General features: G+C 60.4%; 58 protein-coding genes, 1 pseudogene and 1 riboswitch (2 of these 60 running past the window's edge). Of the genes and pseudogenes, 28 read left to right on the plus strand and 31 right to left on the minus strand.

The window, feature by feature from the left end:
- Positions 1-582, plus strand: partial view of a phosphoheptose isomerase gene (locus tag AB4N85_RS16790; protein ID WP_008082788.1) — the 3' portion only. The gene continues 12 nt to the left of window position 1, outside the view; 582 of the gene's 594 nt are visible here — the last part of the coding sequence; the start codon falls outside the window, past its left edge; its stop codon occupies positions 580-582.
- Positions 579-1,157 carry a BON domain-containing protein gene (locus tag AB4N85_RS16795; RefSeq protein WP_024014250.1) on the plus strand — a complete coding sequence of 193 codons (579 nt, stop codon included), beginning with the start codon at positions 579-581 and terminating at the stop codon, positions 1,155-1,157. Before AB4N85_RS16790 ends, AB4N85_RS16795 begins: the two co-directional genes overlap by 4 nt.
- 48 nt (positions 1,158-1,205) lie before the next feature.
- Here AB4N85_RS16795 and AB4N85_RS16800 read toward each other — a convergent pair whose 3' ends face one another.
- The 7 genes from AB4N85_RS16800 to rplM form a co-directional block, all read right to left on the minus strand.
- A complete protein-coding gene (locus tag AB4N85_RS16800) occupies positions 1,206-1,619 on the minus strand; it encodes a ClpXP protease specificity-enhancing factor (RefSeq protein ID WP_016773263.1) in 414 nt (137 codons plus the stop codon).
- 16 nt (positions 1,620-1,635) lie between these two features.
- Positions 1,636-2,253, minus strand: coding sequence for a glutathione S-transferase N-terminal domain-containing protein (locus AB4N85_RS16805; RefSeq protein ID WP_007961620.1), 618 nt, complete (start codon positions 2,251-2,253; stop codon positions 1,636-1,638).
- A 146-nt stretch (positions 2,254-2,399) separates the two neighbouring features.
- Positions 2,400-3,182, minus strand: a complete 783-nt coding sequence (locus AB4N85_RS16810) for a cytochrome c1 (protein ID WP_016773262.1) — start codon at positions 3,180-3,182, stop codon at positions 2,400-2,402.
- Positions 3,182-4,393: a cytochrome b gene (locus AB4N85_RS16815; protein ID WP_016773261.1), complete on the minus strand. Its 1,212-nt coding sequence runs from the start codon at positions 4,391-4,393 to the stop codon at positions 3,182-3,184. The genes AB4N85_RS16810 and AB4N85_RS16815 overlap by 1 nt, the downstream gene beginning before the upstream one ends.
- Positions 4,393-4,986: a ubiquinol-cytochrome c reductase iron-sulfur subunit gene (gene petA, locus AB4N85_RS16820; protein ID WP_007917031.1), complete on the minus strand. Its 594-nt coding sequence runs from the start codon at positions 4,984-4,986 to the stop codon at positions 4,393-4,395. Before petA ends, AB4N85_RS16815 begins: the two co-directional genes overlap by 1 nt.
- Before the next feature lie 273 nt (positions 4,987-5,259).
- Positions 5,260-5,652, minus strand: coding sequence for a 30S ribosomal protein S9 (gene rpsI / locus AB4N85_RS16825; RefSeq protein WP_003228056.1), 393 nt, complete (start codon positions 5,650-5,652; stop codon positions 5,260-5,262).
- Positions 5,653-5,666: 14 nt separating this feature from the next.
- Positions 5,667-6,095 carry a 50S ribosomal protein L13 gene (gene rplM / locus AB4N85_RS16830; protein WP_003228062.1) on the minus strand — a complete coding sequence of 143 codons (429 nt, stop codon included), beginning with the start codon at positions 6,093-6,095 and terminating at the stop codon, positions 5,667-5,669.
- 244 nt (positions 6,096-6,339) lie between these two features.
- Between rplM and AB4N85_RS16835 the strand changes: the two genes are divergently transcribed.
- Positions 6,340-7,380, plus strand: a complete 1,041-nt coding sequence (locus AB4N85_RS16835) for an NADP(H)-dependent aldo-keto reductase (RefSeq protein ID WP_056790225.1) — start codon at positions 6,340-6,342, stop codon at positions 7,378-7,380.
- A gap of 156 nt (positions 7,381-7,536) precedes the next feature.
- On the opposite strand, the gene AB4N85_RS16840 is transcribed toward AB4N85_RS16835, so the two are convergent.
- Positions 7,537-8,673, minus strand: a complete 1,137-nt coding sequence (locus tag AB4N85_RS16840) for an acyl-CoA dehydrogenase family protein (protein ID WP_073473472.1) — start codon at positions 8,671-8,673, stop codon at positions 7,537-7,539.
- Between the two features lie 250 nt (positions 8,674-8,923).
- On the opposite strand from AB4N85_RS16840, the gene AB4N85_RS16845 reads away from it, so the two are divergent.
- Positions 8,924-9,820, plus strand: coding sequence for a GlxA family transcriptional regulator (locus AB4N85_RS16845; RefSeq protein WP_162999820.1), 897 nt, complete (start codon positions 8,924-8,926; stop codon positions 9,818-9,820).
- A 173-nt stretch (positions 9,821-9,993) separates the two neighbouring features.
- Here the strand turns inward: AB4N85_RS16845 and zapE are convergent, their stop codons facing one another.
- The 3 genes from zapE to AB4N85_RS16860 all read right to left on the minus strand — a co-directional run bounded on the left by zapE (position 9,994) and on the right by AB4N85_RS16860 (position 13,188).
- Complete coding sequence (gene zapE, locus AB4N85_RS16850) at positions 9,994-11,088, minus strand: cell division protein ZapE (RefSeq protein ID WP_150638826.1); 1,095 nt, start codon at positions 11,086-11,088, stop codon at positions 9,994-9,996.
- A 90-nt stretch (positions 11,089-11,178) separates the two neighbouring features.
- A complete protein-coding gene (locus tag AB4N85_RS16855; RefSeq protein ID WP_236168909.1) occupies positions 11,179-12,534 on the minus strand; it encodes a tryptophan--tRNA ligase in 1,356 nt (451 codons plus the stop codon).
- Positions 12,535-12,558: 24 nt separating this feature from the next.
- Entirely contained in the window at positions 12,559-13,188 is a 630-nt protein-coding gene (locus AB4N85_RS16860) for an alpha/beta hydrolase (RefSeq protein ID WP_160768466.1), read from the minus strand.
- 144 nt (positions 13,189-13,332) lie between these two features.
- On the opposite strand from AB4N85_RS16860, the gene AB4N85_RS16865 reads away from it, so the two are divergent.
- On the plus strand, positions 13,333-13,767 hold the full coding sequence (locus tag AB4N85_RS16865) for a Z-ring associated ZapG family protein (protein WP_016773251.1): 435 nt from the start codon (positions 13,333-13,335) through the stop codon (positions 13,765-13,767).
- A 255-nt stretch (positions 13,768-14,022) separates the two neighbouring features.
- Here the strand turns inward: AB4N85_RS16865 and AB4N85_RS16870 are convergent, their stop codons facing one another.
- The 7 genes from AB4N85_RS16870 to AB4N85_RS16900 form a co-directional block, all read right to left on the minus strand.
- A complete protein-coding gene (locus tag AB4N85_RS16870; protein WP_041479972.1) occupies positions 14,023-14,757 on the minus strand; it encodes an OmpA family protein in 735 nt (244 codons plus the stop codon).
- Positions 14,758-14,877: 120 nt separating this feature from the next.
- Positions 14,878-15,522, minus strand: a complete 645-nt coding sequence (locus AB4N85_RS16875; RefSeq protein WP_024014263.1) for an MBL fold metallo-hydrolase — start codon at positions 15,520-15,522, stop codon at positions 14,878-14,880.
- 60 nt (positions 15,523-15,582) lie between these two features.
- Positions 15,583-18,318: a LuxR C-terminal-related transcriptional regulator gene (locus AB4N85_RS16880; RefSeq protein WP_236168908.1), complete on the minus strand. Its 2,736-nt coding sequence runs from the start codon at positions 18,316-18,318 to the stop codon at positions 15,583-15,585.
- A 253-nt stretch (positions 18,319-18,571) separates the two neighbouring features.
- Complete coding sequence (locus AB4N85_RS16885) at positions 18,572-19,936, minus strand: DUF1329 domain-containing protein (protein ID WP_024014265.1); 1,365 nt, start codon at positions 19,934-19,936, stop codon at positions 18,572-18,574.
- A gap of 27 nt (positions 19,937-19,963) precedes the next feature.
- Entirely contained in the window at positions 19,964-21,853 is a 1,890-nt protein-coding gene (locus AB4N85_RS16890) for a DUF1302 domain-containing protein (RefSeq protein WP_056790239.1), read from the minus strand.
- A 337-nt stretch (positions 21,854-22,190) separates the two neighbouring features.
- Complete coding sequence (locus AB4N85_RS16895) at positions 22,191-23,873, minus strand: fatty acid--CoA ligase (protein ID WP_236168907.1); 1,683 nt, start codon at positions 23,871-23,873, stop codon at positions 22,191-22,193.
- Positions 23,874-24,141: 268 nt separating this feature from the next.
- A complete protein-coding gene (locus tag AB4N85_RS16900) occupies positions 24,142-24,771 on the minus strand; it encodes a LysE family translocator (RefSeq protein WP_056790244.1) in 630 nt (209 codons plus the stop codon).
- 240 nt (positions 24,772-25,011) lie between these two features.
- Between AB4N85_RS16900 and AB4N85_RS16905 the strand changes: the two genes are divergently transcribed.
- From AB4N85_RS16905 to AB4N85_RS16915, 3 genes are all read left to right on the plus strand, one after another.
- Positions 25,012-25,977 (plus strand): 2-hydroxyacid dehydrogenase, encoded by a 966-nt coding sequence (locus AB4N85_RS16905; protein ID WP_252882671.1) that lies wholly within the window; start codon positions 25,012-25,014, stop codon positions 25,975-25,977.
- 33 nt (positions 25,978-26,010) lie between these two features.
- A complete protein-coding gene (locus AB4N85_RS16910) occupies positions 26,011-27,009 on the plus strand; it encodes a class I SAM-dependent methyltransferase (protein WP_236168905.1) in 999 nt (332 codons plus the stop codon).
- A gap of 39 nt (positions 27,010-27,048) precedes the next feature.
- Positions 27,049-27,173: riboswitch (yybP-ykoY riboswitch) on the plus strand.
- 88 nt (positions 27,174-27,261) lie between these two features.
- Positions 27,262-27,846 carry a TMEM165/GDT1 family protein gene (locus AB4N85_RS16915; protein WP_016773243.1) on the plus strand — a complete coding sequence of 195 codons (585 nt, stop codon included), beginning with the start codon at positions 27,262-27,264 and terminating at the stop codon, positions 27,844-27,846.
- A gap of 157 nt (positions 27,847-28,003) precedes the next feature.
- Here the strand turns inward: AB4N85_RS16915 and AB4N85_RS16920 are convergent, their stop codons facing one another.
- Entirely contained in the window at positions 28,004-28,822 is an 819-nt protein-coding gene (locus AB4N85_RS16920) for a M48 family metallopeptidase (RefSeq protein ID WP_016773242.1), read from the minus strand.
- 1,340 nt (positions 28,823-30,162) lie between these two features.
- Between AB4N85_RS16920 and AB4N85_RS16925 the strand changes: the two are divergent.
- Both AB4N85_RS16925 and AB4N85_RS16930 read left to right on the plus strand, forming a co-directional pair.
- Positions 30,163-30,360, plus strand: a pseudogene (locus AB4N85_RS16925) (HAMP domain-containing protein); the annotation flags it as partial.
- 111 nt (positions 30,361-30,471) lie between these two features.
- Entirely contained in the window at positions 30,472-31,215 is a 744-nt protein-coding gene (locus AB4N85_RS16930; RefSeq protein ID WP_371915155.1) for a methyl-accepting chemotaxis protein, read from the plus strand.
- A 206-nt stretch (positions 31,216-31,421) separates the two neighbouring features.
- Here the strand turns inward: AB4N85_RS16930 and AB4N85_RS16935 are convergent, their stop codons facing one another.
- From AB4N85_RS16935 to AB4N85_RS16945, 3 genes are read right to left on the minus strand one after another with little or no spacing between them, the layout of a single operon-like run.
- Positions 31,422-32,045 carry an SOS response-associated peptidase gene (locus AB4N85_RS16935; RefSeq protein WP_039761324.1) on the minus strand — a complete coding sequence of 208 codons (624 nt, stop codon included), beginning with the start codon at positions 32,043-32,045 and terminating at the stop codon, positions 31,422-31,424.
- Between the two features lie 35 nt (positions 32,046-32,080).
- Positions 32,081-32,341 (minus strand): putative signal transducing protein, encoded by a 261-nt coding sequence (locus AB4N85_RS16940; protein WP_041479982.1) that lies wholly within the window; start codon positions 32,339-32,341, stop codon positions 32,081-32,083.
- Positions 32,342-32,350: 9 nt separating this feature from the next.
- Positions 32,351-32,533, minus strand: a complete 183-nt coding sequence (locus AB4N85_RS16945; protein ID WP_041479983.1) for a CPXCG motif-containing cysteine-rich protein — start codon at positions 32,531-32,533, stop codon at positions 32,351-32,353.
- Between the two features lie 138 nt (positions 32,534-32,671).
- Between AB4N85_RS16945 and AB4N85_RS16950 the strand changes: the two genes are divergently transcribed.
- Positions 32,672-33,838 carry a 1-acyl-sn-glycerol-3-phosphate acyltransferase gene (locus tag AB4N85_RS16950; RefSeq protein WP_041479984.1) on the plus strand — a complete coding sequence of 389 codons (1,167 nt, stop codon included), beginning with the start codon at positions 32,672-32,674 and terminating at the stop codon, positions 33,836-33,838.
- Between the two features lie 130 nt (positions 33,839-33,968).
- Here AB4N85_RS16950 and AB4N85_RS16955 read toward each other — a convergent pair whose 3' ends face one another.
- Positions 33,969-34,247, minus strand: coding sequence for a hypothetical protein (locus AB4N85_RS16955; RefSeq protein WP_016770663.1), 279 nt, complete (start codon positions 34,245-34,247; stop codon positions 33,969-33,971).
- A 193-nt stretch (positions 34,248-34,440) separates the two neighbouring features.
- Between AB4N85_RS16955 and AB4N85_RS16960 the strand changes: the two genes are divergently transcribed.
- Entirely contained in the window at positions 34,441-34,647 is a 207-nt protein-coding gene (locus AB4N85_RS16960; protein WP_016770662.1) for a hypothetical protein, read from the plus strand.
- Between the two features lie 248 nt (positions 34,648-34,895).
- Here the strand turns inward: AB4N85_RS16960 and AB4N85_RS16965 are convergent, their stop codons facing one another.
- Positions 34,896-35,480 carry a YajG family lipoprotein gene (locus AB4N85_RS16965; protein ID WP_039761315.1) on the minus strand — a complete coding sequence of 195 codons (585 nt, stop codon included), beginning with the start codon at positions 35,478-35,480 and terminating at the stop codon, positions 34,896-34,898.
- Between the two features lie 205 nt (positions 35,481-35,685).
- On the opposite strand from AB4N85_RS16965, the gene AB4N85_RS16970 reads away from it, so the two are divergent.
- Together AB4N85_RS16970 and mqo are read left to right on the plus strand one after the other, a co-directional pair.
- Positions 35,686-35,919 carry a hypothetical protein gene (locus tag AB4N85_RS16970; protein ID WP_252886790.1) on the plus strand — a complete coding sequence of 78 codons (234 nt, stop codon included), beginning with the start codon at positions 35,686-35,688 and terminating at the stop codon, positions 35,917-35,919.
- Positions 35,920-36,623: 704 nt separating this feature from the next.
- Positions 36,624-38,132 carry a malate dehydrogenase (quinone) gene (gene mqo / locus AB4N85_RS16975; RefSeq protein ID WP_460065166.1) on the plus strand — a complete coding sequence of 503 codons (1,509 nt, stop codon included), beginning with the start codon at positions 36,624-36,626 and terminating at the stop codon, positions 38,130-38,132.
- A gap of 138 nt (positions 38,133-38,270) precedes the next feature.
- Here mqo and AB4N85_RS16980 read toward each other — a convergent pair whose 3' ends face one another.
- From AB4N85_RS16980 to AB4N85_RS16990, 3 genes are all read right to left on the minus strand, one after another.
- Positions 38,271-38,558, minus strand: a complete 288-nt coding sequence (locus AB4N85_RS16980) for a PA4642 family protein (protein ID WP_041479985.1) — start codon at positions 38,556-38,558, stop codon at positions 38,271-38,273.
- Positions 38,559-38,621: 63 nt separating this feature from the next.
- On the minus strand, positions 38,622-39,101 hold the full coding sequence (locus tag AB4N85_RS16985) for a hypothetical protein (RefSeq protein ID WP_315435722.1): 480 nt from the start codon (positions 39,099-39,101) through the stop codon (positions 38,622-38,624).
- A 179-nt stretch (positions 39,102-39,280) separates the two neighbouring features.
- Positions 39,281-39,838 (minus strand): hypoxanthine-guanine phosphoribosyltransferase, encoded by a 558-nt coding sequence (locus AB4N85_RS16990; RefSeq protein WP_016773231.1) that lies wholly within the window; start codon positions 39,836-39,838, stop codon positions 39,281-39,283.
- A 164-nt stretch (positions 39,839-40,002) separates the two neighbouring features.
- Here AB4N85_RS16990 and upp point away from each other — a divergent pair, with 164 nt between their 5' ends.
- Positions 40,003-40,641, plus strand: coding sequence for a uracil phosphoribosyltransferase (upp, locus tag AB4N85_RS16995; protein WP_024014279.1), 639 nt, complete (start codon positions 40,003-40,005; stop codon positions 40,639-40,641).
- Between the two features lie 2 nt (positions 40,642-40,643).
- Positions 40,644-41,918, plus strand: coding sequence for a uracil-xanthine permease family protein (locus AB4N85_RS17000; RefSeq protein ID WP_016773229.1), 1,275 nt, complete (start codon positions 40,644-40,646; stop codon positions 41,916-41,918).
- Between the two features lie 106 nt (positions 41,919-42,024).
- Here the strand turns inward: AB4N85_RS17000 and hemH are convergent, their stop codons facing one another.
- Entirely contained in the window at positions 42,025-43,050 is a 1,026-nt protein-coding gene (gene hemH / locus AB4N85_RS17005) for a ferrochelatase (protein ID WP_041479988.1), read from the minus strand.
- 13 nt (positions 43,051-43,063) lie between these two features.
- Positions 43,064-43,966 (minus strand): TIGR01777 family oxidoreductase, encoded by a 903-nt coding sequence (locus AB4N85_RS17010; protein WP_236168901.1) that lies wholly within the window; start codon positions 43,964-43,966, stop codon positions 43,064-43,066.
- A gap of 197 nt (positions 43,967-44,163) precedes the next feature.
- Between AB4N85_RS17010 and AB4N85_RS17015 the strand changes: the two genes are divergently transcribed.
- From AB4N85_RS17015 to AB4N85_RS17070, 12 genes are all read left to right on the plus strand, one after another.
- Positions 44,164-45,150, plus strand: a complete 987-nt coding sequence (locus AB4N85_RS17015; RefSeq protein ID WP_041479990.1) for an NAD(P)/FAD-dependent oxidoreductase — start codon at positions 44,164-44,166, stop codon at positions 45,148-45,150.
- On the plus strand, positions 45,147-45,362 hold the full coding sequence (locus AB4N85_RS17020) for a TIGR02450 family Trp-rich protein (RefSeq protein ID WP_076564097.1): 216 nt from the start codon (positions 45,147-45,149) through the stop codon (positions 45,360-45,362). Before AB4N85_RS17015 ends, AB4N85_RS17020 begins: the two co-directional genes overlap by 4 nt.
- Before the next feature lie 213 nt (positions 45,363-45,575).
- The gene (locus AB4N85_RS17025; RefSeq protein ID WP_041479992.1) at positions 45,576-46,538 is read left to right on the plus strand and encodes a YbgA family protein; all 963 of its coding nucleotides are present in this window, start codon (positions 45,576-45,578) and stop codon (positions 46,536-46,538) included.
- Entirely contained in the window at positions 46,538-47,479 is a 942-nt protein-coding gene (locus AB4N85_RS17030) for a MerR family transcriptional regulator (RefSeq protein ID WP_056790272.1), read from the plus strand. The genes AB4N85_RS17025 and AB4N85_RS17030 overlap by 1 nt, the downstream gene beginning before the upstream one ends.
- A gap of 16 nt (positions 47,480-47,495) precedes the next feature.
- Entirely contained in the window at positions 47,496-48,941 is a 1,446-nt protein-coding gene (gene phrB / locus AB4N85_RS17035) for a deoxyribodipyrimidine photo-lyase (RefSeq protein ID WP_236168900.1), read from the plus strand.
- Positions 48,934-49,356: a nuclear transport factor 2 family protein gene (locus AB4N85_RS17040; RefSeq protein WP_041479995.1), complete on the plus strand. Its 423-nt coding sequence runs from the start codon at positions 48,934-48,936 to the stop codon at positions 49,354-49,356. Before phrB ends, AB4N85_RS17040 begins: the two co-directional genes overlap by 8 nt.
- Entirely contained in the window at positions 49,353-50,135 is a 783-nt protein-coding gene (locus AB4N85_RS17045; RefSeq protein ID WP_041479996.1) for an SDR family NAD(P)-dependent oxidoreductase, read from the plus strand. The genes AB4N85_RS17040 and AB4N85_RS17045 overlap by 4 nt, the downstream gene beginning before the upstream one ends.
- Positions 50,132-51,379 (plus strand): NAD(P)/FAD-dependent oxidoreductase, encoded by a 1,248-nt coding sequence (locus AB4N85_RS17050; RefSeq protein ID WP_236168899.1) that lies wholly within the window; start codon positions 50,132-50,134, stop codon positions 51,377-51,379. Before AB4N85_RS17045 ends, AB4N85_RS17050 begins: the two co-directional genes overlap by 4 nt.
- Positions 51,376-52,191: a DUF1365 domain-containing protein gene (locus AB4N85_RS17055; protein WP_236168898.1), complete on the plus strand. Its 816-nt coding sequence runs from the start codon at positions 51,376-51,378 to the stop codon at positions 52,189-52,191. The genes AB4N85_RS17050 and AB4N85_RS17055 overlap by 4 nt, the downstream gene beginning before the upstream one ends.
- Positions 52,178-53,443, plus strand: coding sequence for an SAM-dependent methyltransferase (locus AB4N85_RS17060; RefSeq protein ID WP_236168897.1), 1,266 nt, complete (start codon positions 52,178-52,180; stop codon positions 53,441-53,443). The genes AB4N85_RS17055 and AB4N85_RS17060 overlap by 14 nt, the downstream gene beginning before the upstream one ends.
- The gene (locus AB4N85_RS17065) at positions 53,436-53,927 is read left to right on the plus strand and encodes a DUF2878 domain-containing protein (protein ID WP_460065177.1); all 492 of its coding nucleotides are present in this window, start codon (positions 53,436-53,438) and stop codon (positions 53,925-53,927) included. The genes AB4N85_RS17060 and AB4N85_RS17065 overlap by 8 nt, the downstream gene beginning before the upstream one ends.
- A gap of 52 nt (positions 53,928-53,979) precedes the next feature.
- Entirely contained in the window at positions 53,980-54,285 is a 306-nt protein-coding gene (locus AB4N85_RS17070; protein WP_024014290.1) for a YkgJ family cysteine cluster protein, read from the plus strand.
- Between the two features lie 133 nt (positions 54,286-54,418).
- Here the strand turns inward: AB4N85_RS17070 and AB4N85_RS17075 are convergent, their stop codons facing one another.
- Positions 54,419-54,937, minus strand: coding sequence for an acyloxyacyl hydrolase (locus AB4N85_RS17075; protein WP_041480001.1), 519 nt, complete (start codon positions 54,935-54,937; stop codon positions 54,419-54,421).
- 111 nt (positions 54,938-55,048) lie between these two features.
- Positions 55,049-55,127, minus strand: partial view of a glutamate racemase gene (gene murI, locus AB4N85_RS17080; protein ID WP_122747842.1) — the 3' portion only. It continues 713 nt past the right edge of the window; 79 of the gene's 792 nt are visible here — the last part of the coding sequence; the start codon falls outside the window, past its right edge — the gene reads right to left on this strand; it ends in the stop codon at positions 55,049-55,051.

A 55,127-nucleotide genomic window follows, 5' to 3' on the forward strand; every position in this document is an offset into this window, starting at 1 on the left:
TCCCGAATTCGCCAGCTTTTTCAGGCCAGTATCGACACCAAGCAACAGGCGATGGACGTACTTGCACCGCACATCGAGCAAGCCAGCCAGATCATGGTCAACGCCCTGCTCAACGAAGGCAAAATGCTCTCGTGCGGCAACGGTGGTTCGGCCGGCGATGCCCAGCATTTTTCTTCGGAGCTGCTCAACCGCTTCGAGCGCGAGCGTCCGAGTCTGCCGGCGATTGCGCTGACCACCGACACTTCGACAATCACTTCGATCGCCAACGATTACAGCTACAACGAAGTGTTCTCCAAGCAGATCCGCGCCCTCGGCCAGCCGGGCGATGTACTGCTGGCGATTTCGACCAGCGGCAACTCGGCGAACATTATTCAAGCGATCCAGGCCGCACATGATCGCGAAATGATTGTCGTAGCTTTGACCGGACGCGATGGCGGCGGCATGGCGTCGCTGCTGTTGCCCGAGGACGTCGAGATTCGCGTACCGGCCAACGTCACTGCACGTATTCAGGAAGTCCACTTGCTGGCGATCCATTGCCTCTGCGATCTGATCGACAGCCAACTGTTCGGGAGTGAAGAATGACCCCTAATCGCCTTGGCCTTCTGGCCTTGACCCTGTGCCTCGGCATCAGCGGCTGCACCTCGGTGGTAAATGCCAGCCGTGAAGCGCCGATCGAAGACGACCGTGGCACGCGCACCTTCGGCAGCAAGATCGACGACTCGCTGATCGAGACCAAAGCAGGCGTGAACATCGCCAAGGCCGATCCGGCACTGGACAACGACTCGCACATCGTCATTACCAGCTTCAACGGCGTGGTATTGCTCGCCGGCCAGACGCCACGCGAAGACCTCAAGGCCAAAGCCGAACAGGCCGCCGCCAACGTCCAGCGCGTGAAGAAGGTGCATAACGAACTGCAAGTGCTGCAACCGTCCTCCCTGCTCGCGCGCCAGAACGACGCGTGGCTGACCACCAAGATCAAGACCCAGATGCTCACCGACGCCAGCATTCCTGGCTCGCGCATCAAAGTCGTGACCGAGAACGGCATCGTCTATCTGCTGGGCCTGCTGACCAAACAGGAAGCCACTCAGGCAACCAATCTGGTTCAGGGTGTGTCCGGTGTGCAGAAGATCGTGAAGCTGTTCGAATACATCGACTGACCGTAAACGTCAGGCACAAAAAAGGCGATCCATCCGGATCGCCTTTTTTTATTTCACAACCTTCAAGCTTGGCCGGCCACTCGGACGTGGCGGCTCGCTGCCCGGTGGCGGCGAGTCGTCATCCGGATCGATGTCTTCCTCGTCGTCCATTGGCAACTCGAGGTCAAACACCATGCCCTGGCCGTTCTCCCGCGCATAAATGCCCAAGATCGCGCTGATCGGCACGTAGAGACTGTGCGGAACACCGCCGAAGCGGCCTTCGAACGTCACCACGTCGTTGTCCATGTGCAGATGACGCACGGCACTCGGCGAGATGTTCAGGACGATCTGGCCGTCACTGGCAAAACCCTGTGGCACCTGCACCGCCGGGTACTCGGAGTTGACCAGCATGTGCGGGGTGCAATCGTTATCCACAATCCACTCGTAGAGCGCGCGGACCAGATAAGGTCGACTGGAGTTCATAGCGGCTCCTTAAGCCTTAGCGCATATCGCGTTCGACACCAGACAGACTCGCCTGGAAAGCCTCACGCGCAAACTGACGCTCCATATAATCAAGCAGCGGCTTGGCCGGCCGCGGCAGTTCAATACCCAGAATCGGCAAACGCCAGAGTATGGGTAATAGGCAGCAATCCACCAGACTTTGTTCCTCACTGAGGAAGAACGGTTTGTCGGCAAACAGCGGCGAAACGCCGGTCAGGCTTTCGCGCAATTCCTTGCGCGCCACGACCCGTGCGGCCTCTTTGCTCTTGGGATCCAGAATCAGATCCACCAGCCCGCACCAGTCACGCTGAATCCTGTGGATCAGCAGACGGCTGTTGGCCCGCGCTACCGGATAAACCGGCATCAGCGGCGGGTGCGGGTAACGCTCATCCAGATACTCCATCACCACGGTCGACTCCCACAACGCCAGGTCACGATCGACCAGCGTCGGCAGACTGCCGTAAGGGTTCACCTCAATCAGTTTAGGCGGCTGGCGGCCCGCTTCCACGTAAATGATTTCGGCGCTGACACCCTTCTCTGCAAGCACGATGCGCACTCGGTGGGAATAGTGGTCGGCGGGGTCGGAGTAACAGGCCAACCGATTGGTCACGCCCATGGCGATCCTCCTCGCTTGTTGAATTTGTCGGAACCGGAAAAACGCGCGCGCCCAGAGGGCACCTCCCGCAGGGTCTGACTGAGCAGACCCTGCTTTAGCGGAGGCGCCCTTGGGCGCGCGCGATTAACAGCAATGCTTGAAGCGTATCAGTGCACGTCTTTCCAGTATTCACGCTTGAGCAGGTAGGCGAACACAAAGAAGAACGCCAGGTACAGCAAGACATAAGTACCGATGCGCTGATGTTGCAGCTTAACCGGGTTAGCCGAGTAAGCCAGGAAGGTTACCAGATTCTTGACCTTCTCATCGAACTGCTCTTCGTTCAGAGCACCGGACTTCGGCACAATGGTCAACTGATCACACGCTTCATGAGTCAGCGGCGTGCCGGTCAGCGGATCGTATTGCTTCTTGCCGTCCTCGACGATCTGCACCTGCTTGCAGCCGACGACCTGCCGACCTTGCAGGCCGACCAGCACGTTAGGCATGCCGACGTTCGGGAAGACCTTGTTGTTCACGCCCCATGGACGCGCCGGGTCTTCGTAGAACGACTTCAAGTAACCGTAGAGCCAGTCGGTGCCGCGTACCCGTGCCACCAGCGTCAGGTCCGGCGGCGCTGCGCCGAACCAGGTCTTGGCGTCGGCCGGCTGCATGCCGATGTTCATGTGGTCGCCAATCTTGGCACCGGTGAATACCAGCTTCTCCAGCATCAACTCGTGCGGAATGCCGAGGTCATCGGCAACGCGCTCGTAACGCTGGAACTTGGCGCTGTGGCACCCCATGCAATAGTTGGCAAAGGTCCGTGCACCATCCTGCAGGGCGGCTTTGTCGGAGACGTCGATATCGACACTTTCCAGTTCCGGACCATGGCCCCCGGCAGCAAAAGCCAGGGAAGGCAGCGCAGTAAAAATCAGAGCAAGAAATAACTTTTTCATCAGCCAGTCACCCTTTCCGGAACCGGTTTGGTCTTCTCGAGCCGGGTGTAGAACGGCATCAGAATGAAGTAGGCGAAATACAGGAAGGTGCAGACCTGCGACAGCAATGTGCGCCCCGGCGTCGGCGCAAGAACGCCGAGGATGCCGAGAATCACGAAAGAAATGCAGAACACCACCAGCCAGATTTTGCTCATCCAGCCCTTGTAGCGCATCGATCTCACCGGACTGCGATCCAGCCATGGCAGCACGAACAGCACCGCAATCGCCGCGCCCATGGCGATAACGCCCATGAGCTTGTCCGGCACCGCACGCAGGATTGCGTAGAACGGAGTGAAGTACCAGACCGGGGCAATGTGCTCAGGCGTCTTGAACGGGTTAGCCGGCTCGAAGTTTGGTTTTTCGAGGAAGTAGCCGCCCATTTCCGGGAAGAAGAACACAATGAAGCAGAAGATAAACAGGAACACCACAACGCCGACAATGTCCTTCACCGTGTAGTACGGGTGGAACGCGATGCCGTCCAGCGGGATGCCGTTTTCGTCTTTGTGCTTCTTGATATCGACGCCGTCAGGGTTGTTCGAGCCCACTTCGTGCAGCGCCAGAATGTGCAGCACCACCAGACCGAGAATCACGATCGGCAGCGCGACAACGTGCAAGGCAAAGAAGCGGTTAAGGGTGATTCCGGAGATCAGGTAGTCACCACGAATCCACTGGGTCAGGTCATCGCCGATCAGCGGAATCGCGCCGAACAGCGAGATGATCACCTGGGCGCCCCAGTACGACATCTGGCCCCAAGGCAGCAGGTAACCCATGAACGCTTCGGCCATCAGTGCCAGGTAGATCAGCATGCCGAACACCCAGACCAGCTCGCGCGGTTTCTGGTAGGAACCGTAGAGCAGGCCGCGGAACATGTGCAGATAGACGACGATGAAAAACGCCGAAGCGCCGGTCGAGTGCAGCAGACGCAGGATCGAACCGTACTCGACGTCGCGCATGATGTATTCAACGGAAGCAAATGCCTCTTCTGCCGACGGCGTATAGCTCATCGTCAGCCAGACGCCAGTAACGATCTGGTTGACCAGCACCAGGAGCGCCAGCGAGCCGAAGAAATAGAAGAAGTTGAAGTTTTTTGGTGCGTAATATTTGCTGAGATGGTCTTCCCACATTTTGGTCGCGGGAAAGCGCGCATCAACCCAATCCATGAACTTGCTCATCACGCTTTCTCCGTATCGACGCCAATGACAATCAGGTCATCGGTCTCATAGGAATGCGGGGGAACTGGCAGGTTCAAAGGCGCAGGTTGCGACTTGTAGACGCGGCCAGCCAGATCGTAGTGGGAACCGTGGCACGGGCAGAAATAGCCGCCTACCCAGTCCTTGCCCAGATCCGCAGGTGCCACTTCGGGACGGAAGGTCGGTGAGCAACCCAGGTGCGTACAGATCCCGATCAGCAGGAGAATTTCCGGCTTGATCGAACGTACTTCCGGGTCGACATAAGTGGGTTGCGTGGAGTTTTTGGAGGTCGGATCGGAGAGCTGACCCTCGATCTTCTTGAGATTCCCCAGGATTTCCTCGGTACGGCGGACAATGAACACCGGCTGGCCGCGCCATTCAGCAATCATCTGCTGGCCTGGCTCGATTTTGCTGACATTCACTTTCACCGGTGCACCGGCAGCTTTCGCCTTGGCACTGGGAAACCATGACCCCACGAACGGGACCGCAGCCCCCACCGCTCCTGCAGCACCCACCACGGATGTGGCTGCCACCAGGAAGCGACGCCGGCCTGCATTCACGCCGTCATTGCTCATTCAGTCCTCTCCCATCAGCTTTTTTGGCCTGTTAAATCAGGCGTCTACTAAATAAATCAAATGTTACTTATAAAAATTTTGCCCGAATGGTAATGAAAACCCCCAATTCTGACAAGGTTAATTCCCCGGGGCTCAACCCCTTAAGCCTTGGAGTATAGGGGGTCTACGGCTGTGGCAAGTTGTCACAACGCAATTCTTTGATAAATCGCACGCATAAAAAAACGCCCGCTTCCGTGAGGAGGCGGGCGTTCTTTTTTGAACGTGGAAGCGGAATTAACGCTTCGAGTACTGCGGACGCTTACGCGCTTTACGCAGACCAACTTTCTTACGTTCAACTTCACGGGCGTCGCGGGTAACGAAGCCAGCTTTGCGCAGAGCGCTACGCAGGGTTTCGTCGTAGTCCATCAGAGCGCGGGTGATGCCGTGGCGGATTGCGCCAGCCTGACCACTTACACCACCGCCGATCACGGTGACGTAGATGTCGAACTTCTCGACAGTCTCGGTCAGCTCCAGCGGCTGACGAACTACCATGCGGGCAGTTTCGCGGCCGAAGAAGTTATCCAGCGAACGGTTGTTGATGGAGATGTTACCAGTACCCGGACGCAGGAAAACGCGTGCGGTTGCGGTCTTGCGACGGCCAGTGCCGTAATTTTGAGTCGCCGACATAATGAACTATTCCGTTAAATCTTCAGTTCTTGGGGCTGCTGAGCAGTATGAGGGTGTGCAGCGCCCGCATAGACTTTCAGCTTACGGTACATGTCGCGACCCAGTGGGTTTTTAGGCAGCATGCCTTTAACCGCGGTCTCGATCACGCGCTCAGGGGCTTTGGCGATCAGCTTTTCAAAGTTGATCGACTTGATGCCGCCCGGGAAACCGGAGTGGGAGTAGTACATTTTGTCAGTGGTTTTAGCGCCGGTAACACGGATCTGCTCGGCGTTGATGACGACGATGTAGTCGCCGGTGTCAACGTGAGGAGTGTACTCAGGCTTGTGCTTGCCACGCAGACGGCTCGCGATTTCGGTGGCCAGACGACCCAGGGTCTGACCAGCAGCGTCGACGACAAACCAGTCGCGCTTTACTGTTTCCGGTTTAGCAGTAAAAGTTTTCATTCTTTATAGCCTCAGGGGCCGCCTGTAAATAAGACGGCGGATCTTACTGAATAGTGCGTACTTTGACAAGTCAAAGGCAGCCGGATACAGACGCTTTCGGGGGCTCGGGTCGGCGCGTCCGTTCAACGGCAAGATTCTTCGGCGGCGGCGCATCACTTCCACTGCAGAAAGAGGTCGGCAATTATGCAGATTGCGAAAAATTTTTCAACCTGCTTTTATGATTGTTTTGCCCAAGGAGCACCCGATGGACTATCGCCAGCTAGGCCGTACCGATCTGAACGTGAGTGCAATCTGCCTCGGCACCATGACCTGGGGCGAGCAAAACACTGAAGCTGAAGCCTTCGCCCAGATCGAAAGGGCCAAGGAAGCCGGGATCAATTTCCTCGACACTGCCGAAATGTATCCGGTGCCGCCCAAAGCCGAAACCTACGCCACCACCGAGCGCTACATCGGCAATTACTTCAAGAGTCGCGGTGACCGTGCCGACTGGATCCTCGCCAGCAAGATCGCCGGCCCCGGCAACACCATCGACTACATCCGCGACAAGAACCTGCGCCACAACCGCCAGCACATCACCGAAGCACTGGACGGCAGCCTCAAGCGTCTGCAGACCGATTACATCGATCTGTATCAATTGCACTGGCCGGAACGCAGCACCAACTTTTTCGGACAGCTGGGCTACAAGCACAAGATCGAAGCGAACCTGACGCCACTGGAAGACACCCTCGAAGCCCTCGACGAGCAGGTGAAGGCCGGCAAGATCCGCCACATCGGCCTGTCCAACGAGACGCCGTGGGGCACCATGCGCTTTCTGGCTCTGGCCGAAGCTCGTGGCTGGCCGCGTGCAGTGTCGATCCAGAACCCGTACAACCTGCTCAACCGCAGCTTCGAAGTCGGCTTGGCCGAGATCGCCATCCGCGAACAGTGCGGCCTGCTCGCCTATTCGCCGCTGGCGTTCGGTTTCCTCTCCGGCAAGTACGAGGGTGGCGCCCGTCCAGCGAAAGGACGCCTGAGCCTCTACAGCCGCTTCAGCCGCTATTTCAACCCGCAATCCGAAGCGGCGTGCAGCCGTTACGTAGCCCTGGCCCGTGAACACGGTCTGGACCCGGCGCAAATGGCACTGGCCTTCGTGACCCAGCAACCGTTCGTCACCAGCAACATCATTGGCGCGACGACGCTTGAGCAACTGGACAGCAACATTGCCAGTTTTGATCTGAAACTGTCCGATGAAGTGCTGGCCGGGATCGAGGCGATTCACAAGGATCATCCGAATCCCGCGCCGTAACTGACCGCCAAAAGCTTCGCGAGCAGGCTCGCTCCCACAGTGGAACACTGTACCTGTGGGAGCGAGCCTGCTCGCGAAGGGGCCAGTCGGATTACCTCAACAGCGGAACGCGGAGCGTCCCCGGCGGCATTCCCACGCAGAGCGTGGGAACGATCATCACAGCGACCGCGCAATAATCTCTTTCATGATTTCATTGGTGCCGGCATAAATCCGCTGCACCCGCGCATCCGCCCACGCCCGGGCCACCGGGTATTCCCACATGAAGCCGTAGCCGCCATGCAGTTGCACGCATTCGTCGAGCACTTTGCATTGCAGGTCGGTGCCCCAATATTTGGCCATCGCCGCCGTCGGCACATCGAGTTTGCCTTGCAGATGCAGCTCCAGGCAGCGGTCGACAAAAACCCGGCCGATCTGGATCTCTGTAGCCATTTCGGCCAGTTTGAAGCGGGTGTTCTGGAAATCGGCAATCGACTTGCCGAACGCCTTGCGATCACGGGTGTAATCCAGCGTCCATTGCAACGCCGCTTCAGCCGAGGCCAGGCCGCCAATCGCCACGGTCAGGCGCTCTTGCGGTAACTCCTGCATCAGATAGGCAAACCCGGCCCCCGCCTGCCCGAGAAGGTTTTCCTTCGGCACGCGCACGTCCTGGAAGAACAATTCGGAGGTGTCCTGCGCTTTCATGCCGACCTTCTCCAGGCGCTTGCCTTTCTCGAAGCCCGGCGTGTTCGCCTCCACCAGGAACAGGCTGGTGCCCTTGGCCCCAGCCTTGGGATCTGTCTTGGCCACCACGATGACCAGATCAGCCAGAAAGCCGTTGGTGATAAAGGTTTTCGAGCCGTTGATCACATATTCGTCACCGTCGAGCACCGCCGTGGTTTTCACCCCTTGCAGGTCGGAACCGGCGCCAGGCTCGGTCATGGCAATCGCCGTGACCATTTCCCCCGAGACCAGTTTCGGCAGGTATTTGTGTTTCAGCGCCTCGCTGCCGTAATGCAGGATGTACGGTGCGACGATGTCCGAGTGCAGCGAGAAACCGATGCCGGTCAGACCCAGACGCCCGACTTCCTCGATGACCACGGTGCTGTAGAGGAAATCCGCGCCGAGCCCGCCGTACTCTTCCGGCAGATGCGAACAGAGCATCCCCGCCTCCCCCGCCTTGTTCCACAGCGCGCGATCAATGTGTCCCTGCTTCTCCCACTGCGCGTGATACGGCACGGCCTCTTTTTCGAGGAAAGTTCGCACGCTGTCGCGGAACAATTCGTGCTCGGAGCTGAACAGGGTTCTGGGGATCATGCGGCACCTTTCTTTGTTGTTGGAGGGATACGGCTCTCAGAGACTAAGCCCGACTCCTGCTACGGGACACTGGACACATCCGACAAAAAATAAGACGATCCAGCCGTCTGGTGACCACTTTCCCTTATAAAAACAAAACAAAAGTTGAATTATGTCTAAGCACGTCTCCCCGCCCTTGCGGCGCGTCAGCATCCTGGCCATCGACCGGGTTTTCGCTTACACCCTCATGCAGGCCAAGGATTTTTTCCATGTGGCCAGCCTGCGTTACGGCAAACAACTGGGCCACGGCCTGACACCGGCGTTTGAAACTCGCCTGGTCAGCCCGGATGGCAAACCGGTAAAAAGCTTCAGCGACGTAGTGATGCCGGTCGACGGCGGCCTGGAAAACGCCGATGTGATCATCCTCCCGGCGTTCTGGGACGATTTCGACACGCTGTGCAGCCGTTACCCGCAAATCCTGCCGTGGCTGCGCGAACAGCATGCGCGCGGCGCAGTGTTATGCGGCGAAGCCACCGGAGTGTTCTGGCTCGCCGAAGCCGGGCTGCTCAACGGTAAGGAAGCGACCACCTACTGGCGCTTCTTCAATGCCTTCGCCGAGCGTTTCCCCAAGGTCTATCTGAATCAGGACAAGCACCTGACCGACGCCGACAATCTCTATTGCGCCGGCGGCACGACCTCGGCCTGCGATCTGTACATCTATCTGATCGAACGCTTCTGCGGCGCAAACGTGGCACAAGCCGTGGCCCGCGACATCCTCTACGAAGTGCAGCGCAGCTATTCGCCGGGACGTATCGGTTTCGGCGGGCAGAAGCTGCATCAGGACGTGATCATCCTGCAGATCCAGCAGTGGCTCGAAGAACATTTCGCCGACAAGTTCCGCTTCGAAGACGTCGCCCGCGAGCACGGCATGAGCATCCGCAACTTCATGCGCCGCTTCCAGACCGCCACCGGCGACAAGCCGCTGCATTACTTGCAACGCCTGCGCATCGAGACGGCCAAGGGCTTGCTTTCGGGCACGCGCAAGAGCATCAAGACCATCAGTTATGAGGTCGGTTACGACGATGCGAGCTTCTTCGCGCGACTGTTCCGCCAGCACACCGAACTGTCGCCTAACCAGTATCGGCAACAGTTTCAGCAGGCTGCGTAACTCAACTGCGCGATCCAATGTGGGAGCGAGCCTGCTCGCGAATACGTACTTACCTGCAACATTGACGTTGCTGACACTGCGCTTTCGCGAGCAGGCTCGCTCCCACAGGGAAAAACTTCAGCGCATAAAAAAGGCCTGCAATCGCAGGCCCTTTTTTGTCGCCGAGACTCCGCTTAAGGCTTGTGCGCCCGCGACAGAAACTCGTGGGATTGCATCTCCAGCAGTCGGCTCAGCGTGCGCTGAAACTCGAAGGTCAGGCGTCCGCCGGTGTACAGATCCTTCAACTCGACTTCAGCAGAAATGATCAGTTTGACGTTGCGATCGTAGAACTCGTCGACCATGTTGATGAAGCGCCGGGCGATGTCGTCGGTGGTGACGCTCATCTGCTCGACGCCGCTAAGCAGCACGGCGTGGAAGATCTTGCCCAGTTCGATGTAGTCGTTCTGGCTGCGCGGGCCGTCGCACAGTTCGCGGAAGTCGAACCAGGCCACGTCGTCGCAGGTGCGCAGAGCGCGGATTTCGCGGTTCTCGATGATCAGCACATCGTTTTCCACCGCTGCCGTGCACTCCGGCGTCAGTGCCTTGAAGCTCTTGCGCAGGCTTTCGTGGGCGGCTTCGTCGAGCGGATAGTGGAACAGCTCGGCTTGCTCGAGGTGACGCAGACGATAGTCAACACCGCTGTCGACGTTGACGATCTCGGTGTTCTGCTTGATCAGCGCAATGGCGGGGAGGAAGCGCGCGCGCTGCAGGCCATCCTTGTACAGGCCGTCCGGCACGATGTTCGACGTCGCGACCAGGGTCACGCCGTTCTTGAACAATTCTTCCATCAGCGTGCCGAGGATCATCGCGTCGGTGATGTCGGAGACGAAGAATTCATCGAAGCAGATCACCCGCGACTCGGCCGCGAAGCGCTTGGCGATGATGGTCAGCGGGTTTTTCTCGCCGCCCAGGGTCTTCATTTCTTCGTGCACACGCTTCATGAAGCGGTGGAAGTGCGTGCGGGTCTTTTCCTTGAACGGCAACGCTTCGAAGAAGGTGTCGACCAGGTAAGTCTTGCCGCGACCGACGCCGCCCCAGAAATACAGGCCCTTGACCGGCGCCTGATCCTTTTTGCCAAACAGCTTGCCGAACAGACCCGGCTTGTTCTGGTCAGCGGCGATCAAGTCGTCGTACAGACGCTGCAAGTGACGCACGGCAGTTTCCTGCGCGGCGTCATGGAAGAAGTCCGGGCGTTTCAGATCAGCTTGATATCGTTCTAGGGGCGTCATAATTCGTTAGCAAGGCAACAAAAACGGGCCGTCACTGTAGCGACGGCCTGTGGGAATGGCAATCGGCCCTTGGTCGGGTCGTGCCGCCGATCAGTCTTGAGCTGGAGTCAGTGCGACGCGCAACGCCTCGATGGCGGCGTCCCGCGCACCGATGTTGGCAAACGCCGGGCTGTCGCCCACGCACTCACCGGCCAGCCAGACGCTGAAGCTCAGGTCATCAGTACGCACATCCAGCGACTCGCCGGACTGCAACTGTTTGGTCACCTGGCCGGCAGTCTTGCCGTCGGCGAAGTTGCGCGACAACAGCAACTGCTCGCCATCGGCCGCCAGCAGACGGAAACGGAAGCTGCCGTCGTCCTCGCGGAAGCTGACGAAACGTGCGGCTTTCGCGGCTTTCTTCTTGGTAGTCGCGGCCACCTGAACCTGATTGACGAAAGAACGCAGGCCAACGGCTTCACGCAATTCGTTGAGGAACGGAGTGGCCACCGCCCGGGCCTTCTTCGCACCAATCTGCAGGATGTCTTCCAGGTCCGCCGGACGCTCGATCAACTGGTGATACTTCTCGCGCGCCTCGCCCAGCTCGTTGTCGAGCAACTGGAACAGGCGATTCTTCGCCTCGCCCCAGCCCAAACCACCGAGCAGTTCGCTGCGGAACTCGTCAGCCTGCGCCGGAGTGGCGAAGGCCTGGAACAGAGTGAACAGGTGCGAGTTGTCCGGATCTTTCGCTTCGCCCGGGGCCTTGGAGTCGGTGACGATCCGCGAGATCGCGTCCTTCATTTCTTTCGCGCTGCTGAACAACGGAATGGTGTTGTCGTAGCTCTTCGACATCTTGCGACCGTCGAGGCCTGGCAACGTCGCCACGCTTTCTTCGATCAGCGCTTCGGGCATGTTGAAGAACTCTTTGCCCTGGCCGAACAGATGGTTGAAACGCTGACCGATATCGCGGGCCATTTCCACGTGCTGAATCTGATCGCGACCGACCGGCACCTTGTGCGCGTTGAACATCAGGATGTCCGCCGCCATCAGCACCGGATAGCTGTAGAGGCCCATGGTGATGCCGGCATCCGGGTCTTCACCCGTCTCAACGTTCTTGTCCACCGAGGCCTTGTAGGCGTGCGCGCGGTTGAGCAGGCCCTTGGCAGCGACGCAAGTCAGCAGCCAGGTCAGCTCGGGGATTTCCGGGATGTCGGACTGGCGGTAGAACGTCACGCGGTCGACATCGAGGCCACCGGCCAGCCAGGTCGCGGCGATTTCCAGACGCGAGCGCTGGATGCGCAGCGGGTCATCGCATTTGATCAGGGCGTGGTAGTCGGCCAGGAAATAGAACGAATCGGCCTGGCTGTCGCGGCTGGCGAGGATTGCCGGGCGAATGGCCCCAGCGTAGTTGCCCAAGTGCGGCGTGCCAGTGGTGGTGATGCCGGTGAGAATGCGGGTACGGTTGGTCATGGGTAATCGCTTGTCAGACTGCAATCAATTCGAGAGACGCGGCAGCAGCAGATCCTTGAGATCGGTCAGCTTGCCGTGAAAAAAGTGTCCGCATTCTGCCACTTTCAGCAGCTCATGGGGGCGCTGGAGTTGTTCCGACCACTGGTAGACCAGTTGCGGATCGATGACTTCATCGGTTTCCGGCTGGATCACGGTCAACCCGCCGTGCTGCGGCAGTTGATCCTGCTCGCCCAGACGCATCACCGCCGGGGCAACCATGAACAGGTGCTCAAGCTGCACGCCCTGGGCTTCGAGACGGCCGCCGAGACTTGCTGCAACAAATCCGCCGAAGGAGAAACCGAACAGGGTCAGCGGCAGATCCGGGTGTTTTTCCCGCAGCCATGTGGCGGCGGCCTGGGCGTCGTCGACTTCACCGGTGCCCATGTCATGCGTGCCCTGGCTGGCGCCGACGCCGCGATAGTTGAAACGCAAGGTGATCAGGCCTGCGTCGCGCGCGGTGCGCTGCAGGGTCGAGACGACCTTGTTGAGCATGGTGCCGCCCTGTACCGGGTTCGGATGGCAGATCAGCGCGATGCCGCGCGGCTGCTCGTTATCCAGATACAAAGCCTCAATTTGGCCGACAGGGCCGTCAATCACTACAGGGGTTTCACGCATCAGCAAGGGAGGAACTCCGTGACCTCGAATCGGGTCGACTCGTCTAGCAAATTGTCTGTGCCAATCTATTGCGAGTGAATCGCGGTATACAGCGCAGGTTCGAGCCGTTAACGTAAAGCAAAGCCGTTTATAGAGGAAGGACTCGTGGAACACTCGCTCTTAGTTTGGTTGTTACCGACTCTTGCCCTGGTTGTGGGTGTCGCCATTGGATTCCTGATCGCGCGCGTTGCGCCGAACGCCGCACCGAGCCGCACGCAGCGTCAACTGGATGATATCCAGGAGCGTTTCGACAGTTATCAGAACGAAGTGGTCACCCACTTCAACAGCACCGCGATGCTGGTCAAGAAACTGACCCAGAGCTATCAGGAAGTGCAGGACCACCTCGCCGAGGGCGCCAATCGTCTGGCCCTGGACGAGCAGACCCGCCAGCGCCTGATCGCCGCCCTGCACGCCGACGCAGCGCAGGCACCACGTGAACGCCTGACGCCACCGCGCGATCAGGAACCACCGCGTGACTATGCACCGAAATCGCCAAATTCCCCTGGCATGCTCGATGAACATTATGGTTTGAAGAAGTAAGCAGTCTTCGCTGCGAACAAAAAGCCCCCGGACATTGCTGTTGTCCGGGGGCTTTTTTGTATCGGCTGATTTTGCGGTCACAACGCTGGCCTCTTCGCGGGCAAGCCCGCTCCCACAGGGGTCAGGTGTGGAACACAGACTTTGTGGCCACCGCCAATACCGGTGGGAGCGGGCTTGCCCGCGAAGAGGCCGGCACTGCCCAGACAAAAAAATGCCCGATCACAGGATCGGGCATTTCTTCATTCAGGCAATCGCTTATGGATACTGCTGCACCGTACCCGGCTGTTGCTGCTGACCACCATACTGCTGACCCGGAATGGCTTTCAGGTTGACTTCAACGCGGCGGTTCTGCGCGCGGCCGTTGACGTCGCCGTTGCTGGCAATCGGGTTATCCGGGCCGGCGCCACGGGCCGACAGGTTGGCACCGCTGACACCTTGCGAGGTCAGGTAGGTCGCCACGCTCTGCGCACGACGTTGTGACAGGTCCATGTTGTGCTGGCGGCTGCCGGTGCTGTCGGTGTAACCGACGATTTCGATCTGGTTCTGGTTGAACTCCTTCAGCGAGTTGGCCAGGTTGTTCAACGGCTGGTAGAAACTCGGGGCAATGTTCGCCGAATCGGTGGCGAAGGTGATGTTGCCCGGCATGATCAGCTTGATCTGATCGCCCTGCCGCTGCACTTCAACGCCAGTGTTGGCCATGCTCGCGCGCAGTTTCTTTTCCTGCTGGTCGGCGTAGTAGCCGTAGCCTGCTGCGGAGGCACCGACGACAGCAGCGCCGATCAAGGCGCCCTTGCCACGGTTGTCGTGACCGATGGCGGCACCGGCGAGTGCGCCGGCCAGTGCACCAAGGCCACCGTATTTGGCGGTTTTGCTCATGCCTTGCGAGCCACCGTCGGCCTGACCCTGATTGTCATACGGATTAGGCGAGGCGCAGCCGGACAGCACGGCCACGGCAGTAGCGACAATAATCAAACGACGCGTGGTGAACATGGAGAGCTCCTGGTTTTCTGCATTCTGTGGTGCAGCGGCCACTGATCAATCAATGGACCTCCGCGGGCATTGGATCATGACAATGCCTAAAAATTCCGCCCGCTGCCCGTGACAAAAAATTCAGGCACGCACAAACGGGTTCTCGCGCATCTCATCACCCAGACGCGTGTCCGGGCCGTGCCCGGTGACAACCGTTGCGTCCTCGTCCAGCGTATACAGCCGCTGCTTGATTGAACGCACGATGGTCGCCTGATCGCCACCCCACAAATCCGTGCGCCCTACCCCGCGACGAAACAGCGTGTCGCCGGCTATCAACAGCTTAGCCTCGGAAAACCAAAAGCTCATGGACCCGGGTGTATGTCCCGGCGTGTGCAGTGCCACACCGCAACCGCAGGCTAGTTCTTCGTCATCGCTCAACCAGCGATCCGGCGACGGCACCGGGGTGTAAGGCACGCCAAACATCTGGCATTGCATTTCAAGGTTGTCCCAGAGGAACTGGTCTTCCTTGTGCAGATGCAGGGTCGCACCGGTTTTCTCCTTCATTTGGCCGGAAGCCAGGAAGTGATCGAGATGGGCGTGGGTGTGGATGATGCTGACGACTTTCAGGCCATGCGCATCGAGACGCGCCATGATCAGGTCGGGGTTGCCACCCGGGTCGACGACAATGGCTTTTTTGGTGATCGGGTCGCCGATGATCGTGCAGTTGCACTGCAATGGGCCGACGGGGAAGGTTTCGCGGATAAGTGCAGGGCTGGGCGTGGTCATGGAAAAATCCTGGACAGGGTCAACGCCGTTGGCAACGGCCGATGGCGAATTTTACCGTCGCTAGAGCAATAACCCCAACGCCTTCGCCCGCGCCACCGCCTGCGTACGCCGCTCAACCCCGAGCTTGCTGTTGATATGGCTGGCATGGGTTTTCACGGTGTGCAGGGAAATGAACAACTGCTCGCTGATTTCCTGATTGGAACAGCCTTGAGCGATCAGGCGCAGCACCGCCAGTTCACGGCTGCTGAGCTGTTCAGTAGCGGAGCTTTCCACAGCCGGGCGTGGCGCGGCTGTTGGAAAATGCGTGAGCAATTGCTGGCCGACCGCGTTGCAAGTGAGCGCCTGCAATTGCCCGCGCAACCAGTCGGCATGGTTTTTCAGCAGCGCATCAAAGGGTTGGTAGACGCCGCCGGCCGCTGCTTCCAGGGCCTGACTCAACACCTTGCGCGCCTCGGGCTCGCGTCCACTCGACAGCAACAGCGCCACCTTCTGCGTCAACGCCATCACGCTCAGCAACTGCCGGCCGGTCCGCTGGCCGTTTTCATGCAACACGTTCAGCCGCCCTTCGGCGAGCATCGGTTGCCCCTGAATCACATCGAGCAGCGCCTGTTGCAGTTCCACATGCAGTGGCAGTTGCGGATGGAATTCCGGTGGCGCCGCAGCGTGTTCGCCGGTGTAGGTCTGGCCCAGGCGTGCAAGCCACGCCTCGGCAAGATCAATCCGGCCCTGGGCCAGCCACAGTTCGCATTTGACCAGGGTGATCATCGCCAGATAGTAGATCGGCGGTACGTCCCAGATGTGCATCAGGCGTTCGGCTTCGGCGAGTTCGGCGAAGGCCTTGGCGAACTCGCCGCTGGCGCCGTCGAGGCGGGCAATCACGCAGTGGCCGATCAGCACGCTGATGTCGCGACAAGCCCGCGCCTCGCCAATCCCGGCGAGCAGGCGTACGCGTGCAGCCTGCGGCTGCAAACGCATCGCCAGCAGGAAACCTTCGTACAACGTCAGCCGCGCGCGCACGGCGTACAGGCGTTGCGGCGACAGACCGCGCAGCCGCTCCAGGCCCTGATGCACTTCATCGAGCGCACGCAGAATCTCGCCCCGCGATTGCAGAACCCGCGCCCTGTCGTAATGCGCCAACGCTTCGAATAATGGATTGCCGACCCGTTGCGCCAGCTCGAGGGATTCACGGTTCAGGCCACGGGCGCGCCACAGATCGCCGTCGGCGATCGCCAGATTGGACAAGGTCGACAGGCACATCAGCCGCTGGCCATAACGCTTGGCCGGCAGGCTCTCCAGCGCTTCACTGCAATAACGCAGGGTCAAATCGCGATGGCCGCGCCCGCGAGCGATGATCCCGCTCAGCGCCAGCCATTGCGCCAGCATGGATTTTTGCGCGGTGGCCGAAGGCGCCGGCAGGAAACGGCTCAAATGGCTGGCCAGCTCTTCAGCGGCGTCGAGCTGACAGGCCAGCCCCAGCGCCCAGCTGTAGAGCACGATCAGTCGTGGCGTGCTGATCAGCAGGCTGTCGGGCAAGTCCATTTTCCAGCGCAGCAGCATGCCGACGTTCTGCTCGGCGAGCAGCTGTTCTTCGGACAGGTTCTGTACCAGATTCGCCGCAACATCGAGATGCCCGGCACGCAACGCCTGCTCCACCGCTTCGTCGAGCAGGCCCTGCGCATTGAACCAGCGGCAGGCGCGCAAATGCAGGGTGGCGTTCGGCACCATCGCCTGGGCGATTGGCCGGCTGCGCAACAAGTCGGAGAACAAATGGTGATAGCGGTACCAGTGACCATGCTCGTCCAGCGGCACCAGAAACACTTGGTGGGCGAGGAGAAAGCGCAGGATTTCCGCGCTGTCATGGGCTTCACGGACAGCGTCACACAGCTCGCTGCAAAAGCGTTCCTGCGGAGCGGTTTCGTAGAGGAAGGATTGCACTTCGGCGGGCAGGCAATCGATGACTTCTTCGAGCAGATAGTCGCGAATCAGCCCTTCGCCGCCGTTCAATGCTTGCGGCAGCGCGGCATCGTTGCCCGCCTCGGCCACCGCCAGCAGCCAGAAGCGCAGGCCGGCGACCCAGCCTTCGCTGCGCTGGATCAGGCTTTCCAGTGCTTCGCCGCGCAGTGAGCTGCTGTGGCGGTCGAGCAAGGTCAGGGCTTCGTCGTGGGTCAGGCGCAAGTCCTGTTCGTGCAGCTCGAGCAACTGCCGCGACAGGCGCAGACGCGCCAGATGCCAGTCCGGGCGCTGACGGCTGGTGACCATCACCAGCAAGCCATCGGGCAGATGATTGAGGAAAAATTGCAGGCAACGATCCAGCACCGGCCCTTGGGCGAGGTGGTAGTCGTCGAGCACCAGCAGCAGCGGTGCAGCAGGATCGAGATGCAGCGCCAGCTCATCAAGCAGACCGTCGAGCCATTCTTCAAAAGCGAATGGCTGATGACGCTGACGCATTTTCAGCAGACCAAGAGCGCCAGCGCCCAAGGCCGGAAAGTAGTCCTGCAGACCTTCGAGCAAGCGCTCAAGAAAGCGTCCGGGATCGCTGTCACGTGGACTCAAGCCCAGCCAGAGACTTTGCCAGTGCGCCGGCAGGCTCTGACAGAACTCCACCGCCAGCGAGCTTTTGCCGAACCCGGCCGGGGCGCTGACCAGCAGCAACCGACCTCCGAGCCCGGCCTGCAGACGCTGGCAAAGGCGCGGCCGCAAGACATAGCCATCAGGCAGCGGCGGGCGGAAAAAACGCCCGTCCAGTGCTGCGACGGTGATGCTTGCGGGACCCGGAAGTGGGGACAGATCAGTCATGGCCGGCTCTTGTTCGAAGGCGATTGGCGGCGTTGCAGATGTCCGCAGCCTAGCCTTAAACGAAGAGGTAATGAAGGTCGCTGCTACAAATGGCTACAAAAAGCCTACACAGCGCCGCCAAAATCCGGCATCACCGACCAATCGCGACCACGATGAATCCGTGTAGGAGCTGCGGCGTGAAACCGCACGCAAAAAAACGCCCCGAACCGGTCGGGGCGTTTTCACGAGGATGCGGCCTCGGGTTTACGCAGGTTTAGCGAACACCATCCTGACGCAGAGCGGCCGGGGTGAAGTCGCTGGTGGTAGCGGTGAAGCCGAAGTCATACGCCTGCTTCTCTTCGTTCTTCATGCCCAGTGCCAGATAGCGGCCGGACTGCAGGTCGTAGAGGGTTTCGAGGGCGTACCACGGCACTTGCTTGTCGTAGTAGTTCTCGGCATGTGCCTCGGCTACACGCCACAGTTGGCCACGACCGTCATAGTGGTCGATGACCGCTGCCTGCCAGGTGTCCTCGTCGATGTAGAAGTCACGCTTGGCATAGATATGGCGCTGGCCTTCCTTCAGGGTCGCGACCACGTGCCAGACGCGGCGCAGCTCGTAGCGAGCCAGGTCCTGGTTGATGTGACCGGCCTTGATGATGTCCGAGTACTTCAGTTTCGGATCGTCGAGCTTGTAGCTGTCGGAGGCGATGTACATCTCTTTCTTACCTTCGAGCTTCCAGTCGTAACGATCCGGCGCGCCGTTGTACATGTCGAGGTTGTCCGAGGTACGCAGGCCGTCGGCGGCAGTACCCGGGCCGTCATACGACACTTGCGGTGCACGGCGCACACGACGTTGCCCGGCGTTGTAGACCCACGCCGAACGCGGCTCTTTGACCTGGTCGAGCGTCTCGTGCACCAGCAGTACGCCACCGGCCAGACGCGCCGGCGCGGTCACTTTCTGCTTGAAGTAGAACAGGATGTTGCCCGGGTTCGCCGGATCGTAGTCCTTCATCTTGTCGCGGAACACGAACTGATCCTGGAAGTACACCAGGCTGTACGAGCCGTTCGGTTGCGGCGTGGCCTGGGTCACCAGACGGGTCACGCTGCCGCCGCGATAGCGGGTGATGTGGTTCCAGATCACTTCCACGCCGGTTTTCGGGATCGGGAACGGCACGGCGGTATCGAAGTTTTCCAGACCGTTGCCGCCGGACACCAGGTTGGTGCTGGTGGCGTTCTTCTTGATCGCGGCGAACACGTCATCCGGCACGGTGGCGCCGCGATGGGACGGATAGACCGGCATCTTGAAGGTTTCCGGGTAGCGCTTGAACATTGCGTACTGGCCCGGGGCAAGCTTGTCCTTGTACTTGTCGACATCCTTGGCGGTGATGGTGAACAGCGGTTGCTCACTGGCGTAAGGGTTGGACAGGAAGCCTTTGCTGTCGACGCTGCCGGCATTTTTCGGCAGCGGTTTCCAGGCCGGGATCGAACCGTCGGCATTACCGGCCATTTCCGCGCCCATCGGCGTCAGGCTCTTGCCCAGTTTATCCGCTTCGGCAGCAGGCACCGCCGCCATGACACTGGTCGCCAGCAGCGACAGGCCCAGAACACCGGCGTGGAACAGACTCTTTGTTATTTTCATAAATTCGTTCGTCCTGAAATGCAGTGCTTAGAAGTTCACGCCGAAGCTGAGCGCCACGAAGTCGCGGTCATCCACGGTGGTGTACTTGCCGTCGAAGAAATTGGTGTAAGCCAGGCTCGCGGTGTAGGTGTTCTGGTATTCGGCGTCGACGCCCAGGCTGACCGCTTTGCGACCTTCCTCGAAGTTGCCGCCAGGGCCTGGCGAGTAACCGCTGACGTCGTGGGACCAGGCCACGTTCGGCTTCAGGTTCACGCCGGCGAAGACGTCGTTGTATTCCCAGATCGCCCGACCACGGTAGCCCCAGGACATCGACGTAGTGAAACCGTCGTTTTCGCAATTGCGGCTGCGGTTGTTCTGCGGCGAACCGGGACCTGCGCCGTTGATGGTGCTGTTGTTGAGGATGTTGGCGCAGGTATCGACTGTGCCAGTAGCCGGCAACTCACCCGGACCGTAGACCGGATCACGGCCGTAACGCTTGTCGGAACGGCTTTCCAGGCCACCTACGTAGGTGGCGCCGACTTCACCGACGAGGGTCAGACGGCTGGCGCCCATGACCTGATCGAAGAAGTGCGTGAAGGTCGTCTGGATCTGGGTGATTTCCTTGCGCTCATAGCCGTGCAGGTCCTGACCCGGCACGCCAGTGAGCAACGAAGCGTTGGTCAGCGCGCCGCCCAGTGGACGCACGCCGGCAAACAGGATGTCGGTGGAGTTCAGTTGCACCGGCGCGTTCGGACGATAGCTGATCTCACCGCTCCACGCCGTACCGGTAGGCAGGGTGGTGGAGAAACTCAGGCCGTAGAGACGAATGTCTTCCGGGTATTCGATGAAGTAATTCGAATTGCCCGCGACCAGCAGCGGTGCGAGTGCGGCGAACGGCCCCGGCAGCGCGGCGGCAGTGTTGTAGACCGACTGCGGTGCGCCGGTTGCACTGAAGATCGGCGCACGGCTGTGGTAGTTCATGAAGTAGGCGCCGAACTCGGTGTCGAGTGGCTCGAACATGTATTTGAGGGACGCGCCCCACTGCCCGCTGTCGCGCGCGTCACGGTCCGGCCCACGGCGCACCAGCACGCCTTCTTGGTCGACGTTCACACCGTTGGCGGCCAACGGCCCCAAAGCGATCGCCGGAATCTGCGAACGCTTGTTCAGTACGCGCAGATTGCTGTCGCAACCGTCAGCAACGATGTCCGGCTGGGAGAAGAAGGTGCCGCAGTTGTCGACGACGGTCTGGTCCCATTCCAGTTGGTAGAACGCTTCGGCCGAGAGGTTATCGGTGAGGCTCTGCGACACGTAGAACATGTTGACCGGAATCAGGCCTTCCTTGATCTCGGCGCCCGGACGACGGAACGCGGAGACGTCGATCGGGTTGATCGAGTTGATGCCGCCGCCGATGAAGGTACTTTCACCCCAGCTCACTACCTGCTTGCCCAGACGCACGGAGCCCGGCTGATCGGCAATCGCGTAGTTGTGGTAGACGAAGGCGTCGAGGATCTGCCCGCCGGAGGACTTGGCGCCCTCTTTGCGGTTGCTGTCGCTGATGTCCTTGAATTCGCGGCTCTCGTCCTTCAGTTCGAAGTCGTACCAGTATTTGCCACGGACGAACACGCCGGTGTCGCCGTATTTCAATTCAAGGTCATGGATGCCCTTGAAGATCTTCGAAAAGGTTTCGCCGCTCTTGAAGTTGGCGTGCCCGTCATCGGAAGTCTGCGACAGGCCACGGCCGCCGTTGTTGACGCCGATAAGGTTCTTGTTCGGGCTCTGAGTAGACCAACTGGCACCGATCGACAGGGACGAGTCGAACTGGCCTTCGATTTCACCGACGTTGAAACTGACGCCGAATGCAGGTCCGGCGAGCGAGGAGGCAAGACTGACCGCCAGAGGCAGTTTCGCCCGGCGCCAGAACTGGTTTACTGAGGTCATCGACGCTACTCCATGTGCATTATTGTTATGGCAGTGAGTACTTTTAAAAACGCTGTGGAGGACCGGGCGCCAAGGCTGCCCGAAATCGCTCCAGAGTTGCTCGCCCCGATCAGTGCGTGTGCTCCGTTTCTAAAAAGTCCTTGAGCGGACTATATCCAGCGGGTGGTAGTGCTTGATCCCTCTAAAGTGTGATTTGCAGCCGCCAACCACTCTGGAACAGTCCTTTCGCCAGTCCGACACACGTCGGCAGGGCAAGGATGGCTGATTTTTTCGATTTCACAAGCCAAGCGCTTGCTTGGTGGGTCTGGCGCGCCGGTTTCGGCGCGCCAGCAGGCACTCAAAGTGTGGAAAGGAAGGTGCTGTTGTTGGCTTGCCACTCGGTGATGTCGAGGCGAATGCGCTTCTTGTCGAGCTTGCCGACGCTGGTCTTGGGAATTTCGGTAACAAGGGCGATCTGACTGGGGATCGCCCACTTGCTCAAGTGTCCCAGCTCGACGAACGGCTTGAGGTGTTCCTTCAGTTCCCGTGCACCGATCACCTGCCCTTCGCGGACCACCAGCAAGGCAAACGGGCGCTCGCCCCACTGCGGATCGGCGATGCCCACCACTGCTACTTCGCGTACCGCCGCATGCCGGCTGATGAGGTCTTCGAGGTCAAGGGAGGAGATCCACTCGCCGCCGGTCTTGATCACGTCCTTGATGCGATCACGAATATCAATCACGCCCATGCTGTCGAGCGTGGCGACGTCGCCGGTGTGCAACCAGCCACCGGCCCAGAGCTCGGCGCCCTTCTGCGGTTCATTGAAATAGCCTTCGGTCAGCCACGGCGCGCGCAGCACCAGTTCGCCCTGGGTTTCACCGTCGGCGGGAAGGAAATTGCCGTCGCCGTCGACAATCGCCGCTTCGACCAACGGCCCCGGCACGCCAGCCTTGATCCGGTAAGTGGTGCGCTCGTCTTCGCTGCCGGCCATCAGTTCGTCGTTGAGGTGCGCGCAAGACACCAGCGGCCCGGTTTCCGACATGCCGTATGCGGCTGTCAGCTGAATGCCACGGGCCTTGGCGCTTTCATAGAGGCTGCGATTGAGCGCGCTGCCGCCGATGACGATTTTCCAGCCGCCAAAGTCGGCACCCTGCGCGGCCTTGGCGTTGAGCAGCATCTGCAGGATGGTCGGCACGCAATGGGAAAAGGTGACCTTCTCCTTGCGCCACAACTCCACCAGATACTCCGGATCGTAACGCCCCGGGTAGACCTGCTTGAGCCCGAGCATGGTCGCCACGTACGGCAAACCCCAGGCGTGAACGTGGAACATCGGCGTGATCGGCATGTACACATCGTTGGTGCCGAGCAGCCGTACGCTGTCGATCGAACCCATGATCGTCGCCACGCCGATGGTGTGCAGCACCAGTTGCCGATGGGTGAAATACACGCCTTTCGGATTGCCCGTGGTGCCGGTGGTGTAGAACGTGGTGGCGACCGAGTTTTCGTCGAAGTCCTGGAAATTGTATTGCGCACTCGCAGCGGCCAGCAGTTGCTCATATTCGCCGACGAGGTTCGGCAGCTCTGCGGTTTTCTCCGGCAGATCGCTCAGCAGCAGGGTTTTCTCCACCGTGGTCAGCTGCGGCGCAATCGCCTGATACAGCCCGACGAACTCGCTGTTGACCAGCACGAAGCGGTCCTCGGCATGGTTCATGGTGTAGAGGATCTGCTCGGGCGACAGACGCACGTTGATGGTGTGGATCACCGCGCCGATCATCGGAATGGCGAACATGCATTCCAGATAACGGTGGCTGTCCCAGTCCATCACCGCCACGGTGTCACCGGCCTTGACCCCGGCAGCCGTGAGCACGTTGGCCAGCCGCGCAACCCGCTCGATCAGGGTCGGATAGCTATAGCGCAACTGGTCGCGGTAGATGATTTCGCGGGTTTTCTCGTAACGGGCGCCGGACATCAGCAACCGTTTGATCAGCAATGGATACTGGTAGGCCCCATCGGCCGGCGGAATGACCCGAGTCTGCAACATAAGAATCCCTTTTCTGACTGCACGGTGTTGGCGGAGAGATTCGTACTCTAGTGCGCCTGCATGACAGTCAAATCAGCCAAAGGAATGATTTGCAGAGCCGTACAAATGCTAGCTTTGCGCCAGCACCCCAGGTATCGGGAAATTGGATATGGCCCCTGTAGGAGCTGCCGAAGGCTGCGATCTTTTGATTTGCTTATGAAAAGACAAGATCAAAAGATCGCAGCCTCGTTGCACTCGTCAGCTCCTACAAGAGAACAATGCGGCCCGGTCAGTGCATCTCGGTGAACGCGATTTTCACGCCGAGAGCGATCAGCACCGCGCCCATGGTGCGGTCGAACCAATGGCCCATGCGCGCGAAGCCGGCGCGCACGCGGTGTTGGCTGAACAGCATCGCCACCAGACAGAACCAGATCGCCGTCGCCACCGCCAGGTAAACGCCGTAACCGGCCTGCACGGCCAGCGGCGTGTGCGGATTGATCACCACGGTGAACAGCGAGAGGAAAAACAGCGTGGCTTTCGGGTTCAGACCGTTGGTGACGAAGCCCGAGGTAAACGCGCCCCGCGCGGTGCGTACGCCGGTTTCCCGGTGCAAGTCATCGGTGACGGTTTTCGCCGGTTGCGCGCGCAAGGCCTTGAAGCCGATGTAAAGCAGATACGCGGCGGCGGCCCACTTCAGCGCGTTGAACAGCACGATCGATTGCGACACGATCAGACCGATGCCGAGCAACGAATAGCCGACATGCAGGAAAATCGCCGAGCCCACGCCCAGCGCGGTCCAGGTGCCGGCGCGGCGCCCGTGGGTCACGCTCTCGCGCACGACCACGGCAAAATCCGGGCCGGGGCTGGCCACGGCAAGCAAGTGGATCAGGGCAACGGTCAAGAACTCGGTCCAGTACATGGGGGCTCCTCAGGATTCGAATGTTCACACTGGGCTCATTGCCGAATGCTTTCCCTGTGGGAGCGAGCCTGCTCGCGAAAGCGCTGGGTAAGCCAACAGAGATGTTGACTGGGCCAGAGCTTTCGCGAGCAGGCTCGCTCCCACAAGAGTTCAAGGCATCTCGGTGTCGAGTAACCAATTGTTTCATCTGGTAGGCTCGGCAGAGTACGCCCTCCGCTCACAGCACAAAAGGTACAGTTGATGACGAACACGCGCCGCGCGGTATTCCTTGATCACCCTTCGCTGGATCTCGGCGATCTGGACCTCGGTCCGTTGCGCGAATGCTTCAGCGACTTGCAGCTGTTCGCCCAGACACTGCCGGAACAGGTCAGCGAACGCCTGCAAGGCGCCGGAGTGGCGATCACCAACAAGGTCGTGATCGACGCTGCTGCCATGGCTGCCAACCCGCAACTGAAACTGATCCTGATCAGCGCCACCGGCACCAACAATGTCGACCTCACTGCCGCCCGCACCCACGGCATCACCGTGTGCAATTGCCAGGCTTACGGCACGCCGTCGGTGGCGCAACACACGATCATGCTGTTGCTCAACCTCGCCACGCGCCTGGCCGACTATCAGAAAGCTGTGAGCGCAGGCCGCTGGCAGCAGGCGAAACAGTTCTGCCTGCTCGACTACCCGATCGTCGAACTGCAAGGCAAAACCCTCGGCCTGCTCGGCCATGGCGAGCTCGGTGGCGCCGTGGCGCGATTGGCCGAAGCGTTCGGCATGCGTGTGTTGCTCGGACAGATTCCCGGGCGCCCGGCTCGGCCGGATCGCTTGCCGCTGGAAGAACTGCTGCCGCAGATCGACGCGCTCACCCTGCACTGCCCGCTCAACGAGCACACCCGGCATTTCATCGGTGCCCGCGAACTGGCCTCGATGAAGCCTGGCGCATTTGTGGTCAATACCGCCCGTGGCGGCTTGATCGACGAGCAAGCGCTGGCCGACGCTTTGCGCAGCGGTCACCTCGGCGGTGCGGCGACCGATGTGTTGAGTGTCGAGCCACCGACCCAGGGCAATCCGCTGCTCGCCGCCGATATCCCGCGCCTGATCGTCACCCCGCACAACGCCTGGGGCAGCCGTGAGGCGCGCCAGCGTATCGTCGGGCAACTGAGCGAAAACGCCCAGGCGTTCTTCAGCGGTGAGGCGCTGCGGGTCGTCAGTTGATAAACTGCGGCACTTTTTTTTCAAGGAGCAGTTATGGATCCGCGCAGTGAAGTACTGCTTCGTCAGGCCGAGTTATTCCAGGGTTCGCTGCTGTTGGCCGGTCTGCCCGCCGATGATTTGCTCGGACGCCTGCCCAACGCGTTCGGCTGGTGCTGGCACGCTGGCGATCAAGCCGCACTGGACGCGCGTTTCGAGGGCCGCAGCCAGTTCGGCGTGAACGTGCCCGAGCGTGAGTTCGACAGCGCTGTGGTGTTCCTGCCCAAATCCAAGGACCTGACCGATTACATCCTCAATGCCGTGGCGTCGCGTCTGGCCGGGCGTGAGGTGTTTCTGGTCGGGGAAAAACGCAGCGGCATCGAAGGAGCGTCCAAGCAGCTCAATCCGTTTGGCAAGCCGCGCAAACTCGACAGCGCCCGTCACTGCCAGCTCTGGCAAGTCACCGTGGCCGATGCGCCTGAAGCGAAATCCCTGGAAAGTCTTGCGCAGACCTACGAACTGCCCCTGGCCGAAGGGCCGTTGAAAGTCATCAGTTTGCCGGGCGTGTTCAGCCACGGTCGACTGGATCGCGGCAGCGCCCTGCTGCTGGAGCATCTGGACAAACTGCCGAGCGGCCATCTGCTCGACTTCGGTTGCGGCGCCGGCGTGCTCGGGGCTGCAGTGAAACGTCGCTATCCGCACAATCAGGTCACCTTGCTGGATGTCGACGCGTTCGCCGCCGCCAGCAGCCGTCTGACCCTGGCCGCCAACGGCCTGGAAGCCGAAGTGCTGACCGGGGACGGCATCGATGCGGCGCCGATGGGTTTGAGCGCGATTCTGAGCAATCCGCCGTTCCATGTCGGCGTGCACACCGATTATTTCGCTACAGAGAACCTGCTGCGAAAAGCGGCGAAACATCTGAAAAACGGTGGCGAACTGCGCCTTGTGGCGAACAGCTTTCTCAAGTATCAGCCGCTGATCGAGGAGCACCTGGGCGTGTGTGCGATCAAGGCTGAAGGCAATGGTTTCCGGATTTACCGGGCCAAGCGCGGTTGAAAATTTGTTCTTGCCCAATCGGATTTGCCTAGGCAGAATCCGCTCCGTCCTAGGGGAGTAGTCTCCCACGAGCGCCATGCTCGTCCGGCATACGTCAACATACTTGATCCTCAGATCATGGCGTATGCGACCCAAGCGTCCGCACCAGACGGATCGCAGGGTTTGACAAGACCTATGACACGCACACCTTACCCGGGGCGGGAAGGCTGTACGTGTCATAGCCGTGTCGACCCGCCCCTTAGGAAATCCCTGATGCTGGACTCGTTACTCGTTCCCACCGCAATCGTTGCCTTGGCCGAAATCGGCGACAAGACGCAACTGCTCGCGCTGATTCTCGCCGCTCGCTTCCGCAAACCCTGGCCGATCATCGCCGGGATTGTCGCCGCGACCCTGGCCAACCACGCAGCAGCCGGTGCGGTAGGTGCCTGGTTCGGCAGTTTCTTCTCCGACGCCGTTCTGCACTGGATCCTCGCCGCCAGCTTCGCCGCCACGGCACTGTGGACACTGGTCCCGGACAAGATGGATGACGACGAGGCCAGCACGGCGCGCAAGTTCGGGCCGTTCCTGACCACACTGATCGCATTCTTCCTGGCGGAAATCGGCGACAAGACCCAGATCGCCACGGTGATGCTCGCCGCGCAATATCCGGAACTTTGGCTGGTGATTATCGGCACCACCGTGGGTATGCTGATTGCCAACGTGCCGGTGGTACTGGCGGGTAACTTTGCCGCAGAGAAACTGCCGCTGACCCTGATCCGCCGCCTCGCGGCTTCGGCGTTCATGATTCTGGCGATTGTTGCGGTTTATAAAGCGATGCAGAGCAGTGGCTGGGTTTAACCCCGTCTACTGAACTACCCAAAACCTGTGGTGAGGGGATTTGAAGGATCGTTCCCACGCTCTGCGTGGGAATGCCTCAAGGGACGCTCCGCGTTCCAATGGGACGCAGAGCGTCCCGGGCTGCATTCCCACGCAGAGCGTGGGAACGATCATTGGCTCAGGACTTCGGGGCTTTTTCGTACAACGGCATCACCTTCGGAATCGCTGCCTGCAACGCAGCAATGCGGCTGCTGGATGCCGGGTGAGTGCTCATGAATTCCGGTGGCGCGCCTTCGGAAGCCTTGCTCATCTTGTCCCACAGGGTGATCGCCGCGTTCGGGTTGTAGCCGGCGCGGGCGGCCAGTTCCAGGCCGATCAGGTCAGCCTCGTTTTCGTTGGCGCGGCTGTTGGGCAAGGTCATGCCGTAGTTGGCCACGGTGTCGGCCAGCGCCAGGCTGTCCTGACCCAGACCAAACAAGGCACCGGCGCCTTGCTTGGCCATCTCCATCCCGTATGCCTTGGACATCGCTTCACGACCGTGCTCGCGCAGGGCGTGGGCGATTTCATGGCCCATGACCGCAGCGATTTCATCGTCGGTGAGTTTCAGGCTGTCGATCAGCCCGGTGTAGAAAATGATCTTGCCGCCGGGACCGCAGTTGGCGTTGAGCTCATCGCTCTTGATCAGATTGACTTCCCATTGCCACTGCGCCGCGTCCGGGCGGAAGGTCGGCGCCTGGGCGATCAAGCGGTTGGCGATGGTCTGCACGCGTTTGGCTTCCGGGCTGGTCTTGTCCAGCACACCTTTGCTCGACGCCTCGCCGACGGTCTTCTGATACGACTGCGCGTACATCTGGTCGACCTCTTGCGAGGACAGCATGCTGAACATGTACTGCTTGCGCTCCACGCCGACGGCGCCGCCGCTGGTGGTGTTGACCGACTGACAACCGGCCAGCAACAGCGCTGCGCTCAAAGCACTTACCACTAATGTCTTGTTCATTCAAAAGCTCCCTGAAAACCTGAGGCGTATCCTAGGCGGCTAATTGTATTGGCGCCAGATACAACGGACGCATTGCGCGTACATCCACCTAAGGCCGCAAGACTGGCTGGAAATTCCTCGACGCGCATTGAATCCGCCGTGCACCGATCCATCAGCGACATCGCGCGGCGATTCCGACCAGCGTCTCTCATGGCCGCGCCCACCCCGCCGATAAATCCCTCGCAGATTGTCCTCTTGCGTGCGGAGCTCCCATGAAGTTCAAGTCGATCCAGTTTTCCGTCGCCGCCCTGGCCGGCGCCATCGTCCTCAGCGTGGTCGCGGCGCTGGTGCTGTACGCGCTGTTCTCCGGCGCCCGCACTCAAGAAATGGTGCAACAGCGCACCCAGGCGCAGTTCGAGCAAGTCATCGAACAGCGCCTGACCTCGCTGGCGCAGACCCAGGTCAGCCAGATCCAGCGCGAACTCGAAGCGCCGCTGCTGATTGCCGGCGGCCTGGTGCGCGTCAACGCCCTGCTCGGTACAACCGGCGCCGACGGCCAGCCGCGCCTGAGCGTCAGCCGCGAGCAACTGATCAGCCTGATCAAGGAAAACGTAGAAAAGAACCCGAAGGTTCTCGGCACCTACATCGGCTGGGAAAAAAACGCACTGGACCACAATGACGCGGCCTACATCGGCAGCGCCGTGGTCGGTATCGATCCGGCCACCGGGCGCTTTTTGCCGTGGTGGTTCCGCAATACCGACGGCAGTCTGGGCGTGGACAAACTGGCCGATGTCGACGATCAGAAAACCTTGTCCACCGGGGTGCGCGCCAGCGAGTACTACCTGTGCTCGAAAGAGACGAAGAAAGCCTGCGTGATTGACCCGGCACCGTACAAGGTCGGCGACAAGATCGTCATGCTCGCCTCGTTCATTGAACCGATCATGGTCAACGGCGCGTTCCAGGGCATCGTCGGCGCCGACCTCTCGGTGAACTTCATTCAGGACATGCTCCTCGCCGCCAACCATAAGCTTTACAGCGGCGCCGGTGAAATGGCGCTGGTCGGCGGCAATGGGCGGATCGTTGCCTATACCAAGGATTCGAGCAAATTCGGCGAAAAAGTCAGCGACATTCTCGACGCCGAACAGGCCAGCAATCTCGCCAATCTCAAGCGCGACGAGGTCACCTATTCGGTGAATCAGGCCAAGGGCCGCATCGAACTGTACCTGCCGTTCGGCATCGGCCAGACCGACGCACGCTGGACACTGATGCTGCAATTGCCGCTCAACGCCGTCATGGCCGACCTGCAAACCCTGCAGGCCGACCTTGATGTCCAGCGCAAGTCCGACACCTTCGGCATGGCCATGGTCGGCCTGATCATCGCCGGCATCGGCCTGCTGGTGATCTGGCTGGTGGGCCACGGCATTGCGCGGCCACTCAAACAAATGGTCGCCATGCTCGATGACATCGCTCAGGGCGAAGGCGATCTGACCCGGCGCTTGAGCAGCGACCGCAGCGATGAACTGGGCTCGATTGCCAAAGGCTTCAACACCTTCCTCGGCAAGTTGCAGGCGATGATCACCCAGGTGGTGACCTCGGTGCAGAGCGTCAGCGATTCCTCGGAACACACCGCTGACATCGCCATCCGCACCAACATCGGCGTGCAGAAACAAATGGCCGAAATCGATCAGGTGGCGACAGCGGTGCAGGAAATGACCGCTACCGCCCAGGATGTGGCGCGCAACGCCACCCAGGCCGCACAAGCGGCAAGCCACGCCGATCAGGCCGCCAGCCAGGGCATGCAGATCGTGCGCGACACCTCGAATTCGATTGGCGTACTGGCGGTGGAAATCGGCAAGGCTGTCGAGGTGGTGCAGACGCTGGCCAAGGACAGCGAAAACATCAACGCCATCCTCACCGCCATTCGCGGCATCGCTGAACAGACCAATCTGCTGGCACTGAACGCGGCGATCGAAGCCGCGCGAGCCGGTGAGCAGGGTCGCGGTTTTGCCGTGGTCGCCGACGAGGTGCGCAATCTGGCGCAGAAAACCCAGAAGGCCACCGAAGAAATCCAGAGCATGATCCAGCAGTTGCAACAGGGCACCCGCGATGTGGTGCGCGTCATGGAAGACAGCCAGAACCGCACCGACGAAAGCGTGCAACACGCGGCGAAAGCGGCCGAAGCGCTGGAGACGATCACCCAGGCCGTGTCGGTGATCAACGACATGAACACGCAGATCGCCAGTGCGGCAGAAGAGCAAAGCGCAGTGGCCGACGACATCAACCGCAACGTGATCAACATCGGTCAGGTGGCGAATGAAGTGGCGGGCGGTGCGGATGAATCGAGTTCGGCGAGCGCCGGGTTGACCAAACTGGCGGAGCAGCAGCGGCGGTTGATCAATCAGTTCAAGGTCTGAAAGATCAAGAGCCCCTCACCCTAGCCCTCTCCCGGAGGGAGAGGGGACCGACCGCGATGTCTTGCGCTATACATCGACCTGAAAAAAACAGTCGATTATGGATTCACAACAGATCGTTCAGGTCGGTGTACCTCTGAAGCATCCCCCATTCGGCTCCCTCTCCCTCCGGGAGAGGGCTGGGGTGAGGGGATTTTGATCCACGCAAATCAAGCCGGGGTCAAACACTCCGGCCCATTCAACTTCGGATCATTCACCAGATTCGCCAACACCCGCTCACGCAGCGCCGCCGGCTCACTGGCGAGCAACCCCTGCAGCACATGCAGCGGCGTTTCGGGATCAAGCCAGGCAGCCTGCCCCGCTTCATCGAGAATCAACGGTCGCCGCTGACTCGCCGCCGATTGAGTGATCACTGCCGTGCTCAGCCAGACCTGTTCCTGCACCGGATACGCTTCCCAGATCGCGGCGAAAAACAACGATGAGCCCTCCCCCGGCGTCAACCAGTACGGTCGCTTGCGCTGGGTGCCGCGCCATTCGTAGAAACCGTTGGCCGGCAGCAGGCAACGCCGCAGACGCAGCGCCTCACGAAACATCGGCTGCTCGGCCACGGTTTCGGCGCGAGCATGGGCCGGGGTCTTCGACAGATCGGTCAGCCACGGCGGTGTCAGGCCCCAGCGCGCACGGGCCAACGTGCGCTGGCCGTCTTCGTCGGCACGCAGCATCAACACCGAATCATTGGGGGAAATGTTCCACTGCGCCTGTTGATCGGCGGGAAAACCTGGCAGGGCCGCAAAGTCGCGGTTCCAGCGAAACAGGGCATAACGTCCACACATGGGGCAACATAACTCTGAATAAAACCAGCGCCAGCCTAACAGACCAGCGTCCCGGGGAAGCTCTCCGGTTCGTCGCCGTGCAGCGGCAGCGCGGCATTGTACAAGTTGATCAGCTCGCGGGCGTATTCGGCCTGATCGTTATCCACCGACAGCCCGAGCAGGCCGAAGATCGGCAGTTCACCCGTACCGCCCACCAGATCACAGCCGATCAGGTGCGCCTCGATTCCTTCGTTGGCGAGCATGCCCTTGAGCATCTCCCCTTCCATCAGGTTCGCCGGTTCGTAGATGCGCTGCATACGCGGCCCTCACTCGTTTTCGCTGAAGACTTCCAGATGCCACTCGTCCTCATGGACTTGCAGGACAAAGGTGATCGGACGACAGCACACCTGGCAATCCTCGATATACGTTTGATCGCCGCCGGACAAATCCAGCGTGGTCTCGACTTCCTCACCGCAATACGGACATTCATACCGTGCATCTTCCAGCATCGCGGTCTCCCAAGTGACTTGTGCGTATAATCGCCGGTCTATTTGCAGGGCTATTTTTGTCTGGCTACTTTTCAGACCGTGCCCTGCGGGTTTTCGATCAAACCCTTTACTTACCCTAGCCGTTTCCAACAAGAGAGCATGATGGGCGAATTCGATGCCATCCGACCTTACGACGACAGCGAAGTACCTGCGGTACTGGCAAGGCTGCTCGGCGACAAGGCGTTTCTAGATATCCTCACCCACTTCCGCTTCCCGCGTTTTGCCGGTGCCTTCGGCTGGATGCTCAAACCTCTTATAGCCCATCGGCTGCGTCGTGAGTTTGCCGACGTGAATTCCGTGGCTACCTTACAGGACAAAGTCGAGTTCTACGTCGACCACACCATCGAGCGCGCCACCGACGGCGTGACCTATACCGGTGTCGAGCAGTTCAAGTCCGGCAGCGCCTACCTGTTCATCGCCAACCACCGGGATATCGTCATGGACCCGGCCTTCGTCAACTACGCCGTGTACCACGCCGGCCTGCCGACGCCGCGCATCGCGATTGGCGACAACCTGCTGCAAAAGCCGTTTGTCAGTGACCTGATGCGCTTGAACAAGAGCTTTATCGTCCACCGCTCGATCACCGGCCGCCGCGAGAAGATGGCTGCTTATCAGTTGCTGTCGGCGTACATCAATCACTCGATCCGCAACGATTGCGCCTCGATCTGGATTGCTCAGGCTGAAGGTCGGGCGAAGGACGGCGACGACCGCACCGAGTCGGCGATCCTCAAGATGTTCCACATGAGCCGCAAGGACGAGCCGTTCGGCGAAGTGATCCGCTCGCTCAACGTGACGCCGGTGTCGATCAGCTATGAGTATGACCCGTGTGACCAGGCCAAGGCCCGCGAACTCTACATCCGCGCCACCACCGGCACCTACGCCAAGGCGCCGGGCGAGGATGACGTGAGCATCGCCAAGGGCATCACCGGCTACAAGGGCCGGGTCCACGTGAACTTTGCCGCGCCGATCACCGAAGTGTTCGAGGACACCAAGCAATTGGCGATCGAGATGGACAAGCAGATTCTCGGCGGCTACCGGTTGTTCCCGGTGCATTATCTGGCGTACGCGCAGTGGGCGGATGCCGATCCGCAACTGAATGTGCCGACGGCGGCCGAGGTGTTCCCGGCTGACGAACTGGCCAAGGCGCAGGATGAGTGGCAAAGCCGACTGGATGCCTGCCCCGCTGAGCATCGGCCGTACCTGGTGCTGCAATATGCGACGCCGGTGCGCAATCAGTATCGGGTCAAGGCTGGATTGCCGCTGTAGGCAACAGCTGTGGCGAGGGGATTTATCCCCGCTAGACTGCGTAGCAGGCCCTGTTTTTCTCAGGTAAAAACTTGGGAGCGCTGCGCACTCCAACGGGGATAAATCCCCTCACCACAGGTTTGCTATTGCTTCAGAAGCGCGTGCTGATCCAGGAGACGATCAAAGCAAGCCCCAGGCAAGCAAAACCAAAACGATAGAAAAACCGGTTCATGCGCAACGTCGCCCAATCGAGCATCGGCTCGGCATTCGGCTGCGCCTGGCGCTGGGCGGCGAGACTGGCCTGGGCGCGTTGCTCACGGCGGCGGGTCGCGTGCAGCAGCCAACTGCCCGGAAAGGCCAGCAGCAAGGCCAGCAGGTTGATCAACTTGGCGGGATGGGCGGTAAACAGCGTCATCAAGTGCAGCGACATCACAGACCTCGAACTTAACCGGTGTGGCAGACGCCAGACCGACGACCGCGGCGCGAATTCTACCCAAACCCTGACGCCCTGCCCCAGCCTTTGCGACAAATAACCTGACAATCGACCGATGGCTGTCCTGTGTCATGGCATCTTCATCTGGATGCTTCACCCTGCGCGCCTCGAAACCCGAATGGAATGCGACATGCTGCACGCGGAAAACCAGGATCGCCTGTACCTCATCACTCCTTACGACGACCAGCAAAGCCTGGTCGGCAGCCTTGCATTCAACGTGCAGGATCGGCACTGGCTGGTGTATTGCGCGCTGGGCGGGCATCAGCATGCGGACTTGCCCGAGACGGATTTGCTGACCGGAGTGAGCGTGCTCGATTTTTATTCTCAGGCTGCCTGAACGTCAAAAGACCCTCACCCTAGCCCTCTCCCAGAGGGAGAGGGGACTGACCGAGGTGTTTGCGGTAGATACGCCGACATGAGATACCGCGCCGAATTCAGGTTTTGAAGCACACGCGATCGGCTCCCTCTCCCTCGGGAGAGGGCTGGGGTGAGGGGGAATCGATTTCCCATACGACACAAATCTCAGATCCACAAAAAAGCCCGGAACCATCACTGGCCCCGGGCTTTTTCATATTCGCCGCAAGCTTACTCAGCGAGCACCTGACCCACGGTCGGGTCCTTGAACAGACGCGTCAGTGCGTCACTCAATACATCGCTGACCAGTTTGGTATTGGTCTCCTGATTCGGCGCCATGCCGAAGCGCTGGTCCAGCGACGCACCGTAACGGCCGCTGTAACGGCGGTTGGCGTTCTGCACGTCGGAGCGGAATGTCGCACCGATGGTGGCTTCGGTCACGTACATGCCTTCTTTCGGCGACTGGTATTTCAGCTCGGCCAGGGTCACGGTCAGCTGCGGCGCGTTAGGTGCGCTGGTGGTCGGGGTGAAGCCGAGCAGACGTACGGCAGCTTCGGCCTGGGCCTGCAGCTTCGGCAGGATCTGCTCGCGCTGCACGGTGATGGCGCTGGTTTCCGGATACAGACCGCCACGGGTACCGAGGGTCGGCGACGGACGACCGTCGACCACACGCACGATGACCGGCTGGCCGCGACCGACCGCTGGCAGTTGCGTGGTCAGCTTTGGCTCCGGATTCAGTTGTTGCGGGCTATGGGCGCAGCCGGCGAGGGTCAAACCGGCGACAGTGATCAAACCGAACAACAGGCGTTGCAACATGCTCTTCTCTCCAGAATCAGGCACAAACAGGCCGGCAGTATAGCGGTGGGCCACTGCGCGTAACCAGCGTCGCACAGTGAATACTGAAATGTCTGACAAACCCCGCCGAAAGCGGTTCCTGTCACACATTCTTCACCGTCCATACACCGCGACGTCACGGCCCACCGGCAAGCTTCACAGCAGTCCTCCTTCAAGGAACTCTGCCATGCGTTATCTGATCTCGCTGTTCGCCCCACGCCCGCTGCATCGCAGCTTTGCCCTGCTCGACCGCAACGGTCATTGCCAGGCCTTCAAGCAGTGCAGCCTGCAACCGATGGGCGACGACTGGGTGGAAATCGAAGAAATCCGCCTGACCTGGCTGAACCAGCCGCTGCCCGCCAGCGCCCGGGTCGTACCGCGACAAATGCGCGCACGGGGTCAGGTGCAGTTGAGCATCTGACCGGATGCCTAATAAAAGTCATTAAACACGAGCAACTGCGCGCATTTCTTCGCTACAATCTCCCCCCGATTATAAGGACGTCTCCTGATCGGGCCCCGCAACAGCGTCAATGCGCATGCATCGACATCAAAATCGCCCACAGAGAGCCGCCCACACAGATCGAGTGAAGTTGGCGCGCTTGCCTGTTCTTCCGGCAAAAACCCGCTTTTCGCGAATCTGCAGAGCTGTCATTCGCTCGGCCACCGCGTTGTTTTGCCCTAGCGGGCAGGTGCCAGGCCAAGGCAGCCCTTTTTTGAGGTTCACGTCTTCAAAAGAGCGTGAAAAAAACGGGTTTTCACAACTTCACAAGAGTGTGGCGAGCAAATGAATAGTTTTGCGTCTGAACATGCACCATTAGCGTCTGAAACAGCCCAACGACACAGGACCGGGTATACCTCGAACATCGGAGCCTGAAGCCTGTCCGCTACGGATTTGGTTGCACGAAAACGGATGACTCGACCATAAGTCGAATTGCCAGCCCTGCGCGAAAATGCGTTCATGGAACGCTTGAAACCAGGCCGCACGCATCCGTCGAAGTTGCGAAAAATTGCGAAGATTCGGACATGGCCCACCTGACCACGGATAGCCCGGGCCCACTGACCTGCCCTGGAACGCCTGGCAGCCATGCCGACAATTTGGTGCTGCAGATTTGGGAGACGCGTTAAATGGCGCATAACGAAGCAGTCGACGTAGTTCTGGTAGGGGCCGGCATCATGAGTGCCACCCTGGCCGTACTGCTCAAAGAGCTCGACCCCGCGATCAAGCTGGAAGTCGTCGAGCTGATGGATTCCGGCGCCGCCGAGAGTTCCAATCCGTGGAACAACGCCGGTACCGGTCACGCCGGCCTGTGCGAGCTGAACTACACCCCGCAGGCTGCCGATGGCAGCGTCGACATCAAGAAAGCCGTGCACATCAACACCCAGTTCGAGGTGTCGAAGCAGTTCTGGTCGTACCTGACCAAAAAGGGCACGTTCGGCTCGTGCAAATCCTTCATCAGTCCGGTACCGCACCTTAGTTTCGTTCAGGGCGAGAGCGGTGTGTCGTTCCTCAAGGAACGCTTCAATGTTCTGAGCAAGCACCACGCGTTTGCCGACATGGAGTACACCGAAGACAAAGGCAAGATGGCCGAGTGGATGCCGCTGATGATGCCGGGCCGCTCGCCCGACGAAGTCCTCGCCGCCACCCGTGTGATGAACGGCACCGACGTCAACTTCGGCGCCCTGACCAATCAGTTGCTCAAGCACCTGAGCAGTGCTCCGGACACCCAGGTCAAATACTGCAAGCGCGTGACCGGCCTCAAGCGTAACGGCGCCGGCTGGACCGTCAGCATCAAGGACGTCAACAACGGCAACACCCGCGAAGTCGACGCAAAGTTTGTCTTCCTCGGTGCCGGTGGTGCGGCCCTGCCGTTGCTGCAGACTTCGGGCATCGAAGAAAGCAAAGGCTTCGGCGGCTTCCCGATCAGTGGCCAGTGGCTGCGTTGCGATAACCCGGAAGTGGTCAAGCACCACCAGGCCAAGGTCTACAGCCAGGCGGCCGTAGGTTCGCCACCGATGTCGGTGCCGCACCTCGACACTCGCGTCGTCGACGGCAAGAAATCCCTGCTGTTCGGGCCATACGCCGGTTTCACCACCAAGTTCCTCAAGCATGGCTCCTTCATGGACCTGCCGATGTCGGTGCGCGCCGGCAACATCGGGCCGATGCTGGCGGTGGCGAAAAACAACATGGACCTGACCAAGTACCTGGTCAGCGAAGTGATGCAATCGATGGAACAGCGCCTGGAATCCCTGCGACGTTTCTACCCGCAGGCGAAAGCCGAAGACTGGCGCCTGGAAGTGGCCGGCCAACGGGTGCAGATCATCAAGAAGGACCCGAAAAAGGGCGGCATCCTGCAGTTCGGTACCGAACTGGTCGCGGCGAAGGACGGCTCCCTCGCCGCCCTGCTCGGCGCTTCGCCAGGCGCGTCGGTGACCGTTTCGATCATGCTCGAACTGATCGAGAAGTGCTTCCCGGCCAAGGCGTCCGGCGAGTGGGCTACCAAACTGGCCGAGATCTTCCCGGCCCGTGAAAAGGTTCTGGAAACCGATGCTGCGCTGTATCGCAAGATCAACACGCAGAACAACATCGCTTTGGAACTGGTTGAAGAAAGCAGCGAGACGCCAAGCTTCGCTTGATCTTGCGGCATGAAAAAACGCCCCGATCGGGGCGTTTTTTTATGGCCTTGAAAAGCAAAAGATCGCAGCCTTCGGCAGCTCCTACACAGGTTTTGTGTTCAACCTGTAGGAGCTGCCGCAGGCTGCGATCTTTTGATCTTAAGAGCGGGACTTTTCGATCAGCTCGATGTAGTCCGGGGCGTTGCGCTGATCGGCGATCAGGTCAACAAAGGTCTTGCCCTGCTCATCCTTGCCATCAACGTCATAACCCGCCGCAACGAAGAAGCCCAGAAAGCGCTCGAAATCATCGATGCGCAAACCGCGATAGGCCTTGATCAGTTTGTGCAGCGACGGCGAAGTGGCGTCGACCGGCTCAAAATCGAGGAACAGCTTGATCTGCTCATCGCCGATCTCGTCACCAATCACTTGCTTCTTATCTTTACGCATTGCCGACTCCAGCTCGCAGACATGACACGGGGCGGGCAGTTTACCCTTGCCCGGCCGCCCGGCTCAACGCGGACGAATCGCCCCGGTATGAAGATCGGCCCAGATATGGCCATTGGCATAACTGAGGAACTGCACATACACCGTGTCGTTGCGCAGCAGATCCATCACCACGCGGTATTGAGCGAGCGGATAGAACAGCGTCAGGGTTTTGCTTTTATCGTCATATGCCGGTTTCTTCAGGCTTTTGCTTTCGCCGTCGAAACTCACCAGCACCTGGTTGATGTTCGCACCTTTGTTCAGAGACTTGCCCTTGAGGCGGATCAACAAGGACGAGGTGACCGGAATCGGCTGCTGATTGGACTGGCGCTGCGCACCGACCACCACCGAATATTCGCTGACCTGCAGCAGTTGCTGCTGCTCGGGTTCAGCGTCGCGCAGGGTCAGATCGTCCGGCGGCAGGAACTGGCTGTGCATCGGCGCGGCGGACAGCGGCAGGCTGAGAGACAGCAACAGGGCGGCGAGACTGCGGATCAAGAGGCTCATGACAGGCTCCGGAAGGCGGGGCCGAGCACTCTAGCATGGCTGTCGCGCAAGGATCAGCACACACAAAAACAACTGTGGGAGCGAGCCTGCCCGCGAAAGCGTCGTGTCAGTCAACATCAATGTCACTGACACATCGCATTCGCGAGCAGGCTCGCTCCCACAGGGGGCAATGCAGGTTCTTACATGCCTTTAACGGCGTAAATCCCGTTGGCGTTGCGCCAGTAGCCTTTGTAGTCCATGCCATAACCGAAGATGTAGCGGTCGATGCACGGCAGGCCGACGAAATCGGCTTTCAGGTCAGGACGTGCCTTGCGGTCGTGATCCTTGTCGATCAGCACGGCGGTGTGCACTTTGCGTGCGCCGGCGTGTTTGCAGAAGTCGATGATCGCGCCCAGGGTATGACCTTCATCGAGGATGTCGTCGATGATCAGCACGTCGCGGTCGATGAACGAGACTTCCGGCTTGGCTTTCCAGAACAGGTCGCCGCCGCTGGTTTCGTTGCGATAACGGGTCGCGTGCAGGTAGGACGCTTCCAGCGGGAATTGCAGATGCGTCAGCAGTTTGCCGGAGAAGATCAGGCCGCCGTTCATCACGCAGAAAACCACCGGATTGCTGTCAGCCAGTTGTTCGTTGATTTGTGCACCGACGCGGGCGATGGCCGCCTCGACTTCAGACTCGGTGTACAGGCAGTCAGCCTCTCGCATGATTTGACGGATATGCTCGAGATCAGCGGACATGGCGCTCTCCAGGGGTTGGCGGAATTGGAAAAGCGGGCAAAGGTACGCATCCCGCGAGGTCGAATCAAGCTCTTATGGACTAACGTACAGAATGTCCTATAGGACATCACCCTCGGATAGATTAATCTAGGCCGGTTTTTTTGCCCGCCGCCGGAGCCTTTCCCATGCCCATCCTCGAGATCCGCCATCCGCTGATCCGTCATAAACTCGGCCTGATGCGCCGCGCAGACATCAGCACCAAGAATTTCCGCGAGCTCGCTCAGGAAGTCGGCGCCCTGTTGACCTATGAAGCTACAAAAGATCTGCCGCTCGAATCCTACGACATTGCCGGTTGGTGCGGCACCGTGTCGGTGGAGAAAATCGCCGGCAAGAAGATAACCGTCGTGCCGATCCTGCGTGCCGGTATCGGCATGCTCGAAGGCGTGCTCAGCCTGATCCCGGGCGCCAAGGTCTCCGCTGTGGGCGTTGCCCGCAACGAAGAGACCCTGCAAGCGCACACCTATCTGGAAAAACTGGTACCGGAAATCGACGAACGCCTGGCGATGATCATCGACCCGATGCTCGCCACCGGCAGCTCCATGGTTGCCACCATCGACCTGCTGAAAAAGGCCGGTTGCCGCGACATCCGCGCCATGGTCCTGGTGGCCGCGCCGGAAGGCATTGCTGCGGTCGAACAGGCGCATCCGGACGTGACCATCTACACCGCGTCCATCGATGAACGCTTGAACGAGCACGGCTACATCATTCCTGGGCTTGGCGACGCCGGTGACAAGATCTTCGGCACCAAGCAGAAGGACGCGTGACCATGCAGCAAGAGTTCAACGATCCGCTCTGGCGCACGGTGCTGTCCGGCGCGCAGATGCTGTTCGTGGCCTTCGGCGCCTTGGTGCTGATGCCGCTGATCACCGGCCTGGACCCCAACGTGGCACTGTTTACCGCGGGTCTGGGGACGATCCTGTTCCAGATCGTCACCGGGCGTCAGGTGCCGGTGTTCCTCGCGTCGAGCTTCGCCTTCATCACGCCGATCATCCTCGCCAAGGGCCAGTTCGGCCTCGCCGCGACCATGGGCGGCGTGATGGCGGCCGGTTTCGTCTACACCTTCCTCGGCCTCGCCGTGAAGATCAAAGGCACCGGCTTCATTGACCGTCTGCTGCCACCGGTGGTGATTGGTCCGGTAATCATTTCCATCGGCCTGGCCATGGCGCCGATTGCCGCGAACATGGCGATGGGCAAGGCCGGCGACGGCACCGAGCTGATTCACTATCAGACGGCGATGATGATTTCCATGCCGGCGCTGCTGACCACGTTGATCGTGGCGGTGTTCGGCAAAGGCATCTTCCGTCTGGTGCCGATCATTTCCGGCGTGCTGGTGGGTTTTGCCATGTCGTTCTATTTCGGCGTGGTCGATACGGCGAAAATTGCTGCAGCGCCATGGTTCGCTCTGCCGCACTTCACCGCGCCGGAGTTCAACTGGCAGGCGATTCTGTTCATCGTTCCAGTGGCACTGGCCCCGGCGATCGAACACATCGGCGGCGTGATTGCCGTCGGTAGCGTGACCGGTCGCGATTACCTGAAGAAGCCAGGCCTGCATCGCACCCTGCTCGGTGACGGCATCGCCACCACGGCCGCCGGCCTGTTCGGTGGCCCGCCCAACACCACTTACGCCGAAGTGACCGGCGCGGTGATGCTGACCAAGAACTACAACCCGAAAATCATGACCTGGGCGGCGATCTTCGCCATCACCCTGGCGTTCATCGGCAAGTTCGGCGCACTGCTGCAAAGCATTCCGGTGCCGGTAATGGGCGGGATTCTGTGCTTGCTGTTCGGTTCGATCGCGGCAGTGGGCATGAACACCCTGATCCGCCACAAGATCGACCTGGGCGAAGCGCGCAACCTGGTGATTGTTTCGGTGACGCTGGTGTTCGGCATTGGCGGTGTGCTGGTCGGCACCGGCACCGGTCCTGATGACTTCGGCCTCAAAGGCATCGCGCTGTGCGCGGTGGTGGCGATTGCGCTGAACCTGATCCTGCCGGGCAATGATGGCTGGAAGCAGAAGAAGGCGGATGAGCCGCTGATCTAAGGCTTTCGGATCTTCATCGCCTGACAGATAGCATTCGCGAGCAGGCTCGCTCCCACAGGTCTGGAATGCATTTCAACCTGTGGGAGCGAGCCTGCTCGCGAAGCTTTTAAAGGGCCAGCGGCGCTCTTTCGCAGAGGGTCGCCAGCGCCTTGGCCCATTGCGGGTCGTCGTTCAGGCACGGCACCAGCACCAACTCCTCGCCCCCCGCTTCGCGGAACTGTTCCCTACCGCGATCGCCAATCTCTTCCAGCGTCTCGATGCAATCGGCAACGAACGCCGGGCACATCACCAGAATCTTTTTCGCCCCGCTTTTGGCCAGTTCATCCAGCCGCGCTTCGGTGTACGGCTCGATCCATTTCGCCCGGCCCAGGCGTGACTGAAACGACACCGACCATTTGCCGTCCGCCAGGCCCATACTTTTGGCGAAGGCGGCGGCGGTACGGAAACACTGCGCGCGATAACAGGTCGCCAATACCTCCGGCGAGGCGGTCTGGCAGCAATCGGCGCCCTTGAGGCAGTGATTGCCCGTCGGGTCGAGTTTGCTCAGATGCCGCTCAGGCAAGCCGTGAAAGCTCAGCAGCAGATGATCGTAGTCCTGCTGCAGATGTGGTCGAGCGCTGGCGGCCAGTGCCTCGATGTATTCCGGCTGATCGTAGAACGGTTGCAGGATCGACAACTGCACGTCGAGTTTCTTCTCGCGCAGCACGCGCCGGGCTTCTTCGATCACGGTGGTCGTGGTGCTGTCGGCGAACTGTGGGTACAGCGGCGCCAAAGTGATCTTCTTATGTCCCGCTTTGACCAGACGCAGCAGACAGGTTTCGATCGACGGCTCGCCATAACGCATCGCCAGATCTACCGGGCCGTGTTTCCACGTGCGGGTCATCTGCTCTTGCAAACGGCGGCTGAGCACCACCAGCGGCGAGCCCTCTTCCCACCAGATCGAGGCATAGGCATGGGCCGATTGCTCGGGACGCTTGATCAGGATCAGCGACACCAGCAGCCGCCGCAGCGGCCATGGCAGGTCGATCACGTAGGGGTCCATCAGAAATTGATTGAGGTAGCTGCGCACATCGGCCACCGAGGTGGAGGCCGGAGAGCCCAGGTTGACCAGAAGCAAAGCGTGATCGGTCATGCAACGTCCTATTTCAGAGGCGGCTGGAGAGGTCATCCAAGGCCGCGCGTAAATCCGTAAAGCGGAAGCTGAACCCCGCTTCCACCAGGCGTGCCGGCGTCGCGCGCTGGCCGCCGAGCAATAACAGTGACAGCTCGCCGAGCATGACTTTCAGCGCCAGGGTCGGCATCGGCATGAACGCCGGGCGGTGCAACACACTGCCCAGGGTCTTGGCAAATTCGCGGTTGCGCACAGGTTTCGGCGCGCAGGCATTATAAGGACCGCTGGCCTGATTCCGGTGCAGAAGAAAATCAATCAGGGCGATTTGATCGTCGATGTGAATCCACGGCATCCACTGCCGACCATTGCCCAAAGGCCCGCCCAGCCCGAGCTTGAACGGCAGCAACAGCCGCGACAAAAAGCCGCCCTCAGCCGACAGCACCAGACCGGTTCGCACCAGCACCACGCGGATGCCGAGGTTCTCGGCACGCAGCGCGGTTTCTTCCCAGGCGATGCACAACTGACTGGCGAAGTCGTCGATGCCGGGCGGTGATTCTTCAGTCAACTCGCGTTCGCCACCGTCGCCGTACCAGCCGATCGCCGAGCCGGAAATCAGCAGCGACGGTTTCTGCGCGCGAGTTTCCAGCCACGCCAGTAGCGTTTCCGTCAGGGTGATGCGGCTGCTCCACAGCAACGCCTTGCGTCGATGGGTCCAGGGGCGGTCGGCAATCGGCGCACCGGCGAGATTGACGATCGCATCCAGCGGCTCTTCGCCGAGGTCCTCCAGACGGGCAATCCCGCGCACTTGCGCGCCGCAGATCTGCGCGACTTTTTCCGCGCGGCGACTCCACACCGTCAGCCGATGGCCCTGCTCTAGCCAGTGCCGGCAGAGCTGACGTCCGATCAAACCAGTACCGCCGGTCAGCAATATGTGCATGACATCTTCCTCGCGTGGCGTTTAACCCGGATCACTAGTCTATTTTTATAGGCAGGGATCTTTTCGATCGGGCAGGCTCTATGGTTTAACAATAGGCCAAGCTGTCAGAACGAGAACGCTAGAAGTTATACCAAAAAACAGAATTGTACAGGTTTCATCGACGGCGTAGTCTGTACAGAAAGGTAAACGAGGCCCCTATGACTGTACCTATCGCAATCATCGGCACCGGCATCGCCGGGCTCTCCGCCGCTCAGGCTCTGACAGAGACCGGGCATACCGTCCAACTGTTCGATAAAAGCCGCGGCAGCGGCGGGCGCATGTCGAGCAAGCGCAGCGACGCCGGCTCGCTGGACTTGGGCGCTCAATACTTCACCGCGCGCGACCGGCGCTTCGTCACCGAAGTGCAGCGCTGGCAGAGCCGGGGCTGGGCCGCTGAGTGGACGCCACAGCTGTACACCTTCCAGGGCGGCCAACTGAACATGTCGCCGGACGAGCAGACCCGCTGGGTCGGCACGCCGCGCATGAGCGCCATCACCCGTGGCCTGCTCGATGGCCTGGACGTGCAGTTTGCCTGCCGCATCACCGAGGTCTATCGCGGTGAAGAACACTGGCATCTGCAGGACGCCGATGGCTGCACCCACGGCCCCTTCAGCCATGTGGTGATCGCCACACCGGCACCGCAAGCCACCGCGCTGCTGGCCGCCGCACCGAAACTCGCCGGGGTTGCTGCCGGGGTGAAAATGGAGCCGACCTGGGCCGTCGCCCTCGCCTTCGAAACCCCGCTGGATACGCCAATCGAAGGCTGCTTCGTGCAGGACAGCCCGCTCGACTGGCTGGCGCGCAACCGCAGCAAACCCGGGCGCGACAGCACTCTCGACACTTGGGTGCTGCATGCAACCAGCGCCTGGAGCCGGCAACACATCGACCTCTCCAAGGAGGCGGTGATCGAGCATCTGCACGGTGCTTTTGCCGAACTGCTGCACAGCGCCATGCCTGCGCCGACCTTCAGCCTCGCCCACCGCTGGCTCTACGCCCGCCCCGCTACCGGCCATGAATGGACCACGCTGGCCGACGCCGACCTGGGCTTGTACGCCTGCGGCGACTGGTGCCTGTCGGGCCGCGTTGAAGGCGCTTGGCTGAGCGGTCAGGAGGCTGCACGTCGCTTGCACGAACACCTGCAATGAATCGCATCAATCCGCGCAAATTGCTGCTGTCGAAGTGGACAGCAGCCCATCCGCAAAATCGCGAAAAACATTTTCTGGTCACTGAACTGATCCGCGACGAGGAAGGTACGGTGCTGGAAGTTGAATTGCAGGCGGTGCTGACCCAGCGTAGCGAGCGACTGGATTGGCAGGTGCTGAAAGACAGCGAGCACTGGTTACTGGGCTGGAAATAGATTTCCCTTGTGGGAGCGAGCCTGCTCGCGAAAGCGCTGTATCAAATTCGAATTCGTCGACTGCCCCACTGCTTTCGCGAGCAGGCTCGCTCCCACAGATCAGCGCCGCACAAAAATCTTATACAAATCATTTGACTTGTACATCCATCGATCTATGCTGAGGAAAAGTTGTACAGAGATAACTCTCTGTACAGGTATAGATTCGAGGTGCTCATGTCTACTGCTTCCCTGTCCAAGCCGAAGATCGCCATCAGCGCCTGCCTGTTGGGCGAAGAAGTGCGCTACAACGGTGGGCACAAGGAATCGCGGCTGTGCAGCCGCACCCTTACCGAATATTTCGATTTCGTCCCGCTGTGCCCGGAAGTTGCTATCGGCATGGGTATTCCCCGTGAGCCGATTCGGCTGGTCGGCGACCCTGAGCAACCCGAGGCGGTCGGCACCGTTGACCGGACCATCAACGTGACCAGGCCGCTGGCCGAGTACGGCGAGAAAATGGCCGCCGAGTTGCAGGACCTGTCCGGCTACATCTTCATGCAGCAGTCGCCCTCCTGCGGGCTGGAACGGGTCAAGGTCTATCACGACAACGGCGCACCAGTGAATGGTGGCGGACGCGGCATCTATGCGCAGGCATTCTGTGCACAGCATCCGGATCTGCCGGTGGAAGAAGCCGGGCGCCTCAACGACCCAGTGCTGCGGGAGAACTTCATCACCCGCGTGCTGGCCTACAGCGCCTGGCAGCAAGTGCTCGCCGAGGGTCTGAGCCGCCGCGCCCTCACCGAATTCCATTCGCGCTACAAGTATCTGCTGATGGCGCACAACCCGCTGCAATACAAAAACCTCGGCAAGATGCTCGGCAACATGGCCGACAGCGATCCCGCCGAGCTCGGCCCGCGCTATTTCAGCGAGCTGATGGCCGCGCTGAAGAAATGCGCCACTCGCGGCACCCACTGCAACGTGCTGCTGCACCTCAGCGGTTATTTGAAACAATCGCTGAGCGCCGAAGACAAACAGGAAATGCAGCAGATCATCGGCCAGTACCGCCAGGGCATCGTGCCGCTGGTGGTGCCGTTGACGCTGCTCAAACACCACTTTCGACTCCATCCGGACCCGTACATCGCGCAGCAGGTTTACCTGCAGCCGCATCCGGAAAACCTCAGTCTGCGAAACGCGATCTAATGAACGATAAAACCGACAGCAGCGCCCAGGAAGACCTCGGCGCCGACTTCAAGAAAGCCCTCGACGAGGGCTGGTTGCCGATTCGCGAAGTCGCGCGGCAGACCGGCGTCAACGCCATCACCCTGCGCGCGTGGGAACGTCGCTATGGGTTGGTGGTGCCCCAGCGCACGCCCAAGGGCCATCGACTGTATAGCGCTGAACATGTGCAGCGGATCATGGCCATCCTCACCTGGCTCAACCGTGGCGTTGCGGTGAGCCAGGTCAAGCCACTGCTCGATGCGCCGCAGGCCTTCACGGAAACTGTGGAAAACGATTGGCAGCGTCTGCATCAGACGTTGCTGTCGGCGGTCACCTCACTCAATGAGCGCGCGCTGGATGACAGCGTCAATCAGGCCATCGCCTTGTATCCGCCACGGACGTTGTGCGAGCAATTGCTGATGCCGCTGCTGGCCGAGCTCGAACAGCGCTGGCAGGGCCAGTTCGGCGCACAGATGGAACGGACGTTTTTCTTTTCCTGGTTGCGCAGCAAATTCGGCGCACGCATCTACCATAACAACCGTCAGCTGCATTCGGCGCCGCTGTTGTTGATCAATCATTCCGACCTGCCGCTGGAGCCGCATCTGTGGCTGTGCGCATGGCTGATCAGCAGTGCCGATTGCCCGGTGCAAGTGTTCGACTGGCCACTGCCGGCCGGTGAACTGGCGCTGACCGTCGAGCATCTGCAAGCCCGTGGCGTGCTGCTGTATTCGAGCAAAGCCATGCAACTGGCGCAGCTGCCCAAGCTGTTGGCGAACGTCAATTGCCCGACCTTGATTGCTGGCCCCACGGTGCACATCCACCACACCGAGTTGTCCGCACGCACCGCCCAGACTGCCGATCTGTTCCTGGCTGAAGATCCGCTTGCCGCACACCAGGCGCTGCTCGAGCGCGGATTGATTTGATGATGGGTTTAATCACATGCAACTGATCTGGCTGCGCAGCGACCTGCGCCTACATGACAACACAGCCCTCGCGGCCGCCGCAGCGCGCGGCCCGACCGTGGCGGTGTATCTGTTGAGTCCGCAGCAGTGGCTGGAGCACGACGATGCGCCGTGCAAAGTGGATTTCTGGCTGCGCAACCTGCGCGAAATGAGCCAAAGCCTCGGCGCGCTGAACATCCCGTTGTTGATTCGCAGCGCACCGCACTGGGATCAGGCACCGGCAGAATTGCTCAAGCTGTGCCGGCAATTGAAGGTCGAGGCGGTGCACGCCAACGAGGAATATGGCGTTCACGAAAGCCGCCGCGATGAAGCCGTGGCCGAAACGTTGCGAGCCGAGGGCATCGAATTCCACAGTTACCTGGATCAGTTGCTGTTCAAACCCGGCACAGTGCTGACCAAGACCGGCACCTACTTCCAGGTGTTCAGTCAGTTTCGCAAAGTCTGCTACGAACGCCTGCATCGCTCGATGCCGGCACTGGTCAAGGCACCCGGCAAGCAGGCCGCGCTGGATATCGCCAGCGATGCAATTCCGGAGGCGGTAAAAGGCTTCGCCACGCCGAGCGAATCCCTGCGCGCCCTGTGGCCGGCCGGCGAGCGTGAGGCGCAGCGCCGCCTCGACACCTTCACCGATGCGCAGATCGACTACTACCGCAGCGAACGCGATTTCCCGGCCAAACCTGGCACCAGCCAACTGTCGGCGTATCTCGCCGCCGGCGTCATCTCGCCACGCCAGTGCCTGCACGCTGCACTGCAAAGCAATCAGGGCGAGTTCGAAAGCGGCAAGGTCGGCGCAGTGACCTGGATCAACGAGCTGCTGTGGCGCGAGTTCTATAAACACATTCTGGTCGGCTACCCACGCGTCTCCCGGCATCGCGCCTTCCGCCCGGAAACCGAGGCGCTGGCCTGGCGCGATGCGCCGGAAGAACTCAAGGCCTGGCAAGAGGCACGCACCGGACTGCCGATCATCGACGCGGCGATGCGTCAACTGCTGGAAACCGGCTGGATGCACAATCGCCTGCGCATGGTCGTGGCGATGTTCCTGACCAAAAACCTGCTGATCGACTGGCGCGAGGGCGAACGCTTTTTCATGCGCCACCTGATCGACGGCGACCTGGCGGCCAACAACGGTGGCTGGCAATGGAGCTCATCGACCGGCACCGACTCAGCGCCCTACTTCCGTATTTTCAACCCGCTGAGCCAGTCGGAAAAATTCGATGCCGAAGGCGTGTTCATCAAGCACTGGTTGCCGGAACTGGCCGGGCTCAACAAGAAGGAAGTGCACAATCCGGCGGCAGCCGGAGGACTGTTCGGCGTGGCCGATTATCCGGCGCCGATCGTTAATCTCAGCACTTCACGCGAGCGTGCGCTGACGGCGTTCAAGAACTTGCCGTCGCGCCAGCCTGTGGGCGGCAGCGATGAGTGAATTCCTGCGCAGTTTCGCCCGCGAGTTTTGCGGGTTGAACAAAGACAACCTGTATCGCCTCGGCGAGCTGTACAGCGACGACATTCATTTCACCGATCCGCTGCACGAAGTTCAGGGCCTGGCACAACTGCAGGATTACTTCAGCGAGCTGTACGCCAACGTCAGCGATCTGCGTTTCGATTTTCATGGTTTCGACCAGATCCGCGAAGGTGAGGGTTACCTGCGCTGGGTCATGAGTTATCGCCATCCGCGCCTGGCCAACGGGCGGGAAATCAGAGTCGGTGGCTGTTCGCACCTGCTCTGGCGCGACAAGGTTTATCGCCATCGGGATTATTTCGATGCCGGGGCGCTGCTGTATGAACACTTGCCAATATTGGGCCGGGTGATTGCCTGGCTGAAAAGGAGAATGGGATGAGTCGTACACCTCCACGGCGGTATTGGTTGACCGGGGCCAGCAGTGGCATCGGTGCAGCCTTGTGTGAGGACATTCTGAAAAGCGGCGCGCACCTGGCGGTCAGCTCGCGCTCGGCCGCGCCGCTCAAGGTCTTGTCCCAGCGTTATCCGGGCCAGGTGCTGGTGGTGCCCGGCGATCTGACCAACAGTCAGACCGTGCGCGAAATCGGTGAGCAGATCACCGAGGCCTGGGGTTCGCTGGACAGCGTGATTCTCAACGCCGGCACCTGTGAATACGTCGACGCGCGCCAGTTCGACTCGTCGATCATCGAGCACGTGGTGCGCACCAATCTGCTCGCCAGCAGCTATTGCATCGAAGCCGCCCTGCCGCTGCTGCGCAAAGGCACGGCGCCGCACCTGGTCGGCATGGCCAGCTCGGTGACTTACCTGCCGCTGCCACGGGCCGAAGCCTATGGCGCATCGAAGGCCGGGCTGCGTTACCTGTTCGAATCGCTGCGCATCGATCTGGCGGATGAAGGTATTGAAGTCACCATCATCAGCCCGGGTTTTGTCGAAACGCCGCTGACCGAGAGGAACGATTTCCCGATGCCGCTGAGCTGGCCCGCAGATAAAGCGGCGCGGCACATCTTCGCCAAACTCAAGGACCGTCCGCTGGAAATTGCCTTCCCGGGGCTGTTCATGGCCGCGCTGTGGCCGCTGTCCAAGCTGCCCGCCCGCGCGCAACTGGCGATCGGCAAACGCATGGTGCGCAAGAACCCTCCGCAGCGGGACCCGATATGAAAATCGCCGTAATTGGCAGCGGTATCGCCGGGCTCACCTGCGCCTACCTGCTGAACCGCCGCCACGACATCACCGTGTTCGAAGCGAGTGACTGGGTCGGCGGCCACACCCACACCGTACCGGTCAGCGTGGCTGGGCAATCGTTCGCCATCGACACCGGTTTCATCGTGTTCAACGACTGGACCTACCCGAACTTCATTCGCTTGCTCAACCAGCTCGGCGTGGCGTTCAAGCCGACCGAAATGAGCTTTTCGGTAACCGACCCGGACACTGGCGTGGAGTACAACGGCAACAACCTCAACAGCCTGTTCGCCCAGCGCAGCAATCTGTTGTCGCCCGGGTTCTGGGGGATGCTGCGCGACATTCTGCGCTTCAACAAAGAAGCCCAGCGCGACCTGGTGGAACTGCGCATCGCCGCCGATACCACGCTCGATGATTACCTCAAGGCCGGCGGCTACGGCGAGCGCTTCATCCTGCACTACATCGTGCCGATGGGCGCGGCCATCTGGTCGATGCCGATGGCGGAAATGCTCAATTTCCCGCTGCAGTTTTTCCTGCGTTTTTTCAAGAATCATGGCCTGTTGTCGGTCAGTGATCGGCCGCAGTGGCAGGTCATTGAAGGCGGTTCCAGTGCGTATATCGCGCCGCTGACCGCTTCGTTCAGCGACAGGATTCGCCTGAACTGCCCGGTCAGCCGCGTCGAGCGCAATCAGCATGGTGTGGTTATCCACAGCCCGGCCGGCCTCGAACATTTCGACAAGGTGGTGTTCGCCTGTCACAGCGATCAGGCTCTGAGGCTGTTGGCCAACCCGAGCGACGCCGAGCGTTCGATTCTCGGTGCCCTGCTCTACGCCGACAACGACGTCGTGCTGCACACCGACACGCGCCTGCTGCCGACGCGCAAACTGGCCTGGGCCAGCTGGAACTATCGCCTCGGCGGCGCCGGCCATACCCGCGCGGCGGTCACCTACAACATGAACATCCTGCAGGGCATCGAAAGCGACACCACGTTCTGCGTCAGCCTCAACCAGACCGCCGGCATCAGCCCGGACAAAGTGCTGGCCCGCTATACCTACGCCCACCCGCAATACACCTTGGCCGCCGCAGCCGCGCAAAACCGTTGGGGCGAACTCGATGGTGAGCAGCACACCCATTATTGCGGCGCCTACTGGGCCAACGGCTTTCATGAAGATGGCGTGGTCAGCGGTTTGCGCGTGGCCGCCGCGTTCGGTGAAACCCTGTGAACAGCGCACTGTATAGCGGCGTGATTGGCCACCGACGTTTTGCGCCGCGCCGCCACGAATTCCGCTACCGCATTGGCCTGCTCTATCTCGACCTGAGCGAACAGGACGCCGTGCTGGCCTTGTCGCCGCTGGCGGGGCGCAGCCGCTTTGCGCCGTTCTCGTTTCGCGAAACCGATTACCTGAAAACCTTCACCGGCAAGGGCATGCGCCTGATCGAGGCGGTGCGCCAGCAGGTCGGTGCATCCATCGGTCATGAGCCACAAGGCACGGTGTGCCTGCTGACTCAGCCGCGCAGTTGGGGGTTGTCGTTCAATCCGGTGAGCTTCTTCTACTGCCATGAAGCCGACGGACAACTCGCGGCGATCGTTTGTGAAGTCACCAATACGCCATGGCGCGAGCGTTTTCATTACGTGTTGCCGGCGCAGACGCCAACCAGTCTGGTGGATTTCCACCAACATTTTGCTGTAGCCAAGGCGTTTCACGTTTCACCGTTTCTGCCCCGCGACCTCGAATACCGCATGAGCTTCAGCCCGGCCGCGCAAAGCCTGGGTGTGCACATGGCCGATTGGCAGGGCAGCGAGAAACTGTTCGACGCCACACTGAATCTGCGCCGCGAACCGCTCGATCGTCGCAGCCTGCATCGCTACCTGCGGCGCTTCCCGTGGATGACCGCAAAAACCGCTTTGGCGATTTATTGGCAAGCACTGCGACTGCTGCTCAAGCGCGCGCCGATCTTCCCTCACCAGGCTGCCGACGGCAGCTTTAAAACCGCCACTGTGCCTCCGAAGGAGCCGCACCATGAAATCCTCTAGCCTGCCGCTCGGTCGCTTCAGCACCAACGGTTTGACCGGCTCGCTGCTGCGCCGTGGCGTGTTGCGCCAATTGGCCCAGCTCAAACACGGACAATTGATGGTCGTCGAGGATGGCGAACAAATGCTTTTCGGCACCCCGGGCAGTGCTCTGCTCGGCGAAGTCCATGTGCTCGATCCGGCCCTGTGGGGCATGGTCGCCAGTAGCGGCTCGATCGGCGCCGGCGAAGCATTCATCCACGGCTATTGGAGTTCGCCGGACCTGACTGCTGTGGTGCGCGTGTTCGTCAGCAATCTCGATGTACTCGATGCCATGGAAGGTGGCCTGGCGCGTCTGGGCCGGCCCTTCGTGCAAGGCCTGCACTGGCTCAATCGCAACACGCGCAAGGGTTCGCAGAAAAACATCGCCGCGCACTACGACCTCGGCAATGAACTGTTCGAACAGTTTCTCGACCCGACCATGATGTATTCCGCCGCCCAGTTCCTTTCGCCGAGCGACACCCTGGAACAGGCGCAACTGAACAAACTCGAGCGCATCTGCCAGAAACTCGCGCTCAAACCCAGCGACCACCTGCTGGAAATCGGCACCGGTTGGGGCAGCATGGCCCTTTACGCAGCGCAGCATTACGGTTGCCGCGTGACCACTACGACGCTGTCGAAAGAGCAGTTCGCGTTCACTGCCAAGCGCATCGAACAACTGGGCTTGCAGGATCGCGTCACCCTGCTGCTCAAGGACTACCGCGACCTCAGCGGCGAGTACGACAAACTGGTGTCGATCGAGATGATCGAAGCGGTCGGCCATCGGTTCCTGCCGACCTACTTCAAACAATGCGCGCAGTTGCTCAAAAGCAACGGCCTGATGCTGCTCCAGGCGATCACCATTCGCGAACAACGCTACGAACAGGCCAAGCGCAGCGTCGACTTCATCCAGCGCTACATCTTCCCAGGCGGCGCCCTGCCCTCGGTGCACAAGATGCTCGATGTGGTCGGCCGCGAAACCGACATGAACCTGCTGCACATGGAAGATTTCGGCCTGCATTACGCCAAGACACTGCGCCTGTGGCACGAGAACTTTCGCCTCGCCCATGGTCGCCTGAGCGAGCTGGGCTACGACGATTATTTCCTGCGTTTGTGGGAGTTTTACCTGTGCTACTGCGAGGGCGGATTCCTCGAACGCACCATCGGCACCGCGCAATTGCTGCTGGCCAAACCGGCGGCGATGACCGCGCCGCTGCTCGGACGCTTCGATGCGTGAGCGAATCGCCAATGCCGTGCTGTTTCAGCTCGGCTGGCTGGCCTGCGTACTTGGCGGCAACAGTTTGTGGCTGCTGCTGGCACTGGCGGCTCTGGTGATTCATTTGCGCTGGATCAGCAGTTGGGGGGCAGAAGGTCGTTTGATTCTGTGCGTGGTGATTGTCGGCACGGCGGTGGACAGTGTCCTGCGTTACCTCGACGTGTTCCGCTTTGCAGACGCGTCACCGCTGATTCCGCTGTGGCTGATGCTGCTGTGGGCACTGCTCGCCACCACGTTGCGCCACTGCCTGGCCTGGAGCGCGCGGCCATGGTGGCTGGCCAGCGGACTTGGCGCGGTGGGCGGGGCGTTGTCGTACTACGGTGGCGGACGCCTGGCCGGCGTGCATTTCCCTTACGGCGAAGTATCGACGCTGATCGTCATCGGGCTGCTCTGGGCAGGCTTGTTCCCACTGTTGCATTTGATGGCGCGGCGTCTGGCGCCGTGAGCGTCCGTCAGCGCTTTCACACCCACCGCGATCACTGCCTTACACTGCCACGATGAAAACCATCCCACACACCCAAATCGCCGAACCGGCGGTCACCTGCTCGACCTGTGCGGCGTGCTGCTGCCAGCTCGAAGTGATGCTGATCACCGACACCGGCGTGCCTGATCGCTTTATCGATACCGATGAATGGGGCGGCGAAGTGATGCTGCGTCTGGACGACGGCTGGTGCGCGGCACTGGATCGCGACAGCATGATGTGCACGATCTATGAACGACGCCCGCTGATTTGCCGCGAGTTTGAAATGGGCGCGCCGGAGTGCATCGAAGAGCGCCGGGGTATCGCTACAGCCTACCGCTGATTTCTTTGACGGCGCAGAAACAACTGTGGGAGCGAGCCTGCTCGCGAAGGCGGTGTGTCAGCCACCATTTGAATTGACTGACACTCTGCTTTCGCGAGCAGGCTCGCTCCCACGTTGGTTCCGCGTAGGCGGATTACAGCGGCATTGTGTAATGCAGCGCGTAGCTTTCTACACCATCGTTGTCGCTGGACAGGCCGGCGTTGGAGTAGTGCGTGGCGCGGATGCCGACTTCGTGGCCGCCGTTGAAACGCAGGCCGACACCGATGCGGTCTTCAAACTGGAAGGAGCCGCCCAGGTTGTTGCTTTCGTATTCGGTGTTGGAGAAGAACGCCACGCCGATACCCGCTTCCACGTATGGCTTGACCGACTGGCCGGCAAACTCGTAAACGAATACAGGCGAGAACGACAGGCTGTTGTTGCTGGAAGTCTTGTCACCTTCCCAGTACGTGTAGGCACCGCTCCAGTAGCCGGTCAGGCGACCCACGTCGCTCTGCAGCCAGCTCTTGTCCCAGTCGAAATTCATGCCTAAGCGATACGTCATTGTCGAATCGCTGGTACCGCCGACGGCGAATTCAACGCCAGCGGCTTGTGCAGTAATGCTTTGCCCCATCAGTGCGGCCGCAATCGCGGCCAAGCAGAATAGTCGCTTCACTTTGAAACTTCCTTTTCCGGAACGATCGTTTGGTTTTTAGTTGCTGCTGTCGCTATAGAAATCCGCGCTTGGTCAGAAGTTCAGCGTTTTTTTAGTTATTTCACATTTTTTTTACAAGTCGAAGTTTTGCACATTCGACGCAGTTTGGCCCAGCAACGGTAGGATTTTTCTGAGAGATTGCGGATCGCCG

The sequence above is a fragment of the Pseudomonas sp. H1_G08 genome (assembly GCF_054681355.1).

Bases quoted from the DNA above. Each gene is read 5' to 3' on its own strand.
- AB4N85_RS16795 (WP_024014250.1), top strand. From the start codon at position 579: ATGACCCCTAATCGCCTTGGCCTTCTGGCCTTGACCCTGTGCCTCGGC.
- AB4N85_RS16800 (WP_016773263.1), bottom strand. From the start codon at position 1,619: ATGAACTCCAGTCGACCTTATCTGGTCCGCGCGCTCTACGAGTGGATT.
- AB4N85_RS16805 (WP_007961620.1), bottom strand. From the start codon at position 2,253: ATGGGCGTGACCAATCGGTTGGCCTGTTACTCCGACCCCGCCGACCAC.
- AB4N85_RS16810 (WP_016773262.1), bottom strand. From the start codon at position 3,182: ATGAAAAAGTTATTTCTTGCTCTGATTTTTACTGCGCTGCCTTCCCTG.
- AB4N85_RS16815 (WP_016773261.1), bottom strand. From the start codon at position 4,393: ATGAGCAAGTTCATGGATTGGGTTGATGCGCGCTTTCCCGCGACCAAA.
- petA (WP_007917031.1), bottom strand. From the start codon at position 4,986: ATGAGCAATGACGGCGTGAATGCAGGCCGGCGTCGCTTCCTGGTGGCA.
- rpsI (WP_003228056.1), bottom strand. From the start codon at position 5,652: ATGTCGGCGACTCAAAATTACGGCACTGGCCGTCGCAAGACCGCAACC.
- rplM (WP_003228062.1), bottom strand. From the start codon at position 6,095: ATGAAAACTTTTACTGCTAAACCGGAAACAGTAAAGCGCGACTGGTTT.
- AB4N85_RS16835 (WP_056790225.1), top strand. From the start codon at position 6,340: ATGGACTATCGCCAGCTAGGCCGTACCGATCTGAACGTGAGTGCAATC.
- AB4N85_RS16840 (WP_073473472.1), bottom strand. From the start codon at position 8,673: ATGATCCCCAGAACCCTGTTCAGCTCCGAGCACGAATTGTTCCGCGAC.
- zapE (WP_150638826.1), bottom strand. From the start codon at position 11,088: ATGACGCCCCTAGAACGATATCAAGCTGATCTGAAACGCCCGGACTTC.
- AB4N85_RS16855 (WP_236168909.1), bottom strand. From the start codon at position 12,534: ATGACCAACCGTACCCGCATTCTCACCGGCATCACCACCACTGGCACG.
- AB4N85_RS16860 (WP_160768466.1), bottom strand. From the start codon at position 13,188: ATGCGTGAAACCCCTGTAGTGATTGACGGCCCTGTCGGCCAAATTGAG.
- AB4N85_RS16870 (WP_041479972.1), bottom strand. From the start codon at position 14,757: ATGTTCACCACGCGTCGTTTGATTATTGTCGCTACTGCCGTGGCCGTG.
- AB4N85_RS16875 (WP_024014263.1), bottom strand. From the start codon at position 15,522: ATGACCACGCCCAGCCCTGCACTTATCCGCGAAACCTTCCCCGTCGGC.
- AB4N85_RS16880 (WP_236168908.1), bottom strand. From the start codon at position 18,318: ATGACTGATCTGTCCCCACTTCCGGGTCCCGCAAGCATCACCGTCGCA.
- AB4N85_RS16885 (WP_024014265.1), bottom strand. From the start codon at position 19,936: ATGAAAATAACAAAGAGTCTGTTCCACGCCGGTGTTCTGGGCCTGTCG.
- AB4N85_RS16890 (WP_056790239.1), bottom strand. From the start codon at position 21,853: ATGACCTCAGTAAACCAGTTCTGGCGCCGGGCGAAACTGCCTCTGGCG.
- AB4N85_RS16895 (WP_236168907.1), bottom strand. From the start codon at position 23,873: ATGTTGCAGACTCGGGTCATTCCGCCGGCCGATGGGGCCTACCAGTAT.
- AB4N85_RS16900 (WP_056790244.1), bottom strand. From the start codon at position 24,771: ATGTACTGGACCGAGTTCTTGACCGTTGCCCTGATCCACTTGCTTGCC.
- AB4N85_RS16905 (WP_252882671.1), top strand. From the start codon at position 25,012: ATGACGAACACGCGCCGCGCGGTATTCCTTGATCACCCTTCGCTGGAT.
- AB4N85_RS16910 (WP_236168905.1), top strand. From the start codon at position 26,011: ATGGATCCGCGCAGTGAAGTACTGCTTCGTCAGGCCGAGTTATTCCAG.
- AB4N85_RS16915 (WP_016773243.1), top strand. From the start codon at position 27,262: ATGCTGGACTCGTTACTCGTTCCCACCGCAATCGTTGCCTTGGCCGAA.
- AB4N85_RS16920 (WP_016773242.1), bottom strand. From the start codon at position 28,822: ATGAACAAGACATTAGTGGTAAGTGCTTTGAGCGCAGCGCTGTTGCTG.
- AB4N85_RS16930 (WP_371915155.1), top strand. From the start codon at position 30,472: ATGGCCGAAATCGATCAGGTGGCGACAGCGGTGCAGGAAATGACCGCT.
- AB4N85_RS16935 (WP_039761324.1), bottom strand. From the start codon at position 32,045: ATGTGTGGACGTTATGCCCTGTTTCGCTGGAACCGCGACTTTGCGGCC.
- AB4N85_RS16940 (WP_041479982.1), bottom strand. From the start codon at position 32,341: ATGCAGCGCATCTACGAACCGGCGAACCTGATGGAAGGGGAGATGCTC.
- AB4N85_RS16945 (WP_041479983.1), bottom strand. From the start codon at position 32,533: ATGCTGGAAGATGCACGGTATGAATGTCCGTATTGCGGTGAGGAAGTC.
- AB4N85_RS16950 (WP_041479984.1), top strand. From the start codon at position 32,672: ATGATGGGCGAATTCGATGCCATCCGACCTTACGACGACAGCGAAGTA.
- AB4N85_RS16955 (WP_016770663.1), bottom strand. From the start codon at position 34,247: ATGTCGCTGCACTTGATGACGCTGTTTACCGCCCATCCCGCCAAGTTG.
- AB4N85_RS16960 (WP_016770662.1), top strand. From the start codon at position 34,441: ATGCTGCACGCGGAAAACCAGGATCGCCTGTACCTCATCACTCCTTAC.
- AB4N85_RS16965 (WP_039761315.1), bottom strand. From the start codon at position 35,480: ATGTTGCAACGCCTGTTGTTCGGTTTGATCACTGTCGCCGGTTTGACC.
- AB4N85_RS16970 (WP_252886790.1), top strand. From the start codon at position 35,686: ATGCGTTATCTGATCTCGCTGTTCGCCCCACGCCCGCTGCATCGCAGC.
- mqo (WP_460065166.1), top strand. From the start codon at position 36,624: ATGGCGCATAACGAAGCAGTCGACGTAGTTCTGGTAGGGGCCGGCATC.
- AB4N85_RS16980 (WP_041479985.1), bottom strand. From the start codon at position 38,558: ATGCGTAAAGATAAGAAGCAAGTGATTGGTGACGAGATCGGCGATGAG.
- AB4N85_RS16985 (WP_315435722.1), bottom strand. From the start codon at position 39,101: ATGAGCCTCTTGATCCGCAGTCTCGCCGCCCTGTTGCTGTCTCTCAGC.
- AB4N85_RS16990 (WP_016773231.1), bottom strand. From the start codon at position 39,838: ATGTCCGCTGATCTCGAGCATATCCGTCAAATCATGCGAGAGGCTGAC.
- upp (WP_024014279.1), top strand. From the start codon at position 40,003: ATGCCCATCCTCGAGATCCGCCATCCGCTGATCCGTCATAAACTCGGC.
- AB4N85_RS17000 (WP_016773229.1), top strand. From the start codon at position 40,644: ATGCAGCAAGAGTTCAACGATCCGCTCTGGCGCACGGTGCTGTCCGGC.
- hemH (WP_041479988.1), bottom strand. From the start codon at position 43,050: ATGACCGATCACGCTTTGCTTCTGGTCAACCTGGGCTCTCCGGCCTCC.
- AB4N85_RS17010 (WP_236168901.1), bottom strand. From the start codon at position 43,966: ATGCACATATTGCTGACCGGCGGTACTGGTTTGATCGGACGTCAGCTC.
- AB4N85_RS17015 (WP_041479990.1), top strand. From the start codon at position 44,164: ATGACTGTACCTATCGCAATCATCGGCACCGGCATCGCCGGGCTCTCC.
- AB4N85_RS17020 (WP_076564097.1), top strand. From the start codon at position 45,147: ATGAATCGCATCAATCCGCGCAAATTGCTGCTGTCGAAGTGGACAGCA.
- AB4N85_RS17025 (WP_041479992.1), top strand. From the start codon at position 45,576: ATGTCTACTGCTTCCCTGTCCAAGCCGAAGATCGCCATCAGCGCCTGC.
- AB4N85_RS17030 (WP_056790272.1), top strand. From the start codon at position 46,538: ATGAACGATAAAACCGACAGCAGCGCCCAGGAAGACCTCGGCGCCGAC.
- phrB (WP_236168900.1), top strand. From the start codon at position 47,496: ATGCAACTGATCTGGCTGCGCAGCGACCTGCGCCTACATGACAACACA.
- AB4N85_RS17040 (WP_041479995.1), top strand. From the start codon at position 48,934: ATGAGTGAATTCCTGCGCAGTTTCGCCCGCGAGTTTTGCGGGTTGAAC.
- AB4N85_RS17045 (WP_041479996.1), top strand. From the start codon at position 49,353: ATGAGTCGTACACCTCCACGGCGGTATTGGTTGACCGGGGCCAGCAGT.
- AB4N85_RS17050 (WP_236168899.1), top strand. From the start codon at position 50,132: ATGAAAATCGCCGTAATTGGCAGCGGTATCGCCGGGCTCACCTGCGCC.
- AB4N85_RS17060 (WP_236168897.1), top strand. From the start codon at position 52,178: ATGAAATCCTCTAGCCTGCCGCTCGGTCGCTTCAGCACCAACGGTTTG.
- AB4N85_RS17065 (WP_460065177.1), top strand. From the start codon at position 53,436: ATGCGTGAGCGAATCGCCAATGCCGTGCTGTTTCAGCTCGGCTGGCTG.
- AB4N85_RS17070 (WP_024014290.1), top strand. From the start codon at position 53,980: ATGAAAACCATCCCACACACCCAAATCGCCGAACCGGCGGTCACCTGC.